Raw genomic sequence first — 57,671 nt, forward strand, 5'->3', positions numbered from 1 at the left:
CAACGTGGGCAGCGACGCGAGCGACAGCGACGCCAACCCGATGGACGGCAAGACCGCCCAGACCGTGCTCGACTCGGGCGAAACCGACCGCAGCTGGGACGCCGGCATCGTGGCCAACCCCGGCACGATCACCGGCAGCGTGCTGGAGGACACCAACAACGACAACATGGGCGACACCCCGATCCCGGGCGTCACCGTGGTGTTGAAGGACGCGCTGGGCAACCCGGTGGCGAGCACCACCACCGACGCCAACGGCAACTACAGCTTCACCAACGTGCCGGCGGGCAACTACACCATCGTCGAGCAAACCCCGACGGGCTACCTCGACGTGGGTGACAAGGACGGTGGCGATCCCAACATGATCAGCGTCACCGTTCAGCCGGGCCAGACCAACAGCGGCAACGTGTTTGTGGACGAGCGTTCGGCGGCGATCGGCGACAAGGTGTGGCTCGACAGCAACGCCAACGGCGTGCAGGACGCGGGCGAGGCCGGCATTGCCGGTGTCACCGTGAAGCTGCTCGACGGCGCGGGCGGCGTGGTGAGCACCAGCACCACCGACGCCAGCGGCAACTACCTGTTCAGCAACCTCACCCCGGGTGATTACGCGGTGCAGGTCGTGCTGCCGACGGGCTACTTCGCCAGCGCCAAGGACCAGGGCGGCAATGACGCGGTGGACTCCGACATCGACCCGATGACTGGCAAGACCATCACCACCACCCTGAGCGCCGGCGAGACCGACCGCAGCTGGGACGCCGGCCTGTACCAGAAGGCATCCCTCGGCGACCGCGTGTGGCTGGATGCCAACAAGAACGGCGTGCAGGACAGCGGTGAAGCCGGCGTGGCCGGGGTGACCGTCAAGCTGCTCAACGCCGCGGGTGCCGAAGTGGCCACCGCTACCACCGACGCCAACGGCAACTACCTGTTCCAGGGCCTGGTGCCGGGCAACTACTCGGTGAAGGTGATCGCCCCGACCGGCTACACCTTCACGGCGGCCGACCAGGGCGGCAACGACACGCTCGACTCGGACGTCAACCAGACCACCGGGATCAGCGCCCAGACCACCCTCGTCTCCGGCGAGAACGACGTCTCGCTGGATGCCGGTCTGGTGGCTCCGAGCGCTTCCTATGGCGACCGGGTGTGGCTGGACAAGAACGCCAACGGTGTGCAGGACGCGGGTGAAGCCGGCCTCGCCGGTGTGACCGTCAAGCTGCTCAACAGCGCCGGCAGCGTGGTGGCCACCACCACCACCGACGCCAACGGCAACTACCTGTTCAACAACCTCACCCCGGGCGACTACTCCGCCCAGGTCGTGGCGCCGACCGGCTACTTCATCAGCGCGAAGGACCAGGGCGGCAACGACGCCACCGACAGCGACTTCGACCCGACTACCGGCAAGACCATCTCCACCACGCTGGTTGCCGGCGAGAACGACCTGTCGTGGGATGCGGGCCTGTATCAGAAGGCTTCCATCGGCGACAAGGTGTGGGCCGACTGCAACAACAACGGCCTGCAGGACGCGGGTGAAGCCGGCGTACCGGGGGTGACCGTCAAGCTGCTCGACGCCAGCGGCAACGTGGTCGCCACCACCCTGACCGACGGCAACGGCAACTACGTCTTCAAGGACCTGATGCCGGGCACCTACTCGGTCCAGTTCGTGGCGCCCGCGGGCTACACCTTTACGACCAAGGATGTCGGTACCAATGACGGCATCGACTCCGACGTCGGCGGCGGTGTCGTCCTCGGCACCACCAACCTGATCGTCAATGGCAGCTTCGAGAACGGTTCCACCGGCTGGTGCGGCAACGGCGACTACGTGGAAGTGGGCTCCGCCTCCCGCTACGGCGTCAGCGGCGCGACCGGCAGCAACGTGGCCGAACTGGATGCCAACACCACCTGCACGGTGACCGGCTTCTACCAGGACGTCGCCACGGTGGCCGGCCAGACCTACCAGCTGTCCCTCGACGTGGCCCAGCGTGCGGGCTACGCCGCCGGCACCAACACCGTCGAAGTGTTCTGGGAAGGCACGAAGATCGCCACCATCGATCCGGCCTCGACCACGCTGACCAAGTACACCTTCACGGTGACTGCGGCCGACGCCAGCAGCCGTCTCGAGTTCCGCGAGCAGGCCGGTGACGACGACAGCGTCGGCGGCATCATCGACAACGTCAGCCTGGTCACGGTGAGCGGCAGCGGTGCCGCCGGCAACACCATCCAGACCACCCTGGAGTCCGGCGAGAACGACATGAGCTGGGATGCCGGCCTCACCGTCAAGCCGGTCACCGCCTGCTTCGACTTCAGCGGCAACTCCGCCACCGACGGCACCGACGGCAACGTGCGCAGCTACACCAACAACGGTATTTCGGTGAACGCCAGCGCCTGGAGTCGCGACAAGACGTCCGGCGCCTGGTCGTCGGCCTGGCTGGGTGCCTACGGCGGTGGTCTCGGCGTGACCGACAGCAGCGAAGGCACGGGCAGCGGCGACAGCCACACGGTGGACAACGTCGGCCGTGACAACTATGTGCTGTTCGAGTTCTCGCAAGTCGTCGCGGTGGACAAGGCCTACCTGGGCTACGTGGTCTGCGACAGCGACATCAAGGTGTGGATCGGCACCGTCGATGGTGCCTTCGACAGCCACCTGACCCTCAGCGATTCGGTTCTCGCCAGCATGGGCTTCACCGAGGTCAACCAGACCACGCTGACCAGCGCCCGCTGGGCCGATCTGAACGCCAACGGCTTTGCCGGTAACGTGCTGATCATTGCGGCTGACACCACCGACACCTCGCCGGAGGACTACTTCAAGATCGAGCAGCTGGTGGTCAACAGTGCCTCGGCCTTCTGTGCCACCGACGTCAGCATCGGTGACCGGGTGTGGAACGACGCCAACATGAACGGGGTGCAGGATTCCGGCGAAGCCGGCATCGCCGGCGTCACCGTGAAGCTGCTCAACGGCGCCGGCCAGGTGATCACCACCACCACCACCGACGTCAACGGCAACTATCTGTTCTCGAAGCTCGCCGCCGGCGACTACAAGATCCAGATGGTCACCCCGAACGGCTACACCATCACCGGCAAGGACCTCGGTGGCAACGACGCGGCCGACAGCGACATCGACAGCACCGGCACCACCGGCGTCTATACGCTGACCCAGGGCAGCAACAACCTGAATGTCGACGCTGGCTTCTACTGCCCGCCGATTACCGGCAAGATCGGTGACCGCGTGTGGGAAGACACCAACTACAACGGCATCCAGGACGCGGGGGAGGCCGGAATCAAGGGCGTCACCGTGAAGCTGCTCAACAGCGCCGGCACCGTGGTCGCCACGACCACCACCGACGCCTACGGTAACTACCTGTTCAACAACGTCAATGCGGGCGACTACAAGGTGCAGGTGGTGACCCCCACCGGCTACTACGTCACCAAGCAGGATCAGGCCGGCTGGAACGGCACCGACAGCGCCTTCAACGGCTCCGGCTACACCGGCACCATCTCCCTGACGGCGGGCCAGACCCTCACCAAGGTGGATGCGGGCCTGTATCGCAAGGCCAGCGTCGGCGACAAGGTGTGGATGGACTTCAACAACAACGGCCTGCAGGACAGCGGTGACTGTGGCGTCGCCAACGTCACGGTCAAGCTCCTCGACGCCGCTGGTGTCCTGGTCGCCACCACCAAGACGGATGCCTACGGCTGCTACAGCTTCACCAACCTGAACCCGGGCCAGTACAGCCTGCAGTTCGACAAGGCGTCGGCCTACTACTACACCGGCCGCTACGACTGGTGGGGCAACGCGCTGACCCAGAGTGTCAACCAGTCCGGTTACCAATGGACGACGAAGGATGCCTACAGCAACGCCTACGACGCCTCCGACTCGGATGTCGCGCGTGTCTCCTCGACGTATTACAACCAGGGCAACACCGACAAGTTCACCCTGGTGTCGGGGCAGTACGACAACACCCGTGATGCCGGCATCTGCCCGATCGTCATCGACCTGGACGGCAACGGCATCCACACCGTCAGCCGCGAAAACGCCAACGGCACCTTCGACCTGTTCGGTACCGGTGTCGCGGTGAAGTCTGGCTGGCTGTCCGGTGGCGACGCCTTCCTGGCGGTCGACGGCAACGGCAATGGCCGCATCGATGGCATCAACGAGCTGTTCGGCGGCAACGGCGTCGGCCAGGGCTTCGCCAAGCTGTCGGCCTTCGACAGCAACGGAGACGGCGTGGTGGATGCCCGTGACGAGCGCTTTGCCGAGCTGAAGGTGTGGCGCGATGCCAACGGCGACGGCAAGACCGACGCCGGCGAGCTGATGAGCCTCACCGACGCGGGCGTGGCCAGCCTCAAGCTGGACTACTTCGCCCTCCCGGCGGTCGATGAGCACGGCAACCTGCACCTCGAGCGCAGCGCCGCGACCCTCGCCGACGGGCGCGCGGTGGACATGACCGACGTGTATTTCAACGTCGATGCCCAGGACGCCGCCCAGGCCGGTGTGCACCTGCCGACCATGGCTGAGCTGCTCGGCAATGACGTCAGCCTCGACCAGGTGCTTGGTGCCAGCGTCGCTGCCGCCGACGTGGCTTCTGCCGCCGCTCCGGTGAGCGACGCCGCCGTCGCCACTCTGGCCCAGCTGTCGGCCCTCCACCAGGAGCAGCAGTACGCCCTGATGGCCGCCTAAGCGTACCGCGCCGGCTGGCCCCAAACCGGCCGGCGCGTTTTTCCGAACCCTTACAACCCCTCTCACTTTTCAACACAGGAGCAATAAATGATGCACACCACCCTCAAGAAGGCTGCCCTGGCCCTCGCCGCCGCCGGTCTGCTGGCCAGCGCCCCCGCCCATGCCGACACCCTCGCCATGGAACTCGACATCAACTCCCTGATGGGCTTCAAGGTCGATGTGAACGGCACCGGCACCAAGACCGTCGATACCGGCGTCTTCAACGTCAGCAACGCCACCACCGGCAGCAGCTTCCTGGCCTTCTGCTACGAGCTGCTGCAGGGCGTCAACGTGAACGCCCTCAATGGCATGACCTTCAGCCCCTCCAGCGTGATCCCGGGCGCGGTGCAGACCCTGTTCAACCAGAGCTACGCCGAAGTGCATTTCGACAACGCCGTCGAAGTCGCCGGCTTCCAGATCGCCCTGTGGGAAACCCTCGACGACAACAACCTCGGCACCGGCAGCTTCAAGAACTGGAGCGGCGTGAGCAACAGCGCCGCCGAGGGTGACGCCCTGTTCGCCGCCGAGATCTACCTCGATCGCTTGGTCAACGGTGGCCCCTCCACCGGCAACTACCAGCTGACCCTGTGGCAGAGCCCGGACAGCCAGGACATCCTCCAGGCCTCCACCGCCTCCTCGGTTCCTGAGCCCACCAGCCTGATGCTGGGCGCCCTGGGCCTGGCCGGCCTGTCCGTGCTGCGTCGTCGCAAGTCCTCCTGAGCTTTCGGCGGGGCACCTGCGGGTGTCCGCTGAAGGTTTCAGCGATGCAAGGCAAAGGGGGGCGTGCCCCCTTTTTGCCTTTTCGGGGGCGGCTTGGACAGGCATTTGCCGCAGGTCGTGAAATATGTGGCCGGCCCCCGCCCTGGCCCGTGAAAAATGCGCCCCTGCCCGGAGGCTGCGTGGGCTATTTTGCCGCCAGGCCAGTTTTTCCAGTTTCTGCGGCGCTCCCGCCGCCTTGTTTCCGAGTTTTCGAGGTTGTCATGCATAGAACCCGCCTTCTTCCCGTCCTGACTCTCTCGGCGGGGCTTGCCATGCCTGCCCTCACGGTCCGTGCCGAACCGGTCATCGCCGGCACGCCGCCCAGCCTCACCTCCCAGGCGGGCCGCCCGGAGCTGGACGGCATCGCGCGGGGCCAGTCGGCCTTGCGGATGAAACACTTCGACCAGGCCGAACGCGCCTTCAGCGAGGCCTATGAGCGCAATCCGCGCTCCGTCGAGGCCATGCTCGGCCTGGCGGCGGCCACCCAGGCCCAGGGCAAGACCCGGCTCGCCCGCGACTGGATGAGCAGCGCCGTCGCGATGGCGCCCGGCCAGGCCAACGTGCTCCAGGCCCAGGCCCGCCTGCTCACCGAGCAGGGCCTGCTGCCCGAGGCGGAGCGCAGCTACCAGGCCGCCATCGCCAGCCACCCGGGCCTCGTACCGCTCAAGCTCGATCTCGCCACCCTCTACCTGGAGAAGCTCGGCAAGCCGGGGCAGGCCGTCGATCTGCTGCGGGAGGTCGTGCGGCAGAACCCGGAGATGGTCGCCGCGCAACTGGGGCTCGGCATGGCCCTGTCGGCGGATGGGCGTTTCGAGGAGGCGGGCCGGGCGCTGGAGGATGCCGCCCGCCGCGATCCGGGCAATGCGGCTGCCCACCATGCCCTCGGCGTGGTCAGCCTCAAGCAGGGGCAGGCGGAGCGGGCGCTGGCGTCCTTCGACAAGGCCCTCTCGCTGCGCAAGGACTTTCCCAACGCCGTGCTGGCCCGCGCGGATGCCCTGCAGATGCTGGGCCGCCACGAGCAGGCCATCGAAGGCTACCGGCGCGCCGCGACCCTGCTGCCGCAGAGCGCGCTGCCCCACCTGCAGCGGGGTCGGGCGCTCGAACGGATGGAGAAGCTGGCCGAGGCCGAGGCGGCCTATCGGGAGGGCCTGAAGGTGGCGCCCAACGATCCGCGCCTCTCCAACAACCTCGCCTATCTGCTGGCCAATCGCCGCCTGCGCCTCGACGAGGCCCTGAGCCTGGCTCGTCAGGCCGTGGCCCGCGACCCCAGGCGGGCGGCCTACTACGACACCCTCGGCGTGGTGCTGCAGCTCAACGGGGACGAGGCGGGTGCCCGCCAGGCCTTCGAGAAGGGGCTGACGCTGGAGCCGGCCAACGGCACCCTGCGCCAGCGCCTCGCCCAGGCGGCGGTGCCGACGGCCATCAAGACCTCCACCGCCCAGGCGCCCGCCGCGGCGCCGTCCCGGCCGGCACCGGTAGCGGCAGCGGCAGTCGCCGCGCCGGTTGCGCCCCCGGCGCCGGTCGCGGCCAAGCCGGCCGCGCCGCCGGTGGCCCAGGCGGCTGCCCCGGCGGCCGACGCCGGCAAGCTGGTGGCTGGCCGCCTCGAGGCCTGGCGTCTGGCCTGGGAGGCCAAGGACAGCGGCCGCTACCTCTCCTTCTACGCCGGCGCCTTCGAGCCCGCCGGCAACAAGTCGCGGGCGGCCTGGGAGAGCGACCGCCGGGCCAAGCTCGCCAAGAAGGGCGACATCAAGGTCCAGGTCGGTGCGCCGAGCGTCAAGGTGGACGGCGAGGTGGTGCGGGTCAGCTTCGAGCAGCGCTACCAATCGGGCAACTACAGCGACGTGGTGCAGAAGCAGCTCGAGTGGGTGAAGGAAGGCGGCGACTGGAAGATCCGTCGCGAAGCCCAGCTCTGAGCGGTGCGGGCGCCGGAGCCCGTCAACGCCATGCCTGCAACCCACGCGCCCGGGGCTGCCGACGGCCAGTCGACCCGAGCGGGAAGACGCGTGTTCAGTCGATGTGCCAGCGCCGGCCGCCGGCGTTCTTGGCGGTGTACATCGCCAGGTCGGCGCGGCCGAGCAGGTTCTCGAGCACGTAGCCGTCCTGCGGGTAGCGGGCGACCCCGACACTGCCGCCCAGCGGGCAGTCCGGGACGAGATCGGCGGGCACACTGGCGATGGCCGCGAGCAGGCGTTCGCAGAACTGCTCGATATCCTGCGCGGTCTGCAGCGTGGGGCACAGGATCGCAAATTCGTCGCCGCCGAGCCGGGCCACCACGTCGGTGGCGCGGGCGGCGGTAGCCAGCTTCTCCGCCAGCTTGACGAGGACCCGGTCGCCCATCGCGTGGCCGTAGCGGTCGTTGATCGGCTTGAAGCCGTCGAGGTCGAGCATCACCACCACGCCGGCGGCGTTTTCCACCTGCGCCCGGCTCAGGATGGCGACGCCCGCCTCGCTGAAACCCTTGCGGTTCGACAGGCCGGTGAGGGGGTCGTGGCGGGCCAGTTCCCGCCAGCGCTGCTTGTCGTCCTCGGCCCGGCGGACCCGACGCAGCATCCCGAAAACGATCCCGAGGAAGTTCGCGAGGGCCAGCAGGAAGGCTCCGGTCTGGATGCTCCGCAGGCGGCTGGCCTGGTGCAGGGAGTCCCGCTCCAGCTCCATCGTGAGCCGGTTCATCAGCGCGAGGATCTCCTGGTTGTGCCGCATCATGTACTCCGCCGCCGGCCCGGGATGGCCGGCCGGATACGGGCGCATCCCGGCGAGCAGGGGGGGCAGGGGCGCGATCAGGCGGTGCGCCGCTTCCACTGCCCGGGCCGCCTCGCCGTCCACCTTGCCGAGGATCACCGGCGTGCCGTCGCCGCCGGGGGCTTCGCCGCCTTCGGCAAAGGCGGTGAGGGTCTGCTCGAAGAGCCGGAAGGCGGCCTTGAACTCCCCGATGGCGGCCTCGAACTCGACCGTGGAGGTGGCGTCGCCCGCCTGCAGCAGGGCCTTGGTGGTCTGCTGGGAGAGCATCCGCTGCCGGCCTGCGAGATTGATGGCCACCGCGTCGCGGGACATCTCCTCGGCCAGCCAGCGGTTGATGACGAGCGTGCTCAGGTCGAGGACGACGAACAGCATGATGGCCATGATGAACCGGCGGGGTTGGCTGGTCAGGGCCTTGAAGCGGGTGGGCATGATGGGAGCGCGTGCCGTGGGGGCGGTGAGCCCGCGTATGTTTCTGACTGGGTCGGTCAGTTATCGGCAAAACACGCTATTTTTTGAGCTAATTAACAAAAATGCGGCCAAAGGCCGCATTTTTGGAGACTTGCACGAGGCGAGTGGCTCAGCTCGCGAAGCGGGCCTCGAGGGCGGCGATCGCGGGCAGGGTCTTGCCCTCGAGGAACTCGAGGAAGGCGCCGCCGCCGGTGGAGATGTAGCCCACGTCGTCGGCGATGTCGAACTTGGCGATGGCCGCCAGGGTGTCGCCGCCGCCGGCGATGGAGAAGGCTTCGGAGTGGGCGATGGCCGAGGCGAGCATCTTGGTGCCGCCGGCGAACTGGGGCAGCTCGAACACGCCGACCGGGCCGTTCCAGACGATGGTGCCGGCGTTGGCGATGATCTCGCCCAGACGGGCGGCGCTCTTCGGACCGATGTCGAGGATGCGGTCGTGGGCGGCCACGTCATCGACGGAGATCTTGTTGGCGCGGGCCAGGGCGGAGACCTCGTCGGCCACCACCACGTCGGTGGGCAGCGGCACTTCGGCGCCGCGGGCCTTCATGATGTCCATGATCGCGTGGGCTTCCTTGACCAGGTCGGCTTCGGCGAGGGATTCGCCGATGCGCTTGCCGGAGGCCAGCAGGAAGGTGTTGGCGATGCCGCCGCCGACGATGAGCTGATCGACCTTGTCGGCCAGCGACTTGAGGATGGTGAGCTTGGACGACACCTTGGAGCCGCCGACGATGGCCACCAGCGGGCGCTTCGGTTCGTGCAGGGCCTTGCCCAGCGCGTCGATCTCGGCGCCCATCAGGATGCCGGCGCAGGCGACCGGCGCGAAGCGGGCGATGCCGTGGGTGGTGGCTTCGGCGCGGTGGGCGGTGCCGAAGGCGTCATTGACGTAGATGTCGCACAGGGCCGCCATCTTCCTGGCGAGCTCTTCGTTGTCCTTCTTCTCGCCCTTGTTGCAGCGGCAGTTCTCGAGCAGCACGACTTCGCCCGGCGCGACTTCGACGCCGCCTTCCACCCAGTTCTGGATCAGGCGCACCGGCTTGCCCAGCAGCTGGCCCAGGCGCACGGCGACCGGCGCGAGTGTGTCTTCGGCCTTGAGTTCGCCTTCGGTGGGGCGGCCGAGGTGGGAGGTGACCATCACCGCGGCGCCGCCGTCGAGGGCGTACTTGATGGACGGGATCGAGGCGCGGATGCGGGTGTCTTCGGTGATGTTGCCGGCGTCGTCCTGGGGCACGTTGAGGTCGGCGCGGATGAACACGCGCTTGCCGGAGACGTCGAGGTCGGTGAGTTTCTTGACTTGCATGATCGTGGTGGGTGAGAAATGAAAATGCGATACCGGAAAAACGGCGGAAAAAAAGCGGGGCCCGGAAGCCCCGCCTTTTTGTACCCTTACTTCGCGTTCACGAAGGCGCGGGCGGCGTCCAGCATGCGGCAGGAGTAGCCCCACTCGTTGTCGTACCAGGCCAGCACCTTGACCAGCACGGAGCCGTCTTCGCCCTTGATGACGCGGGTCTGGGTGGCGTCGAAGGTGGAGGAGACGGTGGTGTGGTTGAAGTCGGAGGAGACCAGCGGCTCGGTGTTGACGGCCAGGATGCCCTTCAGCGGGCCGTTGGCGGCCTCGGTCATGAGGGCGTTGATCTCTTCCTTGGTGGTGGCGCGCTCGGCGGTGAAGGTGAGGTCGACCAGCGAGACGTTGATGGTCGGCACGCGCAGCGCGAAGCCATCGACCTTGCCGACCAGCTGCGGCAGCACCAGGCCCACGGCCTTGGCGGCGCCGGTCTTGGTGGGGATGATGTTGGCGGCGGCGGCACGGGCGCGGCGGAGGTCCTTGTGACGGACGTCCACGGTGACCTGGTCGTTGGTGTAGGCGTGGATGGTGGTCATCAGGCCCTGCTTGATGCCGACGCTGTCGGCCAGGATCTTGGCGACCGGGGCCAGGCAGTTGGTGGTGCAGGAGGCGTTGGAGACGACGGTCATGTCGGCCTTGAGGGCTTCCTCGTTGACGCCCATCACGATGGTGGTGTCGACGTCGTCGCCGCCCGGGGCGGAGATCAGCACGCGGCGGGCGCCCTGGTCGAGGAGGGCCTGGGCCTTGGCCTTGGTGGTGTAGGCGCCGGTGCACTCGAGCAGCACGTCGACGCCGTGGGTGCCCCAGTTGACGCCCTTCGGGTCTTTGGTGGAGTAGAAGGGGATCTTCTTGCCGTCGATGATGATGGTGTTTTCGCCTTCGGTCTCGACCGAGGTGGCGAAGCGGCCATGGGTGGTGTCGTACTTCAGCAGGTGGGCGTTGGTGGCCAGGTCGCCGGAGGCGTTGATGGCGACCACTTCGAATTCATTCTGCAGACCCTGCTCGTAGATGGCGCGCAGCGTACAGCGGCCGATACGACCGAAACCATTGATGGCGACTTTGATGCTCATCGAGACTTCTCCCTAGTTTGAATGCTTGAGTACAACCGATGCTTTTTGCACGCGGAGCCCGGGGGCCCCGCGCGAGTTTATACGTCTTGCAGGAGATCGTCGCCCGTTCAGGCGATGACCTTCTTGACCGCCGCGACCACGGCCTCGGTGGTGATGCCGAAATACTTGAACAGCTCGCCCGCGGGGGCCGATTCGCCGAAGCGGTTGACGCCGATCACCTCGCCGTCGATGCCCACGTACTTGTGCCAGCCGTCGGTGACGCCGGCTTCGACGGCCACCCGGGGCAGGCCCTTGGGCAGCACGCTGGTGCGCCATGCGGCGTCCTGGCGGTCGAAGACGTTGGTGCTCGGCATCGAGACCACCCGCACCGCGACGCCTTCGGCGGCGAGCTGCTGCTGGGCGGCCATCGCGAGGGCCACTTCGGAACCGGTCGCTATGATAACGGCTTGCGGGGCGGCTGGCTGTGACGCAGTGCCCGCTTCAGACAGAACGTAACCACCGCGGCGGATCGCGGCGACCTGTTCGGCGCTGCGGGCCTGGAAGGGCAGGTTCTGGCGCGAGAAGGCGAGGCTGCTCGGGCCGTCGCGACGCTCGATGGAGGCCGCCCAGGCGACCGCCGACTCGGTGGTGTCGCAGGGGCGCCAGACGTCCATGTTGGGGATCAGGCGCAGGCTGGCGGTCTGCTCGACCGGCTGGTGGGTCGGGCCGTCCTCGCCGAGGCCGATGGAGTCGTGGGTGAACACGAAGATCTGGCGCACCTTCATCAGCGCCGCCATGCGCAGGGCGTTGCGGGCGTATTCGCTGAACATCAGGAAGGTGGCGGTGTAAGGCACCAGGCCGCCGTGCAGCGCGACGCCGTTGGCGATGGCGGCCATGCCGAACTCGCGCACGCCGTAATAAACGTAGTTGCCGCCGCTGGTGCGGGAGACGCCCCTGGCGCCGGACCACAGGGTGAGGTTGGAGCCGGCCAGGTCGGCCGAGCCGCCGAGGAGTTCGGGCAGCTTGGGCGCGTAGGCCTCGATGCTGTTCTGGCTGGCCTTGCGGGTGGCGATGGTCTCGGCCTTGTCGATCACCTGGGCGAGCACGCCGTCGACGTGGGCCTGCCAGTCGGCGGGCAGGTCGCCGGCCATGCGGCGGGTGAATTCGGCGGCCAGCTCGGGGTATTCGGCGGCGTAGGCGGCGAAGTGGGCGTTCCACTCGGCCTCTTCGGCGGCGCCCTTGGCGCGGGCGTCCCAGGCGGCGTAGACGTCGGCGGGGATCTCGAAGGGGCCGTGGGGCCAGCCGATGTGGGCGCGGGTGGCCTCGATCTCGGCGGCACCCAGCGGGGCGCCGTGGCAGTCGTGGCTGTCCTGCTTGTTGGGGGCGCCGGCGCCGATGATGGTCTTGCAGCAGATCAGGCTGGGGCGGCCGGTCTCGGCCTGGGCGGCCTTCAGGGCGGCCTCGATCTCGACCGGATCGTGGCCCTGGACGTCGCGCACCACGTGCCAGCCGTAGGCCTCGAAGCGCTTCGGGGTGTCGTCGGTGAACCAGCCGGAGACGTGGCCGTCGATGGAGATGTCGTTGTCGTCGTAGAAGGCGATCAGCTTGCCGAGGCCCCAGGTGCCGGCCAGCGAGCAGGCCTCGTGGGAGATGCCTTCCATCAGGCAGCCGTCGCCCAGGAACACGTAGGTGTGGTGGTTGACGATGTCGTGGCCGGGGCGGTTGAACTCGGCGGCCAGCACCTTCTCGGCCAGCGCCATGCCCACCGCGTTGGTGATGCCCTGGCCCAGCGGGCCGGTGGTGGTCTCGACGCCGGGGGTGTAGCCGACCTCGGGGTGGCCCGGGGTCTTGCTGTGGAGCTGGCGGAACTGCTTGAGGTCGTCGATGGAGAGATCGTAGCCGGTGAGGTGCAGCAGGCTGTAGATCAGCATCGAGCCGTGGCCATTGGACTGGACGAAGCGGTCGCGGTCGGCCCACTTGGGGTTGGCCGGGTTGTGGCGCAGGTGGCGGCGCCACAGCACTTCGGCGATTTCGGCCATGCCCATCGGGGCGCCGGGGTGGCCGGAGTTGGCCTTTTGCACGGCGTCCATGGCCAGCGCGCGGATCGCGCCGGTCAGGGGGTTGAAGACGGGCGGCTTGACATTACGCGAAGTAGACATCGAGATAACCTTGGGCCGGCGAAGCGGCGCGCAAAGACCGTAATTATCTTTGATTCCCCGGTGGTTGGGTAGCCTTGGCAGGGGATTTGTGGGCGTCCGGCCGGGCCGGCATGCGTCACGGGCGGAGCGCACAAAGTGCTGCATAATCCGGGGGCTTCGTCGAGCTACACAATTTGTTACCTCTCCGTTTCCCGATGCCGCGCCTTTTCCGCTCCGCCACCTGCGCCGTCGCGCTCGCTTCGCTGTTGCTCGGCGCCTGCGGCACCGTCCGCTACACCCTGGACGACGGTCGTAAGGTCAATGAGACCCTGCTCGCCAACCTGCGTGCCCTCGGCCATGGCGAACGCGCGCTGCGCCCGGCTATCGCCCGTTCGGCGGCCTTGGGCGACCCCGACTGCAGCCGCCAGTGGGAGCTGCCGATCAGCGTCGCCACCAGTTACGAGTGGGAGGAGGACGACCGGGTGGCCTGGGTGCGCGCGCTGCAGGTGGACGAGCGCCTGACGGTGGTGGCGGCCACGCCGGACTCGGGGTTTGCCCCGGGCGACAAGATCGTCGAGATCGACGGCTACAAGAGGCGTGACAGCAACAAGATGCTCGCCGAGCTGGCCAGCCTGCGCGACGACGGCAAGGCGTTTCCGGTCAGGACCGCGGCCGGCAAGACGCTCACCCTCAAGTCCTTCCAGGTGTGCCGCGGCTACACCCGCCTGGCGCCGCCGGTCACGCCGGGCTACCAGGACTTCCACTGGCTGATGAGCGTGCACCCCCTCGACATCTTCCGGCCGCAGATCACCCCGGACGAGGCGCTGTGGATGGTGCTGTGGACCCAGGGCCTGTCCGAGGAGGGGGGCGCCCGCATGAAGACCTACCACTACGGCAAGGAGATCGTGACCACCCTGTTCGAGATCGCCTCCCTCGCCACCGGCCTCAACGCGGCGGCGGAGGCGGCCAAGGTGGCGGTGAACCAGGCGGCCCAGGCGGCGGCTGCGGCGGCGACCAAGGCGGCCGGCGAGGCGGCGGCGAAGGCGGCCCTCGAGGAGGCGGCCCGCAAGCTCGCCGAACAGGCCGCCCAGGACTACGTCAGGAAGGTCGGCGAGGAGGTTGCCAAGTCGGTGGGGCGCCAGGCGGGCAACGTGCTGCGCGACACCTTCATGGCGCGGGTCGGCATGTCGGTGTCCAGCCTGTCGTGGGTTGCCACCACGGCTTTCGACGACGCCGACCGCTGGGCCTGGGACCGCATCGGCAAGCTCGGCGGCGACCCCCTGGCCGGCGCCACGCTGCACCAGAAGCTGCTCGACCAGGGCCTGATCGCCAACGCCTTCGTGCTCGACGAGGAGCGTCTGGTGCGCTATTCCACGCTGGCCCGCCAGACCCAGCGTGAAGACATGCTGGCGGCGGTGCTGAAGGGCGCCTCCCTCGAGGCCTTCGCGCTCCGGCTCACCGACCTGCCCAGCGCCTCCGACGAGGGGGCGGGGCTGGCGATGATCTCGGAGAGCGACCAGGCGTCGGCCGCCGTGCCGCCCCCATCCGCCGCCGGTGGCGGCTTGATTGATGCAATGCTCAGGATGCCCCTCGAGACGGGGCAGGATTGAAACCATGAACGAGATGCGTTTTTCGGCGCTGGCCCGCGGGCTGGCCCTTGCCTTGTCCGCGCTGGCTGGCGCGACCCACGCGGCCGACCCCGGCGCGATGCCCGCGGCCTCCGCCGGTGACGCCGCCGGCCCCGGGCCGGACTGCCCGCTGCGGATGCAGGAGGCCGAGGCCAACCTCGAGCTCGGCCGCCAGGCCGCCCAGGCCAAGCGCTGGCGCGACGCCGCCCAGCGCCTGCGGGAGGCGGGCAACGGCTTTCTCGACGTGGTTGCCGCCTGCCCGGCGGAGGCGGCGCGGGCCAACCGCCAGGGCGAGGCCGCGACGGCCGAGCTGCGCAGCGCCGAGGCCGTGCTGAGCCACCAGGGCGATTGCCAGCCGCGGCTCGACAAGGCCCTCGACCTCGACCTGCGGGCCACCATGGCCCGCGGCGAGAAGGGCGACCCGGCGCAGATCGAGCAGCTCCTCGGCGAGGCCGAGAAGGTCTGGCGCGAGGCGGTGGACGTGTGCCAGCCGCCCCATCGGGACAAGGCCCAGAAGAGCCTCGCCGCCACCGTCCGGGCCCGCGCCGCCAACGCCGAGCTGCTGAGCGCCGGCCCGGCCTGCGACAGCGCCTGGAAGAGCGCCAGCGGCCTGGTGGACTACGCCCGCACCGCCTCCCGGGACAAGCGCTGGGACGACGCGGCAATGCTCTACGGCAAGGCGGTGATGGCCTGGGAGGGGGCGGCCGACAAATGCGCCGGTCCGCGTCAGCAGCAGGCCCAGCGCCGCGCCGAGCAGGCCCAGGTGGACGCCCACAACGCCGAGTACTGCGGCCCCCTGTGGGACCAGGCCACCGACCACACCCAGCGCCTGAAGGCCGCCAGCGGCGTGTCGGCCACCGAGCGCGACAATCTGTCGGTGAAGGCCGAGGCCGCCTGGCGCGAAACCGCCGTCCAGTGCCGCGGCAGCTCCCACAACCTGGCCCGCGGCAATGCCGACGCGCTGGCCCGGGAGCGGGGCACGCCGCTGCCGCCCCCGGTGCTGGCCTCGCTCCGGCTGACCCCGGCCGGTGCGCCCCCGGTGGCGGCCGAGCCGGTGCCCCCGCCGCCCAGGGTGGTGGCGGTGCAGGCCGGCGCCGAGGCCGGGCCGGCGGAGGCGCCGAAGCCCGAAGCGCGCCCGGCCGAGCCTCGCGCCGAGGCAGCCAGGGTCGAAGCGCCCAGGCCCGATGCGCCCAAGGTGGCCGCCCCGGCGGGCGAGGTCGTGCTGGTGGCCGGCGACACCACCTACCGCGGCAGCTTCGCACCCAGCGGCGCCGGCGGCACCGTGAACGGCAGCGGGCGGGTCGAGTGGACCAACGGCGAGAGCTACGTGGGCACCCTGGTCGATGGCCGCAAGCAGGGCAAGGGCCGCTTCAACTGGGTCGGCGGCCAGTGGTACGAGGGCGACTGGACGGACGACCGGGCGGTGGGCCAGGGGGTGATCCAGTTTGCCGGCGGCAACCGCTACGAAGGCAGCGTGCTCGACGGCGAGCCGTCCGGCCGCGGTACGCTGATCTTCCCGTCCGGCGACCGTTACACCGGTGAGTTTGCGCGCGGGGTCTTCCACGGCCAGGGCCGCTTTGCCTGGAAGAACGGCAACCGCTACGAGGGCGCCTGGAAGCTCGGCCGCAAGCACGGCCCCGGGCGCCTCACCTGGGCCAGCGGCGACGGCTGGGAAGGCGAGTTCCGTGACGACCAGCAGACCGACAACGGCAAGAGCTTCAGCGCCCCGAAGTAAGGCCATCGGCCGGTGAGACGTCGGGCGGCCCGGCGGGTGCCTGCGCGGCCAGAGAGCACGGCGCGGCCGGTAGGGCAGAACCCGCCGGGGGCGCAGGTCAATGCCGCGCCGGCGTGGCGCCGCAGCGTCGCCCGGCGTATCTCAGCAGGCCCTTGCGCGCCTCCTCGGCCACGCCTAGGCCGAGGGCGAAGGGCAGTGCGAACAGCCAGGCATCAAAGGGCAGCGGCGCGGTGCCGAACAGGCGGTTGCCGATTTCCGTATAGACGATGGCGAGCAGCAATCCCGCCTCGACGGCGAGGCCGGCCACGATCAGCGGGTTGGCCCCCAGCGGCAGGCGCCAGGCTGCCTCCCGCGGATGGCGGCAGACGAACAGGTTGACCATCTGGGCCAGCACGATGGCCGCCAGGCAGGCGGTGGTGGCCTGCCGGTAGAGCGGGTCGGTGGGCGCCGGCATCGCGCCATATACCCAGCCCCCCGCCTGCATCACGAACCAAAACGCCGCCAGCGCGCCGAGCGCCTCCAGGGGCCCCAGGAAGAAATAGGCCCGGGCGATCACCGGCCACGACAGCAGGCGTTCGTGGCGCGGCCGCGGCGGGCTGCGCATGGTGTCCGGGTGGGGTGGCTCGGCCCCCAGGGCGAGGGCCGGCAGCATGTCGGTGCCGAGGTCGACGGCGAGGATCTGGATCACCGTGAGCGGCAGCGGGATGCGGCACAGCACGAAGGCCAGGTAGGGCACCAGCTCGGGGATGTTCGAGGTGAGGATGTAGGTGAGGAACTTGCGGATGTTGCCGAACACCGCCCGCCCTTCCTCGATGGCATTGACGATGGTGGCGAAGTGGTCGTCGAGGAGCACGATGTCGGCGGCCTCGCGGGCCACGTCGGTGCCCGACAGGCCCATCGCGATGCCGATGTCGGCGGTCTTGAGGGCCGGCGCGTCGTTCACCCCGTCGCCGGTCACCGCGACGACCTCGCCCGTCTGCTGCAGGGCCTGGACGATTCGCATCTTCTGCTCGGCGGTGACCCGTGCGAAGAGGATCTCCGGCGCGTCGAGGGCCAGTTGCAGCGCGGCCGGCGCCATGCAGCGCAGGGCGCCGCCGTCGATGACCGTCGGGTTGGCGCCGCGCACGATGCCGACTTCCCGGGCCACCGCCACCGCGGTGCGCGGGTGGTCGCCGGTGACCATGATCACCCGCAGGCCGGCTGCGTGGCAGCGTTCGACCGCCGCATGCACGTCGGGGCGGGGCGGGTCTTCGAGGCCGACGAGGCCGGCGAGGGCGAGCTGCGCCTCGTCGGCCGCGTCGCCCGCGGCGAGGGGCCGCCAGGCCAGCGCCAGCACCCGCAGGCCGCGGTCGGCCATGTCGGCGTGGGCGCGGCCGAAGGCGGCGCGGGTGGCCTCGTCCAGCGGGCGGGCGGTGTCGCCGTCCATCCACTGGCTGCACAGCGGCAGCACCGCCTCGGGGGCGCCCTTGCACCACAGCTGGCCGCTGCCGTCCGGGTGGCGGGTGAGCACCGACATGCGCCGGCGCTCGGCGTCGAAGGGGATCTGGCCGCGCCGCTCGCCGGGCTCGGGGATGGGGCCGGCAAACTGCCACAGGGCGATCTCCATCGGGTCGCCGGCGGGCTGGCCGGCGGGAAACTTGAGGCTGTGGCAGAAGCGCGCGACGGCCCGCAGGTGGAAGTCGCCGCCGCCGGGCCAGCGCTCGGCGGCCAGGCGGTGGCGGCCGGCGGCGAACAACTCGCGGACGCTCATGCGGTTCTGGGTGAGGGTGCCAGTCTTGTCGGTGAGGATGGTGGTAGCACTGCCCAGGGTCTCGACCGCCGGCAGGTGGCGCACCAGGGCGTTGCGGCGGGCCATGCGCTGGGTGGCCAGCGCGAGCGCCAGGGTAACGGTGGGGAGCAGGCCTTCGGGCACGTTGGCGACGATGATGCCGATCGCGAACATGAAGTTGGCCCAGAAGGGCAGCCCGATGGCCTGGCCGATCGCAAAGAAGACCAGCCCGATGCCCAGCGCCAGCAGCGCGACCAGCCGCGAGACGCGGCGGATCTCCTTCTGCAGCGGCGATTCGGTCTCGCCGGCGGTCTGGGTGAGGTGGGCGATGCGGCCGAACTCGGTGTGCATGCCGGTGGCGTACACCACGGCGCTGCATTCGCCGGCCACCACCAGCGAGCCGGCGAGCAGCAGGTTGCGCGCCGCGAGGGGGTCGCCGGACGCGCCGGGGTCGGCCTCGGCGACCCGCGCCTTGGGCAGCGCTTCGCCGGTGAGGGTGGCGAGGTTGACGCGCACGCCCCAGCTCTCGAGGGCTCGGCAGTCGGCCGGCACCTTGTCGCCCTCGGCGAGGCTGACGACGTCGCCGGGGACGAGGCCGGCGGCGTCGATCTCGTCGAGGCGGCCGTCGCGCCGCACCTTGACCCGCTGGGGCAGCAGCCGGCGCAGGGCGTCGAGGGCCTGCTCGGCGCGGTAGGCCTGCCAGAACGAAAAGCCGCCATTGACGAGGATCACGCCGACGATCGCCACCCCCAGCTCGGCCATGCCCTGGCCCGGCTCGATGTGCTCGGCGGCAAAGGCCAGGCCGGCGGCCAGCCACAGCACGAGGGCGAAGAAGTGGGTGAATTCGCGCAGCAGGGTCAGCCAGACGGGCTCGCCGGCGAGGCGCTCGACCTGGTTCGGCCCGAAGGCCCGCAGGCGGCGCTGGACCTCCGCAGCGCCGAGGCCGGCGGTCTGGCTGTGGAGGGCGGAAAGGGCCGCCTCGGGGGTGTGGCTGGCGATCGGGGTGCCGTCGGGGGGCATGGCGCAGGAACCTGGGGACGGGCGGCTGCCGCGCGCCTCCGCGGCGGTTCAGTGCCCGGCTTCAGCTCCCATCATAGGCGCCGGGCGGGCGCCCTGCCGCCGGCTCAGACGCCCTGGCGGCGGCGCTTCATGAGTTTCCAGATGAGCGGGGTGAGGATCAGCTGCATCGCCAGGTCGAGCTTGCCACCGGGCACGACGATGGTGTTGGCGCGGGACATGAAGCTCTCGTGGATCATCCGCAGCAGGTAGGGGAAGTCGACGCCCCGCGGGTTGCGGAAGCGGATGATCACCTTGGACTCGTCGGCGGTGGGGATATCGCGGGCCACGAAGGGGTTGGAGGTGTCCACCATCGGCACGCGCTGGAAGTTGATGTCGGTGCGGGAGAACTGGGGCACGATGTAATGCACGTAGTCGTGCATGCGCCGCAGGATGGTCTCCTGGACGGCCTCGAGGGAGTAGCCGCGGGTCTTGGTGTCCCGGTGGATCTTCTGGATCCATTCGAGGTTGGTGATCGGCACCACGCCGATCAGCAGGTCGGCGTGCTGGGCGACATTGACGGTGTCGGTGCTCACGGCGCCGTGGAGGCCCTCGTAGAACAGGCAGTCGGTGTCGGGCGGGAGGTCTTCCCAGGGGGTGAAGCTGCCGACCGGCTGGCCGCGGCGGGCGGCTTCCTCGGGGTTGTGCAGGTAGCGGCGGCGCTTGCCGGTGCCCGACTCGCCGTAGGTGCGGAAGAGGTTTTCGAGGTCCTCGAAGAGGTTGGCTTCGGGGCCGAAGTGGCTGATGCCGCGCTTGCCCTGGGCCTCCGCCTCGGCGATCAGGCTGCGGATCTCGTCGCGCGTGTAGCGGTGGAAGCTGTCGCCCTCGACGATGGCGGCATTCACGCTCTCCCGCCCAAAGATGCCCTCGAAGGTATGCTTGACCGTGGTGGTTCCCGAGCCGGAGGAGCCGGTCACCACGATGATGGGGTGCTTGGTCGACATGATGGCTCCGGGTCAGGCGTGGGCGTGCAGCCAGGTGCGCCACTGCTCGAAGAGGGCGGGGCTGGCGGCGGCGATCACCGAGCGCTTGATGGCCGGCCCGGCGGTGAGGGGCGTGCCGCCCAGGCTGCTGTAGCTGCCGCCGGCTTCTTCGAGGATCAGCCGGCCGGCGGCGTAGTCCCACAGCATCTGCCCGCCATGGATGTAGACGTCGAGGCGGCCGGCCGCCACGTAGCACCACTCGAGGGCGCTGGAGCCGAAGTTGCGCTGGGAGTAGTAGGGTGGGCGCACCGCGAGCTCGTCGCCCAGGTGATGGCTGATGCGCTTGAAGTCCACCCCCGCGACCGCGTCGCGCAGCTGGGTGGTGGGGCTGCGCAGGGGCAGGGGCACGTCGTTGAGCCAGGCGCCGGCGCCGCGGCCGGCATAGAAGGCCTCGTCGGTGACCGGGTTGTAGACCACGCCGAGCTGGGTCTTGTGGCCGACCAGATAGGCCACCGCGACACCGAAGAAGGGGATCCCGTTGGCGAAGTTGGTGGTGCCGTCGATGGGGTCGATGACCCACAGGCCGTGGGTGCCCTGGTGCCAGACGCGGCCCTGCTCCTCGGCGCTCATCTCCTCGCCCAGCACCGGCGCCGGGATGAGGCCCGGCAGACGCGCCACCAGGGCGGCCTGGGAGGCCAGGTCGGCCTCGGTGAGCACGCTGCCGTCGGCCTTGCGCTCGCGGGTGGCGCGCAGGTAGCGGGGCAGGATGATCTCGTGGGCCATCTCGCGCACGAGCTGCGTCAGGCTGCGGGCCTGTTCGAGGCGCTGGGCGCTGGTCATCACGCCTCCCGCCACTTGATCGAGCAGCCGATGCCGGGCGTCTGGGCCTCGGGGCCGCGGCCGCTGGTGGAGACCTGGCGCATGGCCTCGAACAGCTCGCGGCGCGCATCGGCGGGGGCGGGCTGCTTTCCGGAGGCGTCGAGGCGGCCGCGGTACTGCAACCCGAGCCCGGCGTCGAAGCCGAAGAAGTCGGGCGTGCACACCGCCCCGTAGGCCCGGGCGACGGCCTGGCTGGCGTCGAGCAGGTAGGGGAAGGGGAAATCCATTTCGGTGGCGATGCGCCGCATGTTGTCGAACGAGTCCTCGGGGTAGTCGGTGGGGTCGTTGGACATGATGGCCACCGCACCGATGCCCAGCCCGGCGAGTTCGCGGCAGTCGCGCAGGAGGCGCGGCAGCACGGCCTTCACGTAGGGGCAATGGTTGCAGATGAACATCACCAGCAGGCCGCGGGGGCCGCGACAGCTGGCGAGGGAATGGGGCTGGCCGTCGACGCCGGGAAGGGTGAAGTCCGGGGCGGACCAGCCGAAATCGCACAGGGGCGTGGTGAGACTGACCATATCTTCGTTTCCATTCCGTTGAGGCGCGCGGAATTTGCGGATAATAGCATGATGAATCCGCGCTTCTTCTGCCCCGAGGGGCTCCTCCCCGAGTCCGACATGCCGCTGCCGGCGGCGGTCGCCCACCATGCCGAGCGTGTGCTGCGCCTCGCCGTCGGCGACGCGGTGACCCTCTTCGACGGCCAGGGCGGCGAGTGTGCGGCGACCCTGCTGGCCCTCGGCAAGCAGCCCGTCGCCCGGCTGGGGCCGCGGCTCGCGGTCGAATGTGAATCGCCGCTGCAGATCACCCTGGTGCAGGCCCTGGCCAGCGGCGACAAGATGGACTGGGTGGTCCAGAAGGCCGTCGAGCTGGGCGCGGTGGCGATCCAGCCGGTGGCGGCGGAGCGCTCGGTGCTCAGGCTCGCCGGCGAGCGGGCCGACAAGCGGGTGGCCCACTGGCAGCAGATCGCGGTGGCGGCCTGCGAGCAGTCGGGGCGCAACCGCGTGCCCCGGGTGGCGCCGATCCTGCCGCTGGCGAAGTATCTGGCCGAGCCCTTCGAGGGCACGCGGCTGGTCCTCGCGCCGGGGGCCGCCGGGGCGCTGGCCGGCAAGGCGCGCCCGGCCGGGCCGCTGGCGCTGCTGATCGGCCCCGAGGGCGGCTGGTCGCCGGCCGAGCTGGCCCTGGCCGAACACGCCGGCTGCGCGCCGCTGGCCCTCGGGCCGCGGGTGCTGCGCACCGAGACGGCGGGGCTGGCCGCGCTGGCGGCCCTGCAGACCCTGTGGGGTGATTTTGCGGGAGACGCCGATGTTTGAGTCCGCCGAACTGGGCCATCACCTGTCGAAGGCCGACTACGAGCTCATCGAGCCGAAGCTGCGCACCGATCTGCTCGATGTGCAGTTCGATCTGCTGGAGCACCGGGATTTTTCGGTGGTGATCCTGATCAACGGCATCGACGGCGCCGGGCGCGGCGAGACGGTGAACCTGCTCAACGAGTGGATGGACCCGCGCCACATCGAGGTGCATGCCTTCGACCGCCCCACCGACAACGAAGGCGAGCGGCCGCCGATGTGGCGTTTCTGGCGGGCCCTGCCGCCCAAGGGCAAGATCGGCGTGCTGTTCGGCAACTGGTATGTGGACCCGATCGGCGAGCGGGCCGGCGGGCGCCTGAAAAAGGCGCCCCTCGACCAGCGCCTGTCCGAGCTCAACCGGTTCGAGGCGATGCTGGCCGCCGAGGGCGTGCTGCTGGTGAAGTTCTGGTTCCACCTGTCCCGGGCCGGCCAGAAGAAACGTCTCAAGGCGCTGGAGTCCAACCCCGACACCCGCTGGCGGGTGCGCCAGGCCGACTGGGATTTCTACGAGCAGTACGACCGCTACCGGGAGGTCGCCGAGCACGTGCTGCGCCGCACCAGCACCGGCGTGGCGCCGTGGGTGATCGTCGATGGCACCGACCCGCAGTATCGGGCGGTGCAGGTCGGCCGCAACCTGCTGGAGCGGCTGCAGCGCCGCATCGAGCAGGTCCGCAAGGGCTTCCGGGCGCGCCAGACGGCCGCCCCGCTGGTGGCCGCGCCCGACGAGCGCAACCTGCTCAACGCGCTGGTGCTCCGCCAGCCGATGGACAAGAAAACCTACGAGCGCCAGCTCGAGAAGCTGCAGGGGCGGCTGGCCCTGGCCCTGCGCAGCGAGGCCTTCGCGCGGCGTTCGCTGGTGCTGGTCTTCGAGGGCATGGACGCCGCCGGCAAGGGCGGGGCGATCCGCCGCATCACCGAGGCCCTCGATGCGCGCCAGTACCAGGTCTTCCCGATCGCCGCGCCCACCGACGAGGAGGCGGCCCGGCCCTACCTGTGGCGTTTCTGGCGGCGCCTGCCGCGACGCGGCAAGACAGCGATCTTCGACCGCTCCTGGTACGGCCGGGTGCTGGTCGAGCGGGTCGAGGGCTTCTGCTCGGAGGCCGACTGGATGCGTGCCTACGCCGAGATCAACGATTTCGAGGATCAGCTGGTGTCGGCCGGCGCGGTGGTGGTCAAGTTCTGGCTGTCGGTGAGCCAGGACGAGCAGCTCGCCCGTTTCAAGGCCCGGGAGAGCGAGGCGTTCAAGCGCTACAAGCTCACCCCCGAAGACTGGCGCAACCGCGAGAAGTGGCTGCTCTACGAGCCGGCGGTGTGCGACATGATCGACCGTACCAGCACCAGCAACGCCCTGTGGACCCTGGTGGAGGCCGACAACAAGTATTTCGCGCGGGTCAAGATCCTGCGCACCCTGGTCGACAAGCTCGAAGCGGTGCTGCAGCAGTAGCCGCAGGTGTGCTCACGAGCCCTTCCTTCAACCCGTTATTCGTGTGTGCCAAGTGACTTCGTCCGATCCGAACGCCGCGCTGCCCGCGGCTGAAAACCTTTCCGAGCGTTTCGTTGCCTGGGTGCGGGCGGCGGCGCCCTTCATCCACGCCTTCCGCGGCAAGACCTTCGTGCTGGGCTTTGGCGGCGAGGTGGCGGCCGGCCAGCTCGCCCAGAAGCTGGCCTACGACTGCAATCTGCTCGCCGCGCTGGGCGTGCGCCTGGTGCTGGTGCACGGGGCGCGGCCGCAGATCGAGGCCGAGCTGGCCCGCCGTGGCCTCACCCCGCGCTACCACAACGGGCTGCGCGTCACCGACGCGGCGGCCCTCGAGTGCGTCAAGGCGGCGGTGGCGGTGACCCGCATCGAGGTCGAGGCGCTGCTCTCCCAGGGCCTGCCCAACACGCCGATGGCCGGTAGCTTCATGCGCGTCACCGGCGGCAACTTCCTAACCGCCAAGCCGGTGGGGGTGGTGGATGGCATCGACTACGGCTTCACCGGCGCCGTGCGCCGGGTGATCGCCGACGAGATCGTCGCCGACCTCGACCAGCAGAACGTGGTGCTGATGTCCTCCCTCGGGGTGTCGCCCGCCGGCGAGATCTTCAACATGAGCATGGAGGCGGTGGCCGAGGCGGTGGCGGTCGCGCTGAAGGCCGAGAAGCTGATCTACCTGTGCGACGCCCCCGGCCTGCTCGATGGCGACGGCGCCCTGATCGAGGCGATCACCGCCGACGACGCCGAGGCCATGCTGAAGGCCGGCCAGGGCCTCACCGAGGATCTCGACCTGTACCTGCCCTGCGCGATCCGCGCGGTGCGCAAGGGCGTGGGCCGCGCCCACCTGATCGACCGCGACAAGGACGGCGGCCTGCTGCTGGAGTTCTTCACGCCGCTGGGCGTCGGCACCGTGCTGACCCGCGACCCCCTGTTCCGCCTGCGCGAGGCCACCATCGAGGACGTCGGCGCGCTGGCCAGCGTCATCGCGCCGATGGAGGCCGACGGCACCCTGGTGCGGCGCAGCCGCGAGCGCCTCGAGGAGGAGATCGAGCGCTTCACGGTGGTCGAATACGACGGCGTGCTGGTGGGCTGCGCGGCCCTCTACCCCTTCATCGACGAGCGCGCCGCCGAGATGGCCTGCGTCGCGGTGGTGCCGGAGCACCGTCGGGCGGGCCTCGGCGAGATGCTGCTCAAGCGCATCGAGGGGCGAGCCCGGGCGATCGGCGTCGAGCGCCTGTTCGTGCTCACCACGCGCACCTCCGACTGGTTCCGCGAGCGGGGCTTCCGCCAGGCGCCCCCCGACGAACTGCCCCGGCAGAAGCGCGAGATGTACGACGTGAGCCGGCGTTCAAAGGTCTTCATGAAGAGCCTCTGAGGGGCTGGCATGCACCCGTCACCCGCCCGGCGTCTGCCCCCGTCCCCGCGCTTCCTGCGCCTGAGCCGCCAGGGGGGCGTGTGCCTCGCCATGGCGGCGCCGGCCGCCTGGGCCGGCGGGCTGCCGGAGGTGTTCATGTCGCCCCTGGTGACGGTTGGCGCCGGGCTGGCCACCCTGGGCCTGCTGGCCGGGGCCGGCTACATCCTGCAGCTCCGGCAGCGTCTGGCGCGGCTTGAGGCCCGGCCCGCCGGCGGCGTGGCGCCGGCGGGCCTGCATGATCGCCAGTTCCGCCTCGCGGCGGCGGCCGGGCACGGCATCGAGGGGCTGATCGGTCTCGACGGCAGGCTCATCTGGGCCAACCCGGCGGTGGAGCGCGTCACCGGCCACGAGGCGGCCACGCTGGAGGCGGCGGATTTCGTCGAGCTGCTGGTCTGCGAGCGGGACCGCGCCTTCTGCCGCCAGCGCCTGCGGGCACTCGTGGAGCGGGGCGCGCCGGACGACTTCGAGCTGCGCATCCAGCACCACGGCGGTGGGGTGCGCTGGATGGCCTGCCACTGGCAACCGGTGCGCGAGGAGGATGGCCGCCTGGTCGGCCTGCGGGTGGCGATGGAGGACATCCAGGCGCGCAAGGAGGCCGAGTACGCCCAGCTCGAGACCGTGGCCGCGCTGCGCCGGGCGCAGGCCCTTTCCGAGCATTACCTGCGGCGCAGCAACGAGGAGCGCCAGCGCCTCTCGGCCCTGCTCGACGTGGTGAAGGCGGGCATCCTGTTCATGGATCCGGATCACCGGGTGGTTTATTGCAACCGGGCCTTCCACGAGATCTGGGGGGTGCCCGTCAGCAAGACCCTGGTCGGCGTCCGGGACGTGGTGCTGCAGCGGATGGTGGTCGACCTGCTCGCCGAGCCCGACGTGTTCTTCAGGCACCTGCAGGACGTGGTGGACAGCCGCCGGCCGAGCGAGGCCATGGAGGTCCGTTTCAAGGATGGCCGCATCCTGACCAGCTCGTCCTGCCTGGTGCCGGCGCCGGAGGGGCTGCGGTCGATCGGCCGGATCTGGGTTTTCGAGGACATCACCGCCCAGCGCGAGGCGGCGAAGCAGCTCCAGCAGATGGCCGAGCGCGATCCGCTCACCAATCTCTACAACCGCCGCCGTTTCCACGAGGAGCTCGTGCGCATGCTCGCCGACGGCCAGCGCCGCGGCGAGGGGGTCGGGCTGCTGGCGATCGACCTCGACGGCTTCAAGCCGATCAACGACCGTTTCGGCCACCAGGCCGGGGACGAGGTGCTGGTGTGCCTGGCGGCCGAGGTGGGGGCGGTGGTGCGCCGCAACGAGATGTTCTTCCGCCTGGGGGGCGACGAATTCGCGATCCTCGTGCCCTTTGCCACGGCGCTGCAGCTCGCCGAGCTGGCGCGGCGCGTGGCGGCCTGCATCGCCGGCCAGCGCTTTGCCTTCGACGACGGGGAGGTGGGGGTGACGGCGAGCATCGGCATCGCCTTCAGCCCGCAGCAGGGCGACGACCCCGAGACGCTGGTGGCGGCGGCGGATCGCGCGATGTATGTGGCGAAGGGCCTGGGCGGCAACAGCTGGGCCTTCGCGCCGGCCGAAAGCGCTGCCGGGCAACTGGCCGCAGACGCCCCGGCGGGCTAGAATCCCGCTACGTCCCCGGTGGCGGCATGCCCGCGCCGGGGTTCCCAACTCAAGAGGTGATACATGGTACGGATGGTCAATTGTGTGAAGCTCGGCCGTGAGGCGGAAGGCCTCGACCTGCCGCCGATTCCCGGCGAGCTCGGCAAGCGCGTCTTCGACAACGTTTCGAAGGAAGCCTGGCAGCAGTGGGTTCGTCACCAGACGATGCTGATCAACGAGAACCGGCTGAACCTGATGGACGCCCGGGCGCGCAAGTATCTTGCCGAGCAGATGGAGCGCTACTTCTTCGGCGGCGGTGTCGACCAGATCAGCGGCTACGTTCCGCAGAACTGAGCGCAGCCCTGTCGCGTTGAGTCGTTTCGAAGGCCCCGGTTTCCGGGGCCTTCGGCTTTTCTGGCGGCCGCGCGGGGTTGGGTGTGCTCAGGCCCGCGGTGGCGGGCCTTCCGGCTTGCCGCCACCCGCTTCGAGGCTGTACAGCCAGGCCAGCAGCTCGGCCACGGCCACGTACAGTTCGGGGGGAATGCGTGCGTCCAGGTCCACCTGCATCAGCAGCGCGACGAGCTCGGGTGATTCATGCACATAGATACCGGCCTCCTTGGCCCGCGAGATGATCTCGGCGGCGATCAGGCCACGCCCCTTGGCGACCACCGTCGGCGCCGCCTGGCCGGCGGTGTAGGCGAGGGCGACGGCTTCGGCGCGGGGCGCTTCGCCGGGGGATTCGGGGCGGTTCATGGGGTGCCGCGCAGTTCGGCGACGAGGCCGGTGAGGGGCACGTCGGCGGCGGCCAGGGCGTCGGCCAGGCGGGCCTCGGCGGCCGCCAGCGTGGCCCGGGTTTCGTCGCTGTCGGCGATCAGGCGCATCGCCACGCCCGCCGGGGTGAGGTGCAGGCGGGCCTCGATGCCGCCCAGGCGGGGCAGGGTCAGGCGCAGCGTGCTGTTCCAGTTGGCGTCGGGTTCGTCGGGGCTGCGGCGGCCGTCGGCGGCCGGGTCTTCGATCTCCCATTCCATCGTCTGGCCGGGCCAGACCTGCCCCTGCCAGACGAAGTTCTGGGTGGCCACCGCGTCGAGCTGCTGGTGCACGACGGGCAGCAACCGCTCGGGGATGGGCGCCAGGCCCTCCGTGAGGCCGCGGGCGGCGGTGGCGGCGGAGCCTTCGGCGGGCTGGGCCGGCAGGGTGGGGGCGCTCCGGTTCTGGGGTTCCTGCAGGAGGGCTGCGGTGTCGAGCTTGCCGGCGAGCCAGCGGGCCTGGTGGGATTCGTAGAACAGGCCGCTCTGCCCGAGGGCCGCGCCGAGGCGGTTGGCAAGCACCGCGCTGTCGCCGGGGGCCTGCGGTGCCGAGGCCAGCATCGGCTGGCCGCCGTTGAGGGCGGCGTTCTGGGCGGCGGGCTGGCCGGTGAGCAGGAAGCTGATCAGCCGGCCGGCCTGGCTGAGGGCCGGGGCCGTGGCGCTTCCGGTGCCGGGGGCAGCGGTGGGCTCGGCGAGGGTCGCGAAGACGGCGCGCGGGGTGACGTGACTGACGACGAGCTCCAGGGTGTCGCCGGCGTTGGCGGCCTGGGGCAGGGCGAGGGTGAAGTCGTGATCGGCGATGCGGGCCCGGTAGGTGTTGCCCGGCTGGGCCGTCTGGAGGGTGGCGACGATGCGCTGGCCGGGGACGAAGGCCGGCAGCTGCTCGGAGATGGCCTTGACCCGGGCCAGGGGGGCGACGGTGGGCTCACCGGAGAAGAAGCTCGCCTCGGTGAGCATCCGCAGGCGGGAGGCGAGATCGGCGGGGATCATGGCGTGGCGCCGCCGGCCGGGCGGCCCGGTGGCTCAGTCTTCGCCGGACTGCTTGCCGTAGGCGGCGCGGACGTTGCGTTCGCGGGCGCCGCCGGACAGCAGCTGGCGGACGTTGTCCATCCAGGGCTCGGTGTGCACGCGCACTTCCTTGTCGTCGTCGAGGATGCGCCGGATCAGCGCGACCTTCTTCTGGCGCTCTTCTTCGGACATGCGCTTGCTGCCCCGGCCCTGAAAGCCCAGGGCCTCCTCGACGCCCATGCGGTCGCGCAGGGAGGCCACCTGCCGCTCGAGGCGGACGAGGCGATCCCAGTCGTTGGCGCGGGCGGCATCCACCATCTCGGTGGAGTAGCTGCTCATCTGTTCCAGGAGGGCGAGGGAACTCATTACGTGTCTCCGTGGGGCGTGATGTCGTTGTGCGTTGTTCAGACCGTGGTGCCGATGGATTCCCAGGCACCCTTGATGTCGCGGAGCAGGCCGGCGACCTCGTCGAGGGCCGGGCGGCTGCTGTGCAGGTTGGCGTACAGCAGGCGGCTGGTCATGTAGTCGTAGAGGGCGCCGAGCTTCTCGGCGAGATCCCCGCCGGCCTCGTAGTCGAGGCTGACCTTGAGGCCGTCGTTGATGATCTCGATGGCCTTGGAGATCGCCATGCCCTTGCCGGGGATGTCCTGGCTGTCGAGGGCTGCCGAGGCCTTGGCGATGCTGAGCAGCGCGCCTTCGAACAGCATCAGGACCAGCTTGTGCGGGTCGGCGGTCGACACGCCGGTTTCCAGCCCCACCTGGGCATAGGCATTGGCGGCACGGGGGGCAAAGCCAAAAGACATGTTTCTCTCCGGCAGTCGGTTACTTGTTACTGTTGAAGTTGGTGATGTTGGCGATGCCCGCCAGCTGCTGGGTCAGGTAGGTGCTGGTGCTTTGCATGCTGGAGATCGCCGAATCGAGCGCGGTGAATTGGGCGCGATACTGTTTTTCGATGGCGGTCAGGCGGACGTTGAGTGCATCGCGTTGCTTGTCGATGAGGGCCACCGAGCGATTGATGCCATCGATTTTTGTGCTGACCGACCCGCTGCTCGAGAGCAGGTTGTCGGTGACGGTCTTGAAGCTGCTGCCGTAGGCGCCGGCCAGCTCGGCCACCGCACCGAAGTTGGTGTCGATCGCCTTCTGCAGCTTGGCGTTGTCCAGCGACATCACCCCGGTCTTGTCGACGCTGATGCCTATGTCGCTGAGGTACTGGTAAGGGGCCCCACTCAGCGAAGCCGGCACCTTTTGCAGCACACTACGGACCTGGCTCTGGGCGCCACGCAGTGTCGAGTCGCCGTTGAGCGCCCCGGCGCTCTTGGCAGCGGCGTCGTAACCGCCCAGCGACGCCATGGTGCTGTTGAGATCGTTGTAGTTCTTGACCAAGGTATTCAGGGCGCCCTTGAGCGTACTGTAGTCACGGGTGAGCGTGATCGTTGTCGGGCTGCCGATGTTGGTCTTCTGCAGGTTGATCGTGAGCCCGTCCACCGCCGTCGTCAGTGTGTTGCCGGATGCGCTGACGGGAATGCCGTTGATTTTTGCGCTGGCGTCGGTGGCCGCCTGGGTGGTGTTGAACGCGCTCGAAGCGGCGATGGCCGAGCCGCCTGCCGGATTGACGAAGCTTGCGTCGCCCGACAGGGTGATGGCATTGGCCGTGCCGGTGTCGGTGGTCGTCAAGACAAGGTTCTGCTTGTTGTCGGCACCGGTGACGATGACTGCGGAGACGCCGGCGGCAGCCTTGTTGATCGCATCCCGCAGGTCGCCGAGGCTGTTCTTGGTGCTCTCCAGCGTGATGTCCACCGACCTTGCCGAAGCGCCGCTGCCCTGGGTCAGCGTCAGGGTGCGGGTGGCGTTGCCACCAAAGTCGATGACCGGGTCGGTGGCACCATAGGTGGTGCCCAGGGTCTGGCGCTGGGCGGTGGCCAGCGCGGTGACTTCGAGGCTGTAGCTGCCGGCCACCGCCGAGCCGCTGGCGGAGACGGAGGCAATGGAGCTGTCGGCAATACTTGCCTGGTAAGTAGAAAACTTTGCCGTTGCGGTTTTGGTGAGGTCGGGGCTCAGGGCCGCGGCGGCGGTCTGCAGGGAGGCGAGTCCGCTTTTGAGCGAGCCCAGCGCCGAAATGCTTGCCTGAAACTTGGCCTCGCGCGTGTTGAGGAGCGTCAGCGGCGCCTGCTCGGCCGCCATGAGCTTCGTCAGAAGCCCTTGCAGGTCGAGTCCGGAGCCGGAGCCTAAGGAAGAGACGCTAGCCATGAGGAACCTCTTTTCACCATGAACAACCGGTTATGGAAACGCTTACGGAATTCAAGCTGGGAACTTGAGCCCGCCAAGCGGAATTTCCATTTTCCCAAGCAAACAGCATGCCAGCCTTCGCGCGACGGCAGTCGTGCGGGATCTGGAGTCACGCTGCCGTGGCCGGCGCGGTCGGTGGATGTTTCAGGCCTGCTGTTTCATCAGCAGCCCGGTGAACTTGTCGAGGGCCTTGGCCATCTGCAGCATTTCTTCGGAGGGAATCTGGCGGATGACCTTGTTAGTCTCGGTGTCCACGATCTTCACGACGGTGTTGTGGGAGTCCTTGTCGATCGAGAACTGCAGGCTCTGGGCCAGGGGCCGGACAATCTGCTGGACTTGATCGATGGCCTGCTGAACCTGATCGAGGGTGGGCTTTGCCGTGGGCGTGCTCGTGACCCCGGGCGTTTCGCCAGTGGCGCCGAGCGGGGTTGCTGCCGTGTTGAGGGCAGTGTTGCCCGTGGCCGAGGCTGCGGCCGTCGCCTGCGGAGGCGGTGGCATGCTGCTTGCAACATTGCGGATTTCCATGATGCACTCCTCTCGTGCGGGCGGCGCCGTGCCTTGAAGGGCGCCGGCGCCGCATTCTCATGCCTTCACAGGCCGAGGTGGATTACTTTAGCAGGCTCAGCACGCTCTGCGGCATCTGGTTAGCCTGGGCCAGCATCGCGGTGCCGGCTTGCTGCAGGATCTGGTTGCGGGTCATGTTGGCCGTTTCCGCTGCGAAGTCGGTGTCCTGGATGCGGCTGCGAGCGGCCGACAGGTTTTCCGAAGTGGTCTGCAGGTTGGCGATCGTCGAGGCGAGGCGGTTCTGCGTGGCGCCATAGACGCTGCGCTGGCTGTCGATCATCGCGAGCGCGGAGTCGATGGTCTTGATCGCCTCGTTGGACTTCGTCATGGTGGAGACGTCGAGGTCTGAGACCGTGTTCAGAGTCGAGCCTTCCGTCTTGGCGGTGCCGGTTGCGCCAAACAGGTTCAGGGTGGCGTCCTGCGCGACCGAGAAGGTCTTGGAAGAGTCGAAGGTCACCTGGCCGACGACGATCGTTTTATCCGCAGTGGTATCTGCTACCCCTGCCAGGACTGCTGCAGAGCCTATTGGGGTGGAGCCGTCCACCTCGACCGCCTGGACCGTGACGTTGCCAGCGTTAGCCGTCGTCGTATCGGCAAGACTGATGTCGTTGCCCGTGGCGTTGGTGAGGATGATGCCGGTCTTGTCCGCGTTGAGCGCTGCGCTGACGCCGGTCTTGCCGGCCTTGTCGTTGAAGGCGCTGATCGCCGCGGACAGGTCGTCGCCGCTGGCCGAAGCCAGGGAGAAGGTGACCGTCTCCTTGGTGCTGTTGTCGCTGGTGATCTCCAATGCGTAGGAGCCTTTGGCGCTGAACTTCAGCTCGACGTCCGTGCGGGCTGACGCGGTCACGTTAGTCTCGCCCGTGACGTTGTTGATCTGGCTGGCGATTGTCTTGGCCGTCGCCTTGTCGAGAATCGTGACATCTTTGGAGCCGGCCGAACCGTTGATGGTCAGCGTGCCGCCTTTTACAGCCTGATCCGTTGCTGTAATCAAGCCTGCGCCCAGATCCGAACTTCCAGCCTTGACCTGGTTGTTGCCGTAATTGACCGTGCGCAGGTTGGCGGTGGTGGTGGTGATGGTCTGGTTGGCGTTGGCGCCGATCTGGAACTGGGCAGTGCCAAAGCTGCCGTCGAACAGGTTGCGGCCGTTGAAGTTGGTCGTGGTGGCGATGCGGTCGAGTTCCTGGGTCAGTTGGGCCACCTCATCGTTGAGCGAGTTGCGGTCGCTGGCCGAGTTGGTGGCATTGGCCGACTGCACGGCCAGGGTGCGCATGCGCTGCAGGATGTCGGTAGCCGAACTCAGAGCGCCTTCTGCCGTCTGCATCAGGGAGACCGCGTCGTTGGCATTGCGGGCAGCCTGGTTGAGGCCATTGACCTGGGCCGTCATGCGGTCGCTGATCGCCAGGCCGGCGGCATCATCCTTCGCGCTGTTGATGCGCAGACCGGACGAGAGGCGTTGCAGCGAAGTCGCGAGGCCGGTTTGCGAAGAGGTAAGGTTGCGTTGCGCGTTCAGCGACGAGACGTTGGTGTTGATGCCCATTGCCATGATGGTTCTCCTAAATTCCGTTCAAGATAAGCATTTCAGCTTAACTTTGGTTCGCCTTGCCCCGGTGTGTGCAAGGCAACCGCCGTTGAGACCATTAACGGAACCGCCCAAACCGACTTTAGAAAAATCATTGACATTTTGTAAGAATGTCGCCTACCCAGGTGCCGGCCGGATTACCGCTTGGCTTTTGATAGCGGCGCGGAAAATCAAAGCTTTAGCAATGGGAATCGTCCGGCCGGCGACCCTCGCCGCCCGCGCCCGACAGGCTTTCAGGTGAGGTGAACGAGGGGCTTCATGGTTTGGGGGTAGGGAAGCCGCTGCTCATGCGGCTTTCGAGCACTTTGTCATCGTGAAGTCCGCGCTGCGAGGCAGGCCTGGCTGAGCGTGGCAGGGCCAAAATCAGCCCGCCAGCAGCAGCCTGGCCAGCGCCGCAGGGGTGGCGGTGTACTGCCAGTGATGGGCCATCGCGGCGGGCTCGATGCTGCCGTAACCCCAGGTGGCGGCGATGAACGGCAGGCTGTTGGCGTCGGCGGATTCGCCGTCCTCGCTGCGGTCGCCGATGTAGATGGAGGCGTCCCTGGGGATCTCTTTGTCGGCCAGCAGGCGAGCGATCATCGCGGCCTTGTGGGGCAGCCGCGGCTCGAAGAGGTCGAGGGCGTAGAGGTGCTCGAAGTGGCCAAGCCAGCCCAGGTGGTCGAGGATCAGGCGGGTGGGCAGGATGCGCTTGTTGGTGGCGATCGACAGCTGCAGGCCGGCATCGCGGAGCTGGGCGAGCATTTCGCCGACGCCGGCGTAGGCGGCGGTCTGCTGGTAGCCCTCGCTGTCGTAGCTGGCCTTGAAGGCTTCGGCGAGGCGCTCGATGAGGGCCGGGTCGTGGCTGGCGGTGAGGAGTTGCAGGGTTTCGATGAGGGGCGGGCCGACGATGCTCTCGTCGATGGTGCGTGCGGGCGTCACGTCGCAGCGGGAGAAGGCTTCGCGATAGCTGGCGAGGATGGCCGGGGCGGAGTCGATGAGGGTGCCGTCGAGGTCGAACAGGATGTGCTGGTAGCGGGGCATGGGCTGGGGCTGGCTGGGCGGAATGGAATAATTATCGCGCGGTGGCGGGAATGTGGGGAGGCGCGATGGAGCGCGGGGTGTGTCCTGGCAGATAATCCGGGGCTACATATAAGGAGTGCCTGCCCGATGGATGACACCGATCTCTCCGCCCCCGACGACCCCCGCCGCTTTGGCGGCATCTCGCGCCTGTACGGCGAGGCGGGCCGCGCCCGGCTGGCTGCGGCGCGGGTCTGCGTGGTGGGGATAGGCGGCGTGGGCTCGTGGGTGGCGGAGGGGCTGGCGAGGAGCGGCATCGGCCGGCTCACCCTGATCGACCTCGACCACGTGGCGGAGTCCAACATCAACCGGCAGATCCACGCCGCCGACGCGACCCTCGGCCAGGCCAAGGTGGAGGCCATGCGCGAGCGCATCGCCGGCTACCACCCGGGCTGCGAGGTCAGCGTGGTGGACGATTTCGTGACCGTCGACAACTGCGCCGGGCTGCTGGGCGCGGGCTTCGACTATGTGATCGACGCGATCGACGCGGTGCGCGTGAAGGTGGCGATGATCGCCTTCTGTCGCGCGGCCGGGGTGCCGGTGCTGACCTGCGGCGCGGCGGGCGGGCAGATCGACCCGACCCAGATCCGCGTGGACGACCTGTCGCGCACCATTCAGGATCCGCTGCTTGCCAAGGTGCGCGGGCAGCTGCGCAAGGCCCACGGCTTCCCCCGCGACCCGAAGAAGAAGTTTGGCGTGGAGGCGGTGTATTCCACCGAGCCGCTGCGCTACCCGTCGTCCGACGTGGCCTGCGAGGTGTCGGTGGGCGGGCCCGCCGGCCTCAATTGCGCCGGCTTCGGCTCGGTGGTGACGGTGACGGCCACGGTCGGCCTGTTTGCCGCGGCCCGGGCGATCAACGCGCTGGCCGCGGCGCGATGAACAGGGCCGGGTCCACCGCGGCGCCGTTGAGATAGACGCTCCAGTGCAGGTGCGGGCCGGTCGCCCGCCCGCTGCTGCCGGAGTCGCCCAGGCGCTCGCCGCGGCGCACCGTCTGCCCTTCGGCGACGTGGGCCCGCTCCAGGTGGCAGACCATGCTGACGAAGCCCTGGCCGTGGTCCACAAAAACAGTCTTCCCGTTGAAGTAGAGATCATCCACCATGCTCACCACGCCGTCCGCCGGGGCGCGGATGGGCGTGCCGGTGGGCACCGCCACGTCGAGCCCGGTGTGGGGCGCCCGCGGTTCGCCGTTGAAGATGCGACGCAGGCCGAAGCGGCTCGACAGGCGTCCGTCGGCGGGCAGGTCGAGGTCGACCCGGTTCACCGGCACGTCGCGGAAGCGGCTGCGGATGGCGAGCTGGCGCTCGCGCTCCTCGGCGATGCGGACGAGCTCCTCGGGCGGCGGGGTGACCAGCTTGGGGTTCTTGATGGTGAGGCGCTGCTCCGGGTAGGTTTTGGGGCCGACGCTGAAGGCCAGCGCCCGGCGATTGCCCTCGGGGCCGACCTGGATCGCGTGCTCGCCGAGCGGCGTGTCGAGGGGCAGGCCGACGAGGGCGTGCCAGCCGTCGGCGCGCGGTTGCACCAGCACCGGGCGGCCGTCGAAACTCACTTCGGGGCGGGGGCTGCCCGCCGGCGCGACGATGATCGCAGCGACGCCGCCGGGGACGGGCTCGGGCCGGAGATCCGCATGGGCCGGGGCGGAGAGCAGAGTGGCACAGAGGGCGATTGCGGTGATCGCTGGAACGAAAGCCTTTTTCTGAGGGACTATGTCACACATGGCAGCAGGAAGTGGGGTTTGGGTGCGAATTTCACCATGAATGCCGCTTTTGGCGGTTTAACATCTTGTAAAGCTTAATTGAGCTCGGCCCCGGGGGGCTTTGCCCTGCAAGGGTGCAAGGCGCCGTCAAACGCGTCATTTTCCCTCAGCGGGTCCGGCTGGAGAGACAAAAATGTCAGTGGAATCAATCGTCCTGTTCGCGCACGGGGCTCGCGACCCGAATTGGGCGCTGCCGGCCCAGCGCATCGCTGCGGAGGTCCGACGGCTGCGTCCGGATACCCGGGTGACCGTTGCCTTTCTCGAATTCATGGAACCGAATCTGGCAGATGCGGTGGATGAGGCTGCCCGTGCTGGTGCGGAATCCATTCGCATCGTTCCCCTGTTTCTGGCCCAGGGTGGGCACCTGAAGCGGGATGTGCCGGTCCTCGTCGAGGCGGCACGCGAGAAGCATCCCGGCTGTCGCATCGAGCTGGTGTCGGCCGTCGGTGAGGATGAGGGCGTCGTGCGGGCCATGGCGGCGTATTCGGCAGGGGCTTGAAATGTCGGTGAAGGGTGTGTGGCGTCAGGAGGGCGAGATTTCGATGGCGTGCCATGTCTGGCTGGTAGGCAGCGACCCGCGCCTGGCCGGCGAGCTGCAGGGCTGGCTGGAGGCCGCCGGATTCAGCGCCGAGCGCCTCTCCCATGCGGAGGCGCTGGCCCGGCTCGGCACCCCGCGGCCCCGGGTCGACCGGGTCGTGCTGGATGGCGGCTCCCATAGCGGCAGTCTCGAACTGTTGCCCCTGTTCCGCGCCGCCGGCGTGCCGGTGACCCTCCTGCTCGAGGCCGAGGACCTGCTGGCGGTGGAACTGGGCCTGCAGCGCGGGGTGGCCGGCTTCCTGATCAAGCCCTTCGGCCCCCGCGCCCTGGAGGCCGCGCTGGCGATGCCCACCGCCGAGCTGTCGGCCCCGTCGGGGGGGTATTTCCCATTCCGCACCCTCGAGGACGTCACCGGCCTGTCCCAGCTGGTGGCGGGCCTGTGCCCCGAGTCCGAGATGGTGCAGATCGCGCTCTCCGAGCTGATGCTCAACGCCGTCGAGCACGGCAACCTCGGCCTGGGTTTTGTCCGCAAGGGCGAGCTGATGAGCTGCGGCGCGTGGCGCAACGAAGTCGAGCGCCTGCTCGAGCAGCCCCAGCACCAGTCGCGGTTTGCCTTCCTGCGGGTCGAGTGCCGGCCGCGGGAGATCCGTTTCCTGATCCGTGACCAGGGCGAAGGCTTCAACCCGGAGCCCTACCTGCACCTCAACCCGCTGCGCTCGGTCGAGCCCCATGGGCGCGGCATCGCCATCGCCCGGATGCTGGCCTTCCCTGATCTGGTCTTTCTCGATGGCGGCCGTTGTGTCGAGGGCGTGGTGCGCCGCGAGGCCCAGCTGAACCTCGCCGCCTGACCTCCTGACGCCCGGCGGGCGGTGGCCCGGCTTCCTTGACGGCTCATAATATAAGTGTATTCTTATATTATGAGCCGATATACATTGCGCGCCCGTTCGGGCCTTCTGATTGCCGGGTTGCTCCTGCTGCCTGCCGTGGCCGTCGCCGCGGAGGGCGGAGCCGCCGCCGTCCCCACCGTCAAGATCCAGCCCCAGCAGCGGGCCGGCACCCATGTCAGCGAGGCGACCATCGAGGCCGTCCGCCAGGCCACCGTGGCGGCCCAGGTGCAGGGACGGGTGCTGGAGGCGCGCGTTGATGCCGGCGCCCGGGTGCGCCAGGGCGATGTGCTGCTGCGCATCGACACCCGCGAAGCCGACCAGGCCGTGGCGGCCGCGGCGGCCAACGTGTCGGCGGCCCAGGCGCGGCTGGTCGACGCCCGCGCGGCCCTCGAGCGCACACGCAGCCTGCGGGCGCGCAATTTCATCAGCGCTGCCGCCCTCGATCAGGCCCAGGCGGCCTTCGATGCGGCCAAGGCCCAGCACGCGGCGGCCGAGGCCGGGCGGGCCCAGGCCGATGCGTCCCGCGGTTTCGCCACCGTCACGTCGCCCCTCACCGGGGTCGTCGCCCAGCGCCTCACCGAGCCCGGCGAGATGGCCCAGCCCGGGCGGCCGCTGATGATCGTCTATGAGCCCGGCGCCTTGCGCGCGGTGGCCGACGTGCCCCAGCAGCAGATAGCCGCCCTTGGCGCCGGCCGCGACGCCCTGCGGGCCAGGGTGGAGTTTCCGGAGAGCGGGCGTTGGCTGGATGCCGCTTCGGTCACCGTGCTGCCGGCGGCCGACCCGCGCACCCATACGGCCCGCGTCCGCGTGGCGCTGCCCGCCGATGCGGCGGGGGTGGTGCCGGGGATGGCGGCGCGGGTGCATTTCCTGGTGGGCTCGGCGCCCCGGCTGACGGTGCCGGCCGCCGCCATCCTGCGCCGTGGCGAAGTCACCGGCGTTTACGTGGCCGACGGCCAGGGTGGTTTCGTGCTGCGCCAGCTGCGGGTGGGCAGCACCCTCGACGACGCCTCCGTCGAGGTGCTGGCCGGCCTCTCGGGCGGCGAGACCGTGGCCCTCGATCCGGTGCGCGCCGGGCTCGTCCGCCGCAAGCCCTGAGGCCGCCATGGGAATCTCCGGACGCATTGCGGCGCTGTTCCAGCAGAACGCGCTGACGCCCCTCCTGGCCCTGGTGCTGATGCTCCTCGGCGTGTTCGCCACCCTCGTCACCCCCAAGGAAGAAGAACCCCAGATCGACGTGACGATGGCCGATGTGATGGTGGCCTTCCCCGGCGCCTCGGCCAAGGACGTCGAGTCGCTGGTGGCCCGGCCGGCCGAGCAGGTGCTGTCGCGTATCGCCGGCATGGACCACGTGTATTCGGTGTCGCGCCCCGGCATGGCGGTGATCACCGTGCAGTTCAAGGTGGGCGTCAAGAACCAGGACGCCATCGTGCGCCTCTACGACACCATCCACAGCAACCAGGACTGGCTGTCGCCCCAGCTCGGGGTGATGCCGCCCGTCGTCAAGCCGAAGGGCATCGACGACGTGCCGGTGGTGGCGCTCACCCTGTGGACCCGCGATCCGGCCCGCTCGGCCTTCGACCTGCAGCAGGTCGGCCGGGCGGTGGAGATCGAGCTCAAGCGCGTCAAGGGCACCCGCGATGTGAGCACCATCGGCGGCCCCGGCCACGTGATGCGCGTGCTGATGGAGCCGGGGCGGATGAACGCCTTCGGCATCACGCCGCAAGACCTGAAAGGCGCGCTGCTCCTCGCCAACGCCTCCCAGCCCAGCGGCACGCTGACCCGCGACAACCGCGAGGTGCTGGTGCAGACCGGCACCTACATCGCCAGCGCCGACGACGTGCGGAAGCTGGTGGTGGGCGTCTCCGGCGGCAAACCGGTGTATCTGGCCGACGTGGCCGACGTGCTGGACGGGCCGGACCAACCCTCGCGCTACGTGTGGCACGGGCTGGGCAAGGCGGCGGCCGGGGCCGCGGAGGCCGGCGGCGAGCGCTTCCCGGCGGTCACCCTGTCGATCTCCAAGAAACCCGGCGAGAACGCCGCCGACGTGGCCGACGGGGTGATCCGCCGCATCGAGGCGCTGAAGGGCAGCATCGTGCCCGAGGGCGTCGAGATCACCGTGACCCGCAACTACGGCGCCACCGCCACCGAGAAGGCCGACAAGCTCATCGGCAAGCTGGTCTTTGCCACCTCGGCGGTGGTGCTGCTGGTGTTCTTTGCGCTGGGCCGGCGCGAGGCGGTGATCGTCGGCGCGGCGGTCACCTTGACGCTGGCGGCCACGCTGTTCGCGTCGTGGGCGTGGGGCTTCACCCTCAACCGGGTGAGCCTGTTCGCGCTGATCTTCTCCATCGGCATCCTGGTGGACGACGCCATCGTGGTGGTCGAGAACATCCACCGCTGGCACCTGCTCGAGCCCGACAAGCCGCTGTGGCAGCTGATCCCCCGGGCCGTCGACGAGGTGGGCGGGCCGACCATCCTGGCCACCTTCACGGTGATCGCGGCGCTCTTGCCGATGGCGTTTGTTTCCGGGCTGATGGGGCCCTACATGAGCCCGATCCCGATCAACTCGTCGATGGGCATGTTCATCTCGCTGGCGGTGGCCTTCGTCGTCACGCCGTGGCTGGCCGGCAAGCTCATGAAGGGGCAGGTCCACGGTGCGGTGGGGCATGGGCCGGACAAGCTCACCGCGCGGCTCGAGGGCCTGTTCCGCCGTGTCATGACGCCGCTGCTCGACCCGCACACCGGCGGCCGGGCACGGGCCAAGCTGTGGTTCGGGGTGGTGCTGGCGATTGGCCTGTCGGTGTCGCTGGCGGCGGTGCAGCTGGTGGTGCTGAAGATGCTGCCCTTCGACAACAAGAGCGAGTTCCAGGTGGTGCTCGACATGCCCGTCGGCACGCCCGTCGAGACCACCGCCGAGGTGCTCCGCGAGATCGGCGACGAGCTGGCCCGGGTGCCCGAGGTGACCGACTTCCAGGCCTACGCCGGCACGGCCGCGCCGATCAACTTCAACGGCCTGGTGCGCCAGTACTACCTGCGCGCCCAGCCCGAGATGGGCGACATCCAGGTCAATCTGGTCGGCAAGCACGAGCGCAGCCGCAAGAGCCACCAGATCGCGGTGGGGGTGCGGGATGCGGTGGCGGCCATCGCCAGCAAGCACGGCGGCAACGCCAAGGTGGTGGAGGTGCCGCCCGGCCCGCCGGTGCTCTCGCCCATCGTCGCCGAGGTGTACGGCCCCGACTACGCCGGCCAGGTGGCGGTAGCCGGCAAACTGCGCGCGGCCTTCGAGGCGACGTCCGACATCGTCGGCGTGGACGACACCGTGGACGAGGAGGCGCCCAAGCTGGTGCTGCGGGTCAACCAGGCCAAGGCCGCCCAGCTCGGGGTGGCCCAGGCCGACATCGTCGAGGTGGTGCGCCTCGGCCTCGGCGGCGAGAACGTCACCCCGGTGCATGGCGGCGACAACAAGTATGAAGTCCCGGTGCGCCTGACCCTGCCCGCCGAGCGTCTGGGCAGCATCGACACCCTGCTGCAGATGAAGGTGCGGGCGCGCGGCAGCGAGGCCGGCGGTGCGCTGGTGCCGGTGTCCGATCTGGTGCAGGTGGTGCCGACCCGGCGCGAGCAGGTGATCTACCACAAGGACCTGCTGCCGGTGGTGTATGTGACCGGCGACATGGGCGGCCGGCTCGACTCGCCCCTCTACGGCATGTTCGACATCCGCAGCAAGGTCAAGGACCTGCCGCTGGTCGGCGAACGCCTGGCCGGCACGCTGGACGAGTGGTTCATCCACCAGCCCGACGACCCCTACGCCGGCTACGCGATCAAGTGGGACGGGGAGTGGCAGATCACCTACGAGACCTTCCGCGACATGGGCGCCGCCTACGCGGTGGGGCTGGTGCTGATCTACGTGCTGGTGGTGGCACAGTTCCGCAGCTACCTGGTGCCGCTGATCATCATGGCGCCGATTCCGCTGACCATCATTGGCGTGATGCCCGGCCATGCGTTGTTCGGCAGCCAGTTCACCGCCACCAGCATGATCGGGATGATCGCGCTGGCCGGCATCATCGTGCGCAACTCGATCCTGCTGGTGGATTTCATCGACCAGCAGGTGGCGGCCGGCACGCCTCTCGCCGAGGCGACCATCCACGCCGCCGCGGTGCGGGCCAAGCCGATCGGCCTGACCGGCCTGGCGGCGATGATCGGCGCGGTGTTCATCCTCGACGATCCGATCTTCAACGGCCTGGCGATCAGCCTGATCTTCGGGGTGCTGGTGTCCACCCTGCTCACCCTGGTCGTGATCCCGGTCCTCTACTACGCGGCGACCCACCGGCGCGCCGCCGCCCACAACCACGGAGCGCAATCATGAATCTCACCGTCAACCAGTTCGTCCGCATCTTCGCAGGCGCCTTCGTGCTGATCTCCCTGGCCCTGGGGGTCGAGGGCAGCCCGCTGTTCGTGAGCCGCAACTTCCTGTGGTTCACGGCCTTCGTGGGGGCCAACCTCTTCCAGAGCGGCTTCACGCGCTTCTGCCCGCTGGAAAACATTCTGCGTAAATGCGGGGTCAAGGATGGCGCCGGCTGTGCCTGATATTTTTCGCATATAAAGCGCGAGGCGTCCCTCAAGCTTTGTAGCGGTGGGCCGTTCACTCGGCTAATGAACCAGCGCCCACACATCTTTGCGGAAGCCCGACGTCTCCTGGCGAGACGGTCGGGCTTTTGCGCGTCTGCAGCGGGCGGCGGGCGCCGTCGTCCGCCCGGTGGCAGGGGGCGCGGCCCTTTGTCTGCCTACGGGCAGAAGGCGCATCGCGCAGGCATCCATTCCTCGCCCGGCCCGGCTGCCGGCCATGCAGCCCGCCCCCGGCCGTCTGGCGATTTCGGGATTCCTGCGACATCATCTCTGGGTGTGCTGCCGGGGCGCGGACCCCGGCTGATCCGGGGCAAGGGAGAGCTTCAATGAGTCAGGCAAGAATTCTCGTCGTGGATGACGAGCCTTTCAATCTCGACATCGTTGCCGAATATCTGGATGAAATGGACTTCGACCTGGTGATGGTCGATTCCGGAGAGGCGGCCTGGGAGACCCTGGTCAATCCCGGGCCGGCCTTCGATCTGGTGCTGCTGGACCGCATGATGCCGGGCCTCGACGGCATCATGCTGCTCAAGCGGATGAAGGCCGACGAGCGCTTCGCGTCGATCCCGGTGATCATGCAGACGGCGGCGACCTCGCCGGAGCAGATCCGCGAGGGCCTGGCGGCGGGGGCCTTCTACTACCTCACCAAGCCCTTCGAGGGCGAGGCGCTGCAGACCATCATGCGCTCGGCCCTCGACGACCTGCGCCTGCGCCGCGAGCTCACCGCCAATCTGGTGGATCACGCCAAGGCGCTGGCCTGCCTGGGAGAGGGTGAGTTCGTGGTGCGCAGCCTCGAGGATGCGCGCCGGCTGGCGTCCTTTGTCGGTCTGCTCGGCCCGCAGCCGGAAACCCTGGCGATGGGCCTGTCCGAGCTGCTGGTCAACGGTATCGAACATGGCAACCTGGGCATCGACTTTGCCGAGAAGAGCCGTCTGCGTGAAAACGATTGCTGGGAAGACGAGATCCGCCGGAGGATGACCCTGCCGGAGTTCAAGGGCCGGGCGGTCCGCCTGCGGGTGCGCGGGGAGCCCACCCGCTGGATTTTCGAGATCACCGACGAGGGCGAGGGGTTCGACTGGCGGCGCTTCCTCGATTTCGACCCGGAGCGGGCCTTTGCCCCCAACGGGCGGGGTATCGCCTTGTCCCGCCAGCTGTCCTTTTCGAGTCTCACCTACATCCCGCCGGGTAACCGGGTTGTGGTGACGGTGCCCCGTGAGCGGGCTGCCGATTGAGTGGCCGGGTGGCAGGAGTGCAATCCGGTCACCGGCTTTCCGCGGTCGTCCCGCCCGTCGAGTCTGAGAACATCGATGCTTGAAAACACGCTGCGGGTGCTCGTCGCCGACGACATCGCATCCAACCGAACGGTGGTGGGCGCCTTCCTGGCCCATCTCAATTGCACGCCGCTCTATGCGGCGGATGGCCTGGAGGCGGTCGAGGTCTTCCGCCGGGAGGCGCCTGACGTCGTGCTGATGGACCTGATGATGCCGCGGATGGACGGCTTCGAGGCGATCCGCCAGATCCGCGAGGCGTCGGACGGACGCTGGGTGCCGATCATCATCATCTCGGCCCTCAGTGGTGAGGGGGACATCGTTCAGGGGCTGGACATCGGTGCCGACGATTATCTGTCCAAGCCGCTGTCCTTTCCGGTGTTCGCGGCGCGCTTCAAGGCGCTCCGCCGGCTGCTCGACATGCAGCGGCGCCTTTCCGGCTCCCTGGAGCAGGTTCAGGCGGTGGCCAATGGGGTGATCGACGGGATCATCTCCACCGACCAGGCGGGCACCATCCTGTCGGTGAACCGTTCGGCCTGCCAGATCTTCGGCTACGCCGAGTCCGAACTCGTGGGCCGCTCGGTCGGCATGCTGATGCCGGAGCCGCAGCGCATCATTTACGAAGGTTACATGGCCCGCTACCTGGAGAGCGGCGAGAAGCACGTGATCGGCCAGATCGTCGAGGTGAGCGGCGTGCGCAAGGATGGCAGCGTCTTTCCCCTCGAGATGGGGGTCTCCGACATCCAGCTGCCGACGCAGCACATGTTCATCGGCGTGGTGCGCGACGTCTCGGAAACCCGGCGCATCCAGCGCCAGCTGGCCGAGGATGCGGCCCGGCTGCAGCGCTACCACGACGAGTCGGTGCAGGAGCAGGAGCTCGCCATGGCGATCATGGCGCGCCAGGTCCGCAGCGACTGGCTGCGGGATCCCGCCGTCGAATACGTGGTCATGCCGGCCCGCAACTTCTCCGGGGATGTGGTGGCGGTGGCCCGCTCGCCGGACGGCGCCCTGTACGCGATGCTCGCCGATGCCACCGGCCACGGCCTGGCGGCGGCGGTCAGCGTGCTGCCCGTGCTGAGTGCCTTCTATCGGGGCGCCGCGGCTCACCTGCCGGTGTCGGCCCTGGTGGCGGAGCTCAACTCCATCCTCTTCGGCTTCCTGCCGGCCGGGCGTTTCGTCGCCACGGCCCTGGTGCGTCTCGAGGTCGGCCTGCGTCAGGGGCAGATCTGGGTCGGCGGCGTGCCCGACGTGCTGCGCGTCGATGACGCGGGGCGGGTCGTCCAGCGCTTCATCTCATCCGGATTGCCCCTGGGGATACTCCCATCGACGGAGATCCTCATCGAGCACGAGACCTTCACCTGGGATGCTCCCTGCCAGATCATGCTGTGCTCCGACGGTTTCACCGAGGCCGAGAACGCCGGCGGAGAGCCCTTCGGGGCCACCGGCCTGGAACAGGCCTTGTTGGACAGCCCGCGGGCCGGGCGGGTTAACAGCCTGTGCGCGGCCCTCACCCGGCACCTCGGCAGCCAGACCGCCACGGACGATGTGTCCTTGCTGATCCTCGACTGCGCCTCGCCCGGAGAAGGCACGGGCTGAGGTCCGCCCGGCGCGTCGGCCGGCTCCGGTCCGCCAGTTTCGCGCGGTCTGGGTAGCCGGCGTGCGCGTTTCAGGCCCGTCGCCTGCAGATCGGAAACCTGTTTCCCCCTCGCTCAGGCGATAATGTGCGTTTGGGCGGCTTGCCCCGGCGTCGTGTCGCGGGCAGGCCCATGGTCTGGAGGGGGCAAGTGGGTCGCTGGCGGATGGCGATGGAAACTGATGTCGGGCAGGTCCGGTCGCGCAACGAAGACTGCGTCTTCTGCGACGAGGCGCTCGGCGTCGCCGTCGTGGCGGACGGCATGGGCGGGCATGCGGGTGGCCAGGTTGCCGCACGTCTGGCGGTCGATGCCCTGGTCGCCCATCTCCGCGCGTGCGTGACGGAAGGAGGTGTCCGCGAGCGCGACATCGAGGTGGCGGTGGCGGAGGCCAACCGCGCAGTGTTCGCGATGGCCTCCAGCGATCCCAGCCTGCGCAGCATGGGGACCACCCTGGTGGCGGTCTGCCTGCGCGAGGACGGCACGCTCATCACCTGTCATGTGGGCGACTCCCGGATCTACCGCTGGCGCGACGACGAGCTGATTTGCATGACCCGTGATCACAGCGTATTGCGGGAGCAAAGCGACGCGGGCATGATTGTTTCCCCGTCACGCGCCGGGGCGGCCTTGCGGGGCCTGCTCACCCGGGCGGTGGGGGTGGCGGCGACGGTGGTTCCGGATCTGACGGTTTCGGCGATTCACGAGGGAGACGTTTACCTCCTGTGCTCGGACGGGCTGACGGAGATGCTGCCCGACGCCGACATCGCCGAGGTGCTCGGTGCGCTGGGGGCCAACCCCCGGCTGGCGGCCGAACATCTGGTTGATCTGGCCAATGATCGGGGCGGCGTGGATAATATCTCGGTTGTCATTGTGTCGTCCTCCACCGGGGGGCGCCTTGGCGCCGAGCTTGGTTAAGGCTGGTTTCAGATAGGAATTGCGATGCCCAGGTTGATTTTGAGCATGGATGGTTTGGTGCTTAAGGAGATGGTCCTCGAGAAAGAGCGCACGACCATCGGGCGCAAGCCGCACAACGATATCCAGATCGACAATCTGGCGATCAGCGGCGACCATGCGGCCATCGTGACGATCCTGAACGATGCCTTCCTCGAGGACATGAACAGCACCAACGGCACCTACGTCAACGGCCAGCCGGTCAAGAAGCATGTCCTGCAGAACAACGACGTGATCGAGCTGGGCAAGTACCGGCTCAAGTACATTGCCGACAGCGGCGCGGCGGCCGCGGCGGACCAGGACGTGTCCTTTGCCCAGGCGATCGAAACCAACAGCGGGCGTCAGGCCACCCCGGCGCCGGACGTGGCTCCGCCGCCCCAGCAGAGCGGTGCGGTGGGCATGATCCAGATTCTCAGCGGCACCCACGCCGGGCGCACGCTGGAGCTGTCCAAGTCGCTCACGACCCTGGGCAAGCCCGGCACCCAGGTGGCCGTCATCACCCGCCGCCCCCACGGATACTTCATCACCCACGTGGAAGGCACGGTTTTCCCGGTTGTGAACGGCCGCGCCCTCGACGCCCAGGCCCATCGCCTGAACGACAACGATATCATCGAGATCGCAGGAGTGAAGATGGAGTTCTTCTCCCAGACCCGCAGCTGATTCGCGTCCGTCGTCAGCATTGCCTGCGAAGCGTGAAATTTGTGGTGTCTGGCCCCGTCGGCGAGTCGTATTCTGATGCGCTGGCTTTCGATTGTTTTCTGGTGCTTGGGCGTGCAGTCCGGTTGCCACGCTTACGGAATTCCATGAGAAGAAAATGAAGCTGCGGGTTCTTGGGTGCAGCGGTGGCATCGGGGGGCGCAGTCAGCGCACCACGGCCCTGCTTGTCGATGACGATATCCTGATCGATGCCGGAACGGGGGTGGGTGACCTCGAGTTCGAGGAGCTCCTGCGCATCGATCACGTCTTCGTCACCCATGCCCACCTGGATCACATCGCGATGATCCCGCTCCTCGTCGACACGGTCGGCGAGGCGCGCTCCATGCCGATCGTCGTGCATGGGTCGGCGGAAACCCTGCGCATCCTGCGCTCGCACATCTTCAACTGGCTGGTGTGGCCGGATTTCTCGTCGATTCCCGATCGGGGCAACCCCTTCCTGCGTTTCCAGGAAATGCGCACCGGCGAATCCACCCACATCGGCGAAGGCCGCCAGGTGGTCGCGCTGCCGGCGTTGCACACCGTGCCCGCGGTGGCCTACCACCTGCGCGGCGAGGGCGGCAGCCTGGTGTTCTCGGGGGATACGGCCTATTCGGAGCCCTTGATCGCCGCCATCAACGCGATCCCCGACCTGCGCCACCTGATCGTCGAAACGGCCTTTCCCGACGCCCTTCACGAACTCGCGCTGGCTTCGCGCCACCTGTGCCCGAGCCTGCTGGCCCTGTTCCTCGACCGCATCAAGGGCGACCCGGAAGTCTGGATCACCCACCTCAAGCCCAGCCGTGCCCAGACCACGCTGGACGAAATCGCCAACTATCGCGGGCGCTTCGTGCCCAAGGCCCTGTACAACGGCCTCGAGCTCGCCTTCTAGCCCTCCGTTAAAGGACGGCCGGCGCCCGCCGTTGAAGTGTTCCTAACGCATATGCCGCGCCTGTCGCCAGCCGGGCCGGCCATCGGGATTCGACGCAAACATGAGCAGTCCACCCAGCAGGTCCGGTGTCGGAGACGTTGCCAGCCGGCTCGCCTTCTTCAAGGGGCTCCAGGCCGTCACCAACCGCATCCACGCGACCGAGAACATCGACGAGATCATCTTCGAGCTGTCGACGGACATCTGTTCGCTCTTTGCCGCCGACCGCCTGACGATCTACGTGGTCGATGAGAGCCGCACCACCATCTCGTCGCGGGTCAAGACCGGCCTGCACAGCATCCGCACGATCCGCCTGCCGATCGCCGAGAACAGCGTCGCCGGCTACGTCGCCCTGACCGGCAAGCTGCTCAACATCCATGACGCCTACGACGAGCGGGAGCTCAAGTCCATCTCCTCGCGCATGGAGTTCCGCCGCGAGGTCGATGACCGCACCGGCTACCGTTGCCACCAGATGCTCGTTGCGCCGATCGCCAATCCCGACGACGGCGAGGTGCTGGGCGTCATCCAGCTCATCAACAGCCGCAACGGCGAGGTGTTCTCGCCGATCGCCGAGGAGGGCGTGCAGGGCCTCGGGCAGACCCTGGCGATCGCCTTCGCCCAGCGGCGCCACTCGCTGGTCCAGCCGAAGTCCCGCTACGAGGGCCTGATCAACGACGGCAAGCTCACCGGTGCCGAGCTGGAGACGGCCACCAGCGCCGCGCGCGAGCAGGGGCTTCCCCTCGAGCAGTACCTGATCGAAAACTTCAAGCTCAAGCCGGCCGACATCGGCAGCGCCCTGTCGCGCTTCTTCGGCGTGCCCTACGAGCCCTTCCGGCGGGAGCGCATCAAGCCCCTCGACCTGCTCAAGAACCTCAAGCGTGACTACGTCCAGCAGGCCCAGTGGCTGCCCCTCGAGGAGAACCCCGAAGGGCTGCTGATCCTCGTCACCGATCCCGAGCAGGCGATCGCCTCCCGGGTCGTGCAGAACGTCTTTCCGAAAGCCCATCCTGTCTACTGCGTGACGACCCAGACCGAGTTCATGCAAGCCGTCGACCAGTTCTTCGGCGCGGCGACGGACGACGGCACGGTGGGCGACATCCTGTTCGACCTGTCCGAAGACGAGGGCGATGGCGCGACCACGCCCGAGGACGTCTCGGCGGCGGCCGACAACGAGCTGGTCAAGCTGGTCAATCGCATCATCATCGACGCCCACCGCCAGGGCGCTTCGGACATCCACATCGAGCCGCGCCCGGGCAAGGAGAAGACCCAGATCCGCTTCCGCAAGGACGGCTCGCTGGTGCCCTACATCGAGGTGCCCGCCAGCTACCGCAGCCCCCTCGTCACGCGCATCAAGATCATGTGTGACCTGGACATCTCCGAGCGGCGCAAGCCCCAGGATGGCAAGATCAAGTTCCGCCGCTTCGGCCCCCTCGACATCGAGCTGCGGGTGGCCACCGTTCCCACCACGGGCGGGATGGAAGACGTGGTGATGCGTCTGCTCGCCAACAGCGAGCCGCTGCCCCTCGAGCAGCTCGGCCTGTCGGAACTCAACTTCAAGCGCCTCAAGGAGGCGGTCGGCAAGCCCTACGGCATCTTCTTCGTGTGCGGCCCGACCGGCTCGGGCAAGACGACCACGCTGCACTCCATCCTCGGCTCGATCAACACCCCCGACACCAAGATCTGGACGGCGGAAGATCCGGTCGAAATCACCCAGAAGGGCCTGCGCCAGGTTCAGGTGAACCGCAAGGCCGGTCTGGATTTCCCGACCGTGATGCGCTCCTTCCTGCGGGCCGACCCCGACGTGATCATGGTCGGCGAAATGCGCGACAAGGAAACCGTCTCGATCGGCCTCGAGGCGTCCCTCACCGGCCATCTGGTGTTCAGCACCCTGCACACCAACAGTGCGCCGGAGTCCATCGTCCGCCTGCTCGACATGGGGATGGACCCGTTCAACTTTGCCGATGCCCTGCTCGGCGTGCTGGCCCAGCGCCTCGCCAAGCGCCTGTGCAGCAAGTGCAAGAAGGCCTATCACCCGGACGAAGCCGAGGTCCGCCACCTTCTCGACGAGTATTGCGAGGACCTGATGCAGACTCCGGCCTTCCGCGAAGACCCCGAGCGGGCCCGGGAGCAGATCCTGGCCGGCTGGCGGCAGCGCTACGGAGATGCGGAGGGGCGCTTCACCCTTTACCAGCCGGTCGGCTGCGACCACTGCAACGGGGGTTACAAGGGCCGCCTCGGCCTCCATGAGCTGATGATCGGCACCGATCCGGTGAAGGCCCTGATCCAGGAGCGCGCCCGGGTCGCCACGCTGCTCGCCACCGCCCTCGACGAGGGCATGCGCACGCTGCGCCAGGACGGCATCGAGAAGGTGATGGCCGGCCTCACCGACCTCAAGCAGGTCCGCAAGGTCTGCATCCGTTAGGTGCCCGCGCCCCTGGGCGTCGGCCCCCGTTTGTGGGGGCCGGGCTTCAGTCGAGCCGCGCGAGCTTGGACTTGGCCATCGGCGGGTTCTGGGCGAAGTAGCGCCGCAGCCCGCGCAGGATCGCCTCGGCCATGCGGTCCTGATAGGCCTCGTCGTTGAGGCGGGCTTCTTCTTCCGGGTTCGAGATGAAGGCCGTCTCGATCAGGATGGACGGGATGTCCGGCGCCTTCAGCACCGCAAAGCTGGCCTGTTCCACCTGCCCCTTGTGCAGCTTGTTGATGCCACCGAGCTCGCCCAGCACGGCCTTGCCCACCTTCAGGCTGTCGTTGATCGACGCGGTCTGGGAGAGGTCCAGCAGGGTGCGTGCGAGGTGGCCGTCCTTGACCCCCAGGTTCACCCCGCCGATCAGGTCGGCGGCGTTTTCCTTCTGGGCCAGCCAGCGTGCCGCGGTGCTCGACGCGCCCTTGTCGGACAGCACGAAGACCGAGCTCCCGCGGGCGGTCGGGCTGATGAAGGCGTCGGCGTGGATGGAGACGAAGAGATCCGCCTGAACCCGGCGCGCCTTGGCCACCCGCTGCTGGAGGGGAACGAAGTAGTCGGCGTCGCGGGTGAGCATCGCGCGCATGTTGGGCTGGGCGTCGATCTTGGCCTTCAGGCGCTGCCCGACCGACAGGGTCACGTGTTTCTCGAAGCTGCCGGCGGCGCCCACTGCGCCCGGGTCCTCGCCGCCGTGGCCGGGGTCGATGGCGATTGTGATCAGCCGGTTCACCCGTTCGTCGTCGCCGGCACGGCTGGGCGGCGGTTCGGGCCGCTCGCTGTTGCGGGCCTGTTGCGTGGGCTCGGCCTTGCGCGGGGCTTCGGCCACGGCGCGGCGCGGCGGCTCCTCGGGGCGCTGGGGCGGGCTGGCGCCGCCCGCGGCGGCCTCTTCGGGGGAAATCTTCTCGAGCAGGGCGAGCAGGGGGTCGACCGGTTCGACCGGGTAGAGGTCCAGCACCAGCCGGTGCCCGTATTCGCCGACCGGGGCGAGGGTGAAGATCTGCGGTGTCACCTCGGCCTTGAGTTCGATCACCAGCCGGACCACGCCGGGCCGGTTGCGCCCGGCGCGGATCAGCTGGATGTACGGGTCCTGTCCGCTGATCTTGGACGGCAGCGACTGCAGCACCTCGTTGAGCTCCACGCCCTCCAGGTCCACCACCAGGCGCTCCGGGTTGCGCACCATCTGGTGGGTGAAGTTGACCGCGCTGCGGCTCTCCAGGGTGACGCGGGTGTAGTCGCGGGCCGGCCACACCCGCACCGCCAGCATGGACGTCGTGGCGGCGTGGCCCGCCCGGCTGACCATCAGCAGCAGGGCGGCGCCGGTGGAGCCGAGGAAGCGGCGCCGGCTGATGGGGCTCGGCCCGGGCCCGCTCAGGGGGCCGGCCTGGCCGCCGGTGGGGCGATAACTGCGTTGAAATCGTCGAGACATCTTTGGCCCTCCGGGCTCAGCGCACGCAGTGCAAGCTCGCGGCCGCCGGCCGGCGCAACATGCAGCAAGACTTCGAGGTCTGCTGCGGGGAGGTAGGGCTGGGCCCGGTCGGGCCACTCGACAAGGCGGATGCCGTCGCCTTCGAAACACTCTTCAAGGCCAGCCTCGAGAAACTCTTCTGCATGGGTGAAGCGATAAAAATCAAAGTGATATACACTAATTCTAGAATCTTTATACGGTTCGACCAAGGTGTACGTCGGGCTCTTCACCCGGCCGGTGTAGCCCAGCCCACGCAGCAGGCCGCGGGTCAGCGTGGTTTTGCCGGCACCCAGGTCGCCGCGCAGGAACACCGTCAGCCGCGCCGGGAGTGCCGCCGCCAGGCGGGCACCGGCAGCCAGCGTGGCGTCCTCGTCGGGCAGGTGCAGGTGGGCTGAAGGGCCGCTATCATTTCCGGGATGAATTTGGTGCACGATAATCTTTCTGGCGGGCAGGAAAGCCTGGCGTCCCTTGCCGCGGATATCAAGACGTGGGGGCGGGCGCTCGGTTTCGACGAGGTCGGCATCGCGGACACGGGCCTCGCCGACGCCGAGGCGGGCCTGACGGCCTGGCTCGAGGCCGGCTGCCATGGGCAGATGGATTATATGTACAAACATGGGGTCAAGCGCTCCCGGCCGGAGGTCCTGGTGCCGGGCACCCGGCGGGTGATCTCGGCGCGCATGTCCTATCTGCCCGATGCCGAGGACGCGCTGGCGGTGCTCGGCGATCCCGCCCGTGCCTACGTCTCGCGCTACGCGCTGGGCCGCGATTACCACAAGGTGCTGCGGGCCCGCCTGCAGAAGCTCGCCGACCGGATTGCCGCCGTCGCCCCCCACGCGGCGCGGGTCTTCGTCGATTCGGCGCCGGTCATGGAGGTCGCCCTGGCCGAGAAGGCCGGCCTCGGCTGGCGTGGCAAGCACACCCTGCTGTTGTCCCGGCAGGCGGGGTCGTTCTTCTTTCTGGGCGAGATCTACACCGACCTGGCCCTGCCGGTGGATGCGGCCCCGGAAGCCCACTGCGGGCGTTGCAGCGCGTGCATCACGGCCTGCCCGACCGGCGCCATCGTGGCGCCCTACCGGGTCGATGCCCGGCGCTGCATCTCGTACCTGACCATCGAGCTGAAGGGGGCGATCCCGGAGGAGTTCCGGCCCATGATGGGCAACCGGATCTACGGTTGCGACGACTGCCAGCTGGCATGCCCCTGGAACCGTTTTGCCCGCAAGGCTGTCGAACCCGATTTCGCGCCCCGCCATGGTCTCGACCGGGCGGGGCTGGTGGCATTGTTTCACTGGTCGGAAGCGGATTTCACCGAGCGGATGGCCGGCAGCCCCATCTACCGCATCGGCTACGAGCGCTGGTCGCGCAACCTCGCGGTCGCACTGGGTAATGCCCAATGTGCGGAAGATGTCCTTGCCGCGCTCGCTTTACGGCGGGAAGATTCGTCCCCTGTCGTCAGGGAGCACGTGCGCTGGGCCCTCGGACGACACGATGGCTCACCTGTTAAAGGCGCTGTATAGTATCGATCAATGTTTCGTAAAGATCCCAAACCCTCGCCCGAAGAAGTGCGTCCGCCGCAAACGCTGGCGGAAGTCACCGCCATGGAATCATGGCGCTTCGATCCTCTCTGCATTGCCGAGGACGCGCCCAAGGTCGATGTTCCTGCCCATCGTCAGGACAAGTTCCGGATCAAGATGCTCATGCGCGACGGCGAGCGCCGCCGCGAGACCGACCTGCTGATCCAGAAGCGCTACGCCTGGCGCGGTTACGGCGCCGTCGGCACGGCCGAAGAGCCCAACCAGCTGACCATGAACGCCGAACTCTTCGGCCGGATCTACGCGACGGTCACCGTCAATATCGACTCCCCCGCCGGGCTCGCCCTCGACAGCACCTATGGTGCGGAGGCGGCGCGCCTGCGTGCCCAGGGAGCCAAGCTGTGCGAGTTCGGGCGTTTCGCCATCGATCCGACGGCGCGCTCCAAACGCCTGATCATCTCCCTGATCCACCTGCTCTACATCTATGCCCACCGGGTGAAGGGCTGCACCGACATCCTCATCGAGATCAACCCGCGCCACCGGGCCTTCTACGAGCGTCTCCTGGAGTTCGAGCAGATGGGGGCCGAGCGGATGTGCGAGCGGGTGAGTGCGCCCGCCATCCTGATGCACATCAGCTGTGCCAAGATCGAGCGCCGCCTGCGGGAGATCGGCGGCAAATGGCGTGAACTGCCCGACGAAAAATCGGCCTACAAGTTTGCGCTGAGCCCCGAAGAAGAGGCCGAACTGGTCGCCCGCCTCGATTACTGAGCGCCGCGCCGCCGTGGTGGCGTAGAATCCGCGGTCCTCGTCCTGCATTTTCCTGCTGCCATGCCTGATACCGGTAAGCTGCCGATCGGGGTCTTCGACTCCGGTGTGGGCGGCCTGACTGTCGTGCGCGCCCTCATGGAGCGCCTGCCCCTCGAGAACATCGTCTACTTCGGGGACACGGCCCGCGTGCCCTACGGTGTCAAATCGGTGGCCACCATCGAGCACTTCACCGGCCAGATCACCGACCACCTGCTGGAGCAGGGCGTCAAAATGCTGATCATCGCCTGCAACACGATGGCGGCGGTGGCCTCCCAGGTAGTCAAGCAGAAGGCCGGGGCGATCCCGGTGCTCGACGTGATCGATGCCGGCGCCCGTGCTGCGGTGGCCGAGTCCCGCTCCCGGGCGATCGGGGTGATCGGCACGCCGACCACCATCAACAGCAACGCCTACGCCCGCCGGATTCACGCCCTCGACCCCAACGTGCGGGTTTATTCGCAGGCGTGCCCGCTGTTCGTGCCCCTGGTCGAGGAGGGCTGGCTGGAGCACGAGGTGACCCGGCTCACCGCCCAGGAATATCTCAAGCCCGTGCTGGCCGAGAACGTGGATACCCTGGTCCTCGGCTGTACCCATTACCCGCTGATCAAGCCCCTGCTGCAGGATGTGGTGGGGCCGGAGGTCCGCCTCGTCGATTCGGCCATCACCGTCGCCGAGCAGGCCGCCCGCACCCTCACCGCGATGGGGATCGCCAACGACGGCGAGAGTCTGCCCACCTACCGTTACACCGTCACCGATATCCCGCTGCGCTTCCAGACCATCGGCGAGCGCTTCCTCGGCCGTTCGCTGGGCACCGTGAACAAGGTGGATTGGTAAGCCGGCGCGCCGGCTGGGCGCCCGGGCGGCGTCCCGGCGCGCTGCCGAGGCACCTCGACGGCGGGGTTTCAGCCGCACGCCCACGCGGATTGATGGATTGTCATCGGCCGGGCGGGCGCCGTCAGCCTGGCGCCGCCGCCCCGCCAGGGTGTGTCAGGCGTTCTTGCGCTTCTGCCACAGCACGTCGCCGCGGCCGCCGGCGCGGTTGAGCACCCGCCCCAGCACGAAGAGCAGATCCGACAGCCGGTTGAGGTACTGGCGCGGGGCGTCGTTCACCGCCTCCTCCTGGCCCAGCGCGACGATCATCCGTTCGGCGCGCCGGCAGATCGTGCGTGCCTGGTGGCACAGGGCCGCGGCGCGGGTGCCGCCGGGCAGGATGAAGTCCTTCAGGGGCTCCAGGTCGTCGTTGAAGCGGTCGAGCTCTTCCTCGAGGTGCTGCACCTGCTTGGCGGTGATCATCTCCATGCCGGGGATGCACACCTCGCCACCCAGGTCGAAGAGGTCGTGCTGCACATTGGTCAGCAGCGCGCGCACGTCTTCGGGAAGCTCCTCGCACAGCAGCACGCCGATGGCGGCGTTGACCTCGTCCACCTCGCCCAGGGTGTGGATGCGCAGGCTGTTCTTGGATACCCGGTTGCCGTTGCCGAGGCCGGTGGTGCCGGCGTCGCCGGTGCGGGTGTAGATCTTGGACAGGCGGTGGCCCATGGTTCTCCCTCTTCTCTTGGTATGTTCTCGGAGCGGGGATTATAGCCAGCGGGAGCGGATGAGGTTGAATGCTACAATTTCGCGCTTTGAAACCTGCGTTCCCCTGACCGTCGCCCCGCGATGTCACCCGGAGACCCCACGCCGATGAAAAGCGCCGAAATCCGCCAGAAATTCCTCGAATTCTTCGCCTCCAAGGGCCACCAGATCGTAGCCTCCAGCTCTCTGGTGCCCCACGAAGACCCGACCCTGCTGTTCACCAACGCAGGCATGAACCAGTTCAAGGACGTCTTCCTCGGCTTCGACAAGCGCCCCTACACCCGCGCCACCACCTCCCAGAAGTGCGTGCGGGCCGGCGGCAAGCACAACGACCTCGAGAACGTCGGCTACACAGCCCGCCACCACACCTTCTTCGAGATGCTGGGCAACTTCAGCTTCGGCGACTACTTCAAGCGCGACGCGATCAGCTACGCCTGGGAACTGCTCACCGAGGTCTTCAAGCTGCCCAAGGACAAGCTCACCGTCACCGTGTATGCCGAGGACGACGAGGCCTACGACATCTGGACCAAGGAGATCGGCGTGCCGGCGGAGCGGGTCATCCGCATCGGTGACAACAAGGGCGCCCGCTACGCCTCCGACAACTTCTGGATGATGGGCGACACCGGCCCCTGCGGCCCGTGCACCGAGATCTTCTACGACCACGGCGAGCACATCTGGGGCGGCCCCCCGGGCTCCCCCGACGAAGACGGCGACCGCTTCATCGAGATCTGGAACAACGTGTTCATGCAGTTCAACCGCGACGAGGCCGGCGTGATGCACCCGCTGCCCAAGCCCTCGGTGGACACCGGCATGGGCCTCGAGCGCATCTCCGCGGTGCTGCAGCACGTGCACGCCAACTACGAGATCGACCTGTTCCAGGCCCTCATCAAGGCCGCGGCCCGCGAGACCAGCGACGCCGACATGGACAGCCCGTCCCTCAAGGTGCTGGCCGACCACATCCGCGCCTGCTCCTTCCTGATCGCCGACGGGGTGATCCCCGGCAACGAAGGCCGCGGCTACGTGCTGCGCCGGATCATCCGCCGCGCCATCCGCCACGGCTACAAGCTCGGCGCCCGCGCCGCCTTCTTCCACAAGATGGTGCCCGATCTCGTCGCCGAGATGGGCGAGGCCTACCCCGAGCTGAAGGCCGGTCAGCAGCGCGTCACCGAGATCCTCAAGCAGGAGGAAGACCGCTTCTTCGCGACGATTGAAAACGGCATGGCGATCCTCGAAGGCGAGCTCGCCGCGATGGCCGCCGCCGGCAGCACCGTGTTCAACGGCGAGACCGCGTTCAAGCTGCACGACACCTTCGGCTTCCCGCTGGATCTCACCGCCGACGTGTGCCGTGAGCGCAGCGTCACCGTCGACGCCGCCGCCTTCGACGCCGCGATGGCCCGCCAGAAGGAGCAGGCCCGCGCCGCCGGCAAGTTCAAGATGGCCGCCAACCTCGACTACGACGGCCCGGCCACCACCTTCCACGGCTACGACAGCCTGGAGGCCAAGGGCAATGTGCTGGCTCTCTACAAGGACGGCCTGGCCGTCAACGAGCTCGCCGAGGGCGAGATGGGCGTGGTGGTGCTCGACGACACCCCGTTCTACGCCGAATCCGGCGGCCAGGTGGGCGACCGCGGTGAGCTGCGCTCGGTGCACGGCATCTTCGCCGTCGAAGACACCCAGAAGATCCAGGCCACGGTGTTCGGCCACCACGGCGTGGTCACTACCGGCAAGCTCACGGTGGGCAACGGCGTGACCGCCAGGGTGGATACCGCCGCCCGTGCCCGCACCGCCCGCCACCACTCCGCCACCCACCTGCTGCACAAGGCCCTGCGCGAAGTGCTCGGCGGCCACGTGCAGCAGAAGGGCAGCCAGGTCGACCCGGACAAGACCCGCTTCGACTTCGCCCACACCCAGCCCGTCAGCGCCGACGAGATCGCCCGCATCGAGCGCATCGTCAATGACGAGATCCTCGCCAACGCCGCCACCGACGCCTCGGTGATGGACATCGAGTCGGCCCAGAAGACCGGCGCGATGATGCTCTTCGGCGAGAAGTACGGTGACGAGGTGCGCGTGCTCACCATCGGCTCGTCCAAGGAGCTGTGCGGCGGCACCCACGTGGCCCGCACCGGCGACATCGGCCTGTTCAAGATCACCCTCGAAGGCGGCGTGGCCGCCGGCGTGCGGCGTATCGAGGCGGTGTGCGGCGACGTGGCGGTGGCCCTGGTGCAGGACCAGCAGAAGCTCCTCGACGGCGTCACCGGCG

At 68.6% G+C, this 57,671-nt stretch carries 46 protein-coding genes (1 of these 46 running past the window's edge); 26 read left to right on the top strand and 20 right to left on the bottom strand.

What is annotated here, in order from left to right:
- The 3 genes from ACE3OU_RS11115 to ACE3OU_RS11125 all read left to right on the top strand — a co-directional run.
- Window positions 1-4,669, top strand: a 4,669-nt coding sequence (locus tag ACE3OU_RS11115; protein ID WP_374241629.1) for an SdrD B-like domain-containing protein, incomplete at its 5' end; no start/stop codon positions are given.
- 87 nt (window positions 4,670-4,756) lie between these two features.
- Window positions 4,757-5,428: a PEP-CTERM sorting domain-containing protein gene (locus tag ACE3OU_RS11120; protein ID WP_374241630.1), complete on the top strand. Its 672-nt coding sequence runs from the start codon at window positions 4,757-4,759 to the stop codon at window positions 5,426-5,428.
- A gap of 311 nt (window positions 5,429-5,739) precedes the next feature.
- Window positions 5,740-7,380 carry a tetratricopeptide repeat protein gene (locus ACE3OU_RS11125; RefSeq protein WP_374241631.1) on the top strand — a complete coding sequence of 547 codons (1,641 nt, stop codon included), beginning with the start codon at window positions 5,740-5,742 and terminating at the stop codon, window positions 7,378-7,380.
- Window positions 7,381-7,474: 94 nt separating this feature from the next.
- Here the strand turns inward: ACE3OU_RS11125 and ACE3OU_RS11130 are convergent, their stop codons facing one another.
- From ACE3OU_RS11130 to tkt, 4 genes are all read right to left on the bottom strand, one after another.
- On the bottom strand, window positions 7,475-8,635 hold the full coding sequence (locus ACE3OU_RS11130) for a diguanylate cyclase domain-containing protein (RefSeq protein ID WP_374241632.1): 1,161 nt from the start codon (window positions 8,633-8,635) through the stop codon (window positions 7,475-7,477).
- Between the two features lie 148 nt (window positions 8,636-8,783).
- Entirely contained in the window at window positions 8,784-9,968 is a 1,185-nt protein-coding gene (locus tag ACE3OU_RS11135; protein ID WP_374241633.1) for a phosphoglycerate kinase, read from the bottom strand.
- Window positions 9,969-10,054: 86 nt separating this feature from the next.
- Window positions 10,055-11,083 (bottom strand): type I glyceraldehyde-3-phosphate dehydrogenase, encoded by a 1,029-nt coding sequence (gap, locus tag ACE3OU_RS11140; RefSeq protein ID WP_374241634.1) that lies wholly within the window; start codon window positions 11,081-11,083, stop codon window positions 10,055-10,057.
- 107 nt (window positions 11,084-11,190) lie between these two features.
- Window positions 11,191-13,221, bottom strand: coding sequence for a transketolase (gene tkt / locus ACE3OU_RS11145; protein ID WP_374241635.1), 2,031 nt, complete (start codon window positions 13,219-13,221; stop codon window positions 11,191-11,193).
- 194 nt (window positions 13,222-13,415) lie between these two features.
- Between tkt and ACE3OU_RS11150 the strand changes: the two genes are divergently transcribed.
- Window positions 13,416-14,810 carry a hypothetical protein gene (locus tag ACE3OU_RS11150; RefSeq protein WP_374241636.1) on the top strand — a complete coding sequence of 465 codons (1,395 nt, stop codon included), beginning with the start codon at window positions 13,416-13,418 and terminating at the stop codon, window positions 14,808-14,810.
- A gap of 4 nt (window positions 14,811-14,814) precedes the next feature.
- Window positions 14,815-16,563, top strand: coding sequence for an MORN repeat-containing protein (locus ACE3OU_RS11155; protein ID WP_374241637.1), 1,749 nt, complete (start codon window positions 14,815-14,817; stop codon window positions 16,561-16,563).
- Window positions 16,564-16,660: 97 nt separating this feature from the next.
- Here ACE3OU_RS11155 and ACE3OU_RS11160 read toward each other — a convergent pair whose 3' ends face one another.
- The 4 genes from ACE3OU_RS11160 to ACE3OU_RS11175 all read right to left on the bottom strand — a co-directional run bounded on the left by ACE3OU_RS11160 (window position 16,661) and on the right by ACE3OU_RS11175 (window position 21,707).
- Entirely contained in the window at window positions 16,661-19,351 is a 2,691-nt protein-coding gene (locus ACE3OU_RS11160) for a cation-translocating P-type ATPase (protein WP_374241638.1), read from the bottom strand.
- A gap of 104 nt (window positions 19,352-19,455) precedes the next feature.
- Window positions 19,456-20,331 carry a phosphoribulokinase gene (locus ACE3OU_RS11165; RefSeq protein WP_374241639.1) on the bottom strand — a complete coding sequence of 292 codons (876 nt, stop codon included), beginning with the start codon at window positions 20,329-20,331 and terminating at the stop codon, window positions 19,456-19,458.
- A gap of 12 nt (window positions 20,332-20,343) precedes the next feature.
- Window positions 20,344-21,153 (bottom strand): inositol monophosphatase, encoded by an 810-nt coding sequence (locus ACE3OU_RS11170; RefSeq protein ID WP_374241640.1) that lies wholly within the window; start codon window positions 21,151-21,153, stop codon window positions 20,344-20,346.
- A complete protein-coding gene (locus ACE3OU_RS11175; protein WP_374241641.1) occupies window positions 21,150-21,707 on the bottom strand; it encodes a thioredoxin family protein in 558 nt (185 codons plus the stop codon). Before ACE3OU_RS11175 ends, ACE3OU_RS11170 begins: the two co-directional genes overlap by 4 nt.
- Window positions 21,708-21,758: 51 nt before the next feature.
- Here ACE3OU_RS11175 and ACE3OU_RS11180 point away from each other — a divergent pair, with 51 nt between their 5' ends.
- The 5 genes from ACE3OU_RS11180 (at window position 21,759) to ACE3OU_RS11200 (ending at window position 27,364) form a co-directional block, all read left to right on the top strand.
- Entirely contained in the window at window positions 21,759-22,499 is a 741-nt protein-coding gene (locus tag ACE3OU_RS11180) for a 16S rRNA (uracil(1498)-N(3))-methyltransferase (RefSeq protein WP_374241692.1), read from the top strand.
- Complete coding sequence (gene pap / locus ACE3OU_RS11185) at window positions 22,492-23,979, top strand: polyphosphate:AMP phosphotransferase (protein ID WP_374241642.1); 1,488 nt, start codon at window positions 22,492-22,494, stop codon at window positions 23,977-23,979. The genes ACE3OU_RS11180 and pap overlap by 8 nt, the downstream gene beginning before the upstream one ends.
- A gap of 52 nt (window positions 23,980-24,031) precedes the next feature.
- The gene (gene argA / locus ACE3OU_RS11190; RefSeq protein WP_374241643.1) at window positions 24,032-25,384 is read left to right on the top strand and encodes an amino-acid N-acetyltransferase; all 1,353 of its coding nucleotides are present in this window, start codon (window positions 24,032-24,034) and stop codon (window positions 25,382-25,384) included.
- Between the two features lie 9 nt (window positions 25,385-25,393).
- Entirely contained in the window at window positions 25,394-27,031 is a 1,638-nt protein-coding gene (locus ACE3OU_RS11195) for a diguanylate cyclase (protein WP_374241644.1), read from the top strand.
- A 63-nt stretch (window positions 27,032-27,094) separates the two neighbouring features.
- Entirely contained in the window at window positions 27,095-27,364 is a 270-nt protein-coding gene (locus ACE3OU_RS11200) for an oxidative damage protection protein (protein ID WP_374241645.1), read from the top strand.
- A gap of 87 nt (window positions 27,365-27,451) precedes the next feature.
- Here ACE3OU_RS11200 and ACE3OU_RS11205 read toward each other — a convergent pair whose 3' ends face one another.
- The 8 genes from ACE3OU_RS11205 to ACE3OU_RS11240 form a co-directional block, all read right to left on the bottom strand.
- Window positions 27,452-27,763, bottom strand: coding sequence for an EscU/YscU/HrcU family type III secretion system export apparatus switch protein (locus ACE3OU_RS11205; protein WP_374241646.1), 312 nt, complete (start codon window positions 27,761-27,763; stop codon window positions 27,452-27,454).
- Complete coding sequence (locus ACE3OU_RS11210; protein ID WP_374241647.1) at window positions 27,760-28,806, bottom strand: flagellar hook-length control protein FliK; 1,047 nt, start codon at window positions 28,804-28,806, stop codon at window positions 27,760-27,762. The genes ACE3OU_RS11205 and ACE3OU_RS11210 overlap by 4 nt, the downstream gene beginning before the upstream one ends.
- Before the next feature lie 33 nt (window positions 28,807-28,839).
- Complete coding sequence (locus ACE3OU_RS11215) at window positions 28,840-29,190, bottom strand: flagellar protein FliT (protein WP_374241648.1); 351 nt, start codon at window positions 29,188-29,190, stop codon at window positions 28,840-28,842.
- Between the two features lie 38 nt (window positions 29,191-29,228).
- The gene (gene fliS / locus ACE3OU_RS11220) at window positions 29,229-29,627 is read right to left on the bottom strand and encodes a flagellar export chaperone FliS (protein ID WP_374241649.1); all 399 of its coding nucleotides are present in this window, start codon (window positions 29,625-29,627) and stop codon (window positions 29,229-29,231) included.
- Between the two features lie 19 nt (window positions 29,628-29,646).
- Window positions 29,647-31,071: a flagellar filament capping protein FliD gene (gene fliD, locus ACE3OU_RS11225; protein ID WP_374241650.1), complete on the bottom strand. Its 1,425-nt coding sequence runs from the start codon at window positions 31,069-31,071 to the stop codon at window positions 29,647-29,649.
- A 183-nt stretch (window positions 31,072-31,254) separates the two neighbouring features.
- On the bottom strand, window positions 31,255-31,635 hold the full coding sequence (locus tag ACE3OU_RS11230) for a flagellar protein FlaG (RefSeq protein ID WP_374241651.1): 381 nt from the start codon (window positions 31,633-31,635) through the stop codon (window positions 31,255-31,257).
- 82 nt (window positions 31,636-31,717) lie between these two features.
- Window positions 31,718-33,217 carry a flagellin gene (locus tag ACE3OU_RS11235; protein WP_374241652.1) on the bottom strand — a complete coding sequence of 500 codons (1,500 nt, stop codon included), beginning with the start codon at window positions 33,215-33,217 and terminating at the stop codon, window positions 31,718-31,720.
- Between the two features lie 399 nt (window positions 33,218-33,616).
- Complete coding sequence (locus ACE3OU_RS11240; RefSeq protein WP_374241653.1) at window positions 33,617-34,273, bottom strand: HAD family hydrolase; 657 nt, start codon at window positions 34,271-34,273, stop codon at window positions 33,617-33,619.
- Between the two features lie 126 nt (window positions 34,274-34,399).
- Between ACE3OU_RS11240 and ACE3OU_RS11245 the strand changes: the two genes are divergently transcribed.
- The gene (locus tag ACE3OU_RS11245) at window positions 34,400-35,188 is read left to right on the top strand and encodes a ThiF family adenylyltransferase (protein ID WP_374241654.1); all 789 of its coding nucleotides are present in this window, start codon (window positions 34,400-34,402) and stop codon (window positions 35,186-35,188) included.
- On the opposite strand, the gene ACE3OU_RS11250 is transcribed toward ACE3OU_RS11245, so the two are convergent.
- Window positions 35,163-36,023: a peptidoglycan DD-metalloendopeptidase family protein gene (locus ACE3OU_RS11250; RefSeq protein WP_374241655.1), complete on the bottom strand. Its 861-nt coding sequence runs from the start codon at window positions 36,021-36,023 to the stop codon at window positions 35,163-35,165. The genes ACE3OU_RS11245 and ACE3OU_RS11250 overlap by 26 nt on opposite strands.
- A 172-nt stretch (window positions 36,024-36,195) precedes the next feature.
- Here ACE3OU_RS11250 and ACE3OU_RS11255 point away from each other — a divergent pair, with 172 nt between their 5' ends.
- From ACE3OU_RS11255 to ACE3OU_RS11305, 11 genes are all read left to right on the top strand, one after another.
- Window positions 36,196-36,561 (top strand): sirohydrochlorin chelatase, encoded by a 366-nt coding sequence (locus ACE3OU_RS11255; RefSeq protein WP_374241656.1) that lies wholly within the window; start codon window positions 36,196-36,198, stop codon window positions 36,559-36,561.
- A gap of 1 nt (window position 36,562) precedes the next feature.
- Window positions 36,563-37,447 carry an ATP-binding protein gene (locus ACE3OU_RS11260; RefSeq protein ID WP_374241657.1) on the top strand — a complete coding sequence of 295 codons (885 nt, stop codon included), beginning with the start codon at window positions 36,563-36,565 and terminating at the stop codon, window positions 37,445-37,447.
- Between the two features lie 117 nt (window positions 37,448-37,564).
- On the top strand, window positions 37,565-38,581 hold the full coding sequence (locus ACE3OU_RS11265) for an efflux RND transporter periplasmic adaptor subunit (RefSeq protein ID WP_374241658.1): 1,017 nt from the start codon (window positions 37,565-37,567) through the stop codon (window positions 38,579-38,581).
- A gap of 7 nt (window positions 38,582-38,588) precedes the next feature.
- The gene (locus ACE3OU_RS11270; RefSeq protein ID WP_374241659.1) at window positions 38,589-41,846 is read left to right on the top strand and encodes an efflux RND transporter permease subunit; all 3,258 of its coding nucleotides are present in this window, start codon (window positions 38,589-38,591) and stop codon (window positions 41,844-41,846) included.
- Window positions 41,843-42,067, top strand: a complete 225-nt coding sequence (locus ACE3OU_RS11275; RefSeq protein WP_374241660.1) for a DUF2892 domain-containing protein — start codon at window positions 41,843-41,845, stop codon at window positions 42,065-42,067. Before ACE3OU_RS11270 ends, ACE3OU_RS11275 begins: the two co-directional genes overlap by 4 nt.
- 365 nt (window positions 42,068-42,432) lie before the next feature.
- Window positions 42,433-43,338 carry a response regulator gene (locus tag ACE3OU_RS11280; RefSeq protein ID WP_374241661.1) on the top strand — a complete coding sequence of 302 codons (906 nt, stop codon included), beginning with the start codon at window positions 42,433-42,435 and terminating at the stop codon, window positions 43,336-43,338.
- A 75-nt stretch (window positions 43,339-43,413) separates the two neighbouring features.
- The gene (locus ACE3OU_RS11285; protein ID WP_374241662.1) at window positions 43,414-44,970 is read left to right on the top strand and encodes a SpoIIE family protein phosphatase; all 1,557 of its coding nucleotides are present in this window, start codon (window positions 43,414-43,416) and stop codon (window positions 44,968-44,970) included.
- A gap of 203 nt (window positions 44,971-45,173) precedes the next feature.
- A complete protein-coding gene (locus ACE3OU_RS11290; protein WP_374241663.1) occupies window positions 45,174-45,920 on the top strand; it encodes a PP2C family serine/threonine-protein phosphatase in 747 nt (248 codons plus the stop codon).
- A 24-nt stretch (window positions 45,921-45,944) separates the two neighbouring features.
- Entirely contained in the window at window positions 45,945-46,616 is a 672-nt protein-coding gene (locus ACE3OU_RS11295; protein WP_374241664.1) for an FHA domain-containing protein, read from the top strand.
- A gap of 154 nt (window positions 46,617-46,770) precedes the next feature.
- Window positions 46,771-47,541 (top strand): 3',5'-cyclic-nucleotide phosphodiesterase, encoded by a 771-nt coding sequence (locus ACE3OU_RS11300; RefSeq protein ID WP_374241665.1) that lies wholly within the window; start codon window positions 46,771-46,773, stop codon window positions 47,539-47,541.
- A gap of 100 nt (window positions 47,542-47,641) precedes the next feature.
- Window positions 47,642-49,999, top strand: coding sequence for a GspE/PulE family protein (locus tag ACE3OU_RS11305; protein ID WP_374241666.1), 2,358 nt, complete (start codon window positions 47,642-47,644; stop codon window positions 49,997-49,999).
- 46 nt (window positions 50,000-50,045) lie between these two features.
- Here ACE3OU_RS11305 and ACE3OU_RS11310 read toward each other — a convergent pair whose 3' ends face one another.
- Window positions 50,046-51,338, bottom strand: a complete 1,293-nt coding sequence (locus ACE3OU_RS11310; RefSeq protein WP_374241693.1) for an N-acetylmuramoyl-L-alanine amidase — start codon at window positions 51,336-51,338, stop codon at window positions 50,046-50,048.
- 68 nt (window positions 51,339-51,406) lie between these two features.
- Window positions 51,407-51,934, bottom strand: coding sequence for a tRNA (adenosine(37)-N6)-threonylcarbamoyltransferase complex ATPase subunit type 1 TsaE (gene tsaE, locus ACE3OU_RS11315; RefSeq protein WP_374241667.1), 528 nt, complete (start codon window positions 51,932-51,934; stop codon window positions 51,407-51,409).
- On the opposite strand from tsaE, the gene queG reads away from it, so the two are divergent.
- The 3 genes from queG to murI all read left to right on the top strand — a co-directional run bounded on the left by queG (window position 51,920) and on the right by murI (window position 54,670).
- A complete protein-coding gene (gene queG / locus ACE3OU_RS11320) occupies window positions 51,920-53,017 on the top strand; it encodes a tRNA epoxyqueuosine(34) reductase QueG (RefSeq protein ID WP_374241668.1) in 1,098 nt (365 codons plus the stop codon). The two genes, tsaE and queG, sit on opposite strands and share 15 nt — an antisense overlap.
- A gap of 81 nt (window positions 53,018-53,098) precedes the next feature.
- The gene (locus ACE3OU_RS11325) at window positions 53,099-53,800 is read left to right on the top strand and encodes a hypothetical protein (protein ID WP_374241669.1); all 702 of its coding nucleotides are present in this window, start codon (window positions 53,099-53,101) and stop codon (window positions 53,798-53,800) included.
- A 60-nt stretch (window positions 53,801-53,860) separates the two neighbouring features.
- Window positions 53,861-54,670: a glutamate racemase gene (gene murI / locus ACE3OU_RS11330; protein WP_374241670.1), complete on the top strand. Its 810-nt coding sequence runs from the start codon at window positions 53,861-53,863 to the stop codon at window positions 54,668-54,670.
- Window positions 54,671-54,823: 153 nt separating this feature from the next.
- Here murI and ACE3OU_RS11335 read toward each other — a convergent pair whose 3' ends face one another.
- The gene (locus tag ACE3OU_RS11335) at window positions 54,824-55,375 is read right to left on the bottom strand and encodes a cob(I)yrinic acid a,c-diamide adenosyltransferase (RefSeq protein ID WP_374241671.1); all 552 of its coding nucleotides are present in this window, start codon (window positions 55,373-55,375) and stop codon (window positions 54,824-54,826) included.
- Window positions 55,376-55,519: 144 nt separating this feature from the next.
- Between ACE3OU_RS11335 and alaS the strand changes: the two genes are divergently transcribed.
- Window positions 55,520-57,671 carry the 5' portion of an alanine--tRNA ligase gene (alaS, locus tag ACE3OU_RS11340; RefSeq protein ID WP_374241672.1) on the top strand. 473 nt of this gene lie beyond the right edge of the window, so 2,152 of the gene's 2,625 nt are visible here — the first part of the coding sequence; the start codon lies at window positions 55,520-55,522; its stop codon lies off the right edge, out of view.

It is taken from the genome of Zoogloea sp., from assembly GCF_041908905.1.
GTDB lineage: Bacteria > Pseudomonadota > Gammaproteobacteria > Burkholderiales > Rhodocyclaceae > Zoogloea.

Coding starts and splice junctions, on each gene's coding strand:
- pap (WP_374241642.1), top strand. CDS start 22,492: ATGTTTGAGTCCGCCGAACTGGGCCATCACCTGTCGAAGGCCGACTAC.
- fliS (WP_374241649.1), bottom strand. CDS start 29,627: ATGTCTTTTGGCTTTGCCCCCCGTGCCGCCAATGCCTATGCCCAGGTG.
- ACE3OU_RS11335 (WP_374241671.1), bottom strand. CDS start 55,375: ATGGGCCACCGCCTGTCCAAGATCTACACCCGCACCGGCGACGCCGGC.
- ACE3OU_RS11150 (WP_374241636.1), top strand. CDS start 13,416: ATGCCGCGCCTTTTCCGCTCCGCCACCTGCGCCGTCGCGCTCGCTTCG.
- ACE3OU_RS11205 (WP_374241646.1), bottom strand. CDS start 27,763: ATGAACCGCCCCGAATCCCCCGGCGAAGCGCCCCGCGCCGAAGCCGTC.
- ACE3OU_RS11165 (WP_374241639.1), bottom strand. CDS start 20,331: ATGTCGACCAAGCACCCCATCATCGTGGTGACCGGCTCCTCCGGCTCG.
- ACE3OU_RS11275 (WP_374241660.1), top strand. CDS start 41,843: ATGAATCTCACCGTCAACCAGTTCGTCCGCATCTTCGCAGGCGCCTTC.
- ACE3OU_RS11260 (WP_374241657.1), top strand. CDS start 36,563: ATGTCGGTGAAGGGTGTGTGGCGTCAGGAGGGCGAGATTTCGATGGCG.
- ACE3OU_RS11135 (WP_374241633.1), bottom strand. CDS start 9,968: ATGCAAGTCAAGAAACTCACCGACCTCGACGTCTCCGGCAAGCGCGTG.
- ACE3OU_RS11280 (WP_374241661.1), top strand. CDS start 42,433: ATGAGTCAGGCAAGAATTCTCGTCGTGGATGACGAGCCTTTCAATCTC.
- ACE3OU_RS11285 (WP_374241662.1), top strand. CDS start 43,414: ATGCTTGAAAACACGCTGCGGGTGCTCGTCGCCGACGACATCGCATCC.
- ACE3OU_RS11300 (WP_374241665.1), top strand. CDS start 46,771: ATGAAGCTGCGGGTTCTTGGGTGCAGCGGTGGCATCGGGGGGCGCAGT.
- ACE3OU_RS11290 (WP_374241663.1), top strand. CDS start 45,174: ATGGCGATGGAAACTGATGTCGGGCAGGTCCGGTCGCGCAACGAAGAC.
- ACE3OU_RS11195 (WP_374241644.1), top strand. CDS start 25,394: ATGCACCCGTCACCCGCCCGGCGTCTGCCCCCGTCCCCGCGCTTCCTG.
- ACE3OU_RS11120 (WP_374241630.1), top strand. CDS start 4,757: ATGATGCACACCACCCTCAAGAAGGCTGCCCTGGCCCTCGCCGCCGCC.
- ACE3OU_RS11130 (WP_374241632.1), bottom strand. CDS start 8,635: ATGCCCACCCGCTTCAAGGCCCTGACCAGCCAACCCCGCCGGTTCATC.
- ACE3OU_RS11230 (WP_374241651.1), bottom strand. CDS start 31,635: ATGGAAATCCGCAATGTTGCAAGCAGCATGCCACCGCCTCCGCAGGCG.
- ACE3OU_RS11215 (WP_374241648.1), bottom strand. CDS start 29,190: ATGAGTTCCCTCGCCCTCCTGGAACAGATGAGCAGCTACTCCACCGAG.
- ACE3OU_RS11235 (WP_374241652.1), bottom strand. CDS start 33,217: ATGGCAATGGGCATCAACACCAACGTCTCGTCGCTGAACGCGCAACGC.
- queG (WP_374241668.1), top strand. CDS start 51,920: ATGAATTTGGTGCACGATAATCTTTCTGGCGGGCAGGAAAGCCTGGCG.
- ACE3OU_RS11125 (WP_374241631.1), top strand. CDS start 5,740: ATGCCTGCCCTCACGGTCCGTGCCGAACCGGTCATCGCCGGCACGCCG.
- ACE3OU_RS11160 (WP_374241638.1), bottom strand. CDS start 19,351: ATGCCCCCCGACGGCACCCCGATCGCCAGCCACACCCCCGAGGCGGCC.
- ACE3OU_RS11325 (WP_374241669.1), top strand. CDS start 53,099: ATGGAATCATGGCGCTTCGATCCTCTCTGCATTGCCGAGGACGCGCCC.
- ACE3OU_RS11270 (WP_374241659.1), top strand. CDS start 38,589: ATGGGAATCTCCGGACGCATTGCGGCGCTGTTCCAGCAGAACGCGCTG.
- ACE3OU_RS11305 (WP_374241666.1), top strand. CDS start 47,642: ATGAGCAGTCCACCCAGCAGGTCCGGTGTCGGAGACGTTGCCAGCCGG.
- ACE3OU_RS11210 (WP_374241647.1), bottom strand. CDS start 28,806: ATGATCCCCGCCGATCTCGCCTCCCGCCTGCGGATGCTCACCGAGGCG.
- ACE3OU_RS11250 (WP_374241655.1), bottom strand. CDS start 36,023: ATGTGTGACATAGTCCCTCAGAAAAAGGCTTTCGTTCCAGCGATCACC.
- ACE3OU_RS11155 (WP_374241637.1), top strand. CDS start 14,815: ATGAACGAGATGCGTTTTTCGGCGCTGGCCCGCGGGCTGGCCCTTGCC.
- ACE3OU_RS11255 (WP_374241656.1), top strand. CDS start 36,196: ATGTCAGTGGAATCAATCGTCCTGTTCGCGCACGGGGCTCGCGACCCG.
- ACE3OU_RS11180 (WP_374241692.1), top strand. CDS start 21,759: ATGAATCCGCGCTTCTTCTGCCCCGAGGGGCTCCTCCCCGAGTCCGAC.
- ACE3OU_RS11200 (WP_374241645.1), top strand. CDS start 27,095: ATGGTACGGATGGTCAATTGTGTGAAGCTCGGCCGTGAGGCGGAAGGC.
- ACE3OU_RS11295 (WP_374241664.1), top strand. CDS start 45,945: ATGCCCAGGTTGATTTTGAGCATGGATGGTTTGGTGCTTAAGGAGATG.
- ACE3OU_RS11175 (WP_374241641.1), bottom strand. CDS start 21,707: ATGGTCAGTCTCACCACGCCCCTGTGCGATTTCGGCTGGTCCGCCCCG.
- murI (WP_374241670.1), top strand. CDS start 53,861: ATGCCTGATACCGGTAAGCTGCCGATCGGGGTCTTCGACTCCGGTGTG.
- gap (WP_374241634.1), bottom strand. CDS start 11,083: ATGAGCATCAAAGTCGCCATCAATGGTTTCGGTCGTATCGGCCGCTGT.
- ACE3OU_RS11240 (WP_374241653.1), bottom strand. CDS start 34,273: ATGCCCCGCTACCAGCACATCCTGTTCGACCTCGACGGCACCCTCATC.
- ACE3OU_RS11245 (WP_374241654.1), top strand. CDS start 34,400: ATGGATGACACCGATCTCTCCGCCCCCGACGACCCCCGCCGCTTTGGC.
- tkt (WP_374241635.1), bottom strand. CDS start 13,221: ATGTCTACTTCGCGTAATGTCAAGCCGCCCGTCTTCAACCCCCTGACC.
- ACE3OU_RS11310 (WP_374241693.1), bottom strand. CDS start 51,338: ATGGTCAGCCGGGCGGGCCACGCCGCCACGACGTCCATGCTGGCGGTG.
- fliD (WP_374241650.1), bottom strand. CDS start 31,071: ATGGCTAGCGTCTCTTCCTTAGGCTCCGGCTCCGGACTCGACCTGCAA.